Annotated in this window: 49 protein-coding genes (1 of these 49 only partly in view); 26 read left to right on the top strand and 23 right to left on the bottom strand. The window is 48.0% G+C overall.

The window, feature by feature from the left end; all coding sequences use genetic code 11:
• Window positions 1-657, top strand: the 3' portion of a protein-coding gene (locus tag QL234_RS26505; protein WP_281560771.1) for a PEP-CTERM sorting domain-containing protein. 51 nt of this gene lie to the left of the window's left edge; the window shows 657 of its 708 coding nt (coding positions 52-708); its start codon lies off the left edge, out of view; its stop codon occupies window positions 655-657.
• A 131-nt stretch (window positions 658-788) separates the two neighbouring features.
• Here the strand turns inward: QL234_RS26505 and QL234_RS26500 are convergent, their stop codons facing one another.
• The 4 genes from QL234_RS26500 to pip all read right to left on the bottom strand — a co-directional run bounded on the left by QL234_RS26500 (window position 789) and on the right by pip (window position 5,560).
• Window positions 789-1,400, bottom strand: a complete 612-nt coding sequence (locus QL234_RS26500; protein ID WP_281560770.1) for a hypothetical protein — start codon at window positions 1,398-1,400, stop codon at window positions 789-791.
• 79 nt (window positions 1,401-1,479) lie between these two features.
• Window positions 1,480-1,920 (bottom strand): hypothetical protein, encoded by a 441-nt coding sequence (locus tag QL234_RS26495; RefSeq protein WP_281560769.1) that lies wholly within the window; start codon window positions 1,918-1,920, stop codon window positions 1,480-1,482.
• A 42-nt stretch (window positions 1,921-1,962) separates the two neighbouring features.
• Window positions 1,963-4,395, bottom strand: a complete 2,433-nt coding sequence (locus QL234_RS26490) for a PKD domain-containing protein (protein WP_281560768.1) — start codon at window positions 4,393-4,395, stop codon at window positions 1,963-1,965.
• A gap of 202 nt (window positions 4,396-4,597) precedes the next feature.
• The gene (gene pip / locus QL234_RS26485) at window positions 4,598-5,560 is read right to left on the bottom strand and encodes a prolyl aminopeptidase (protein ID WP_281560767.1); all 963 of its coding nucleotides are present in this window, start codon (window positions 5,558-5,560) and stop codon (window positions 4,598-4,600) included.
• 230 nt (window positions 5,561-5,790) lie between these two features.
• Here pip and QL234_RS26480 point away from each other — a divergent pair, with 230 nt between their 5' ends.
• Together QL234_RS26480 and feoB are read left to right on the top strand one after the other, a co-directional pair.
• On the top strand, window positions 5,791-6,015 hold the full coding sequence (locus QL234_RS26480) for a FeoA family protein (RefSeq protein ID WP_281560766.1): 225 nt from the start codon (window positions 5,791-5,793) through the stop codon (window positions 6,013-6,015).
• Entirely contained in the window at window positions 6,015-8,180 is a 2,166-nt protein-coding gene (feoB, locus tag QL234_RS26475; protein ID WP_281560765.1) for a ferrous iron transport protein B, read from the top strand. The genes QL234_RS26480 and feoB overlap by 1 nt, the downstream gene beginning before the upstream one ends.
• Before the next feature lie 352 nt (window positions 8,181-8,532).
• On the opposite strand, the gene QL234_RS26470 is transcribed toward feoB, so the two are convergent.
• Window positions 8,533-9,690, bottom strand: coding sequence for a Fic family protein (locus QL234_RS26470; RefSeq protein WP_281560764.1), 1,158 nt, complete (start codon window positions 9,688-9,690; stop codon window positions 8,533-8,535).
• Window positions 9,691-10,445: 755 nt separating this feature from the next.
• Here QL234_RS26470 and asnB point away from each other — a divergent pair.
• Window positions 10,446-12,365 carry an asparagine synthase (glutamine-hydrolyzing) gene (asnB, locus tag QL234_RS26465; protein ID WP_281560763.1) on the top strand — a complete coding sequence of 640 codons (1,920 nt, stop codon included), beginning with the start codon at window positions 10,446-10,448 and terminating at the stop codon, window positions 12,363-12,365.
• An 88-nt stretch (window positions 12,366-12,453) separates the two neighbouring features.
• Here asnB and QL234_RS26460 read toward each other — a convergent pair whose 3' ends face one another.
• Window positions 12,454-13,650: an alanine--glyoxylate aminotransferase family protein gene (locus QL234_RS26460; RefSeq protein ID WP_281560762.1), complete on the bottom strand. Its 1,197-nt coding sequence runs from the start codon at window positions 13,648-13,650 to the stop codon at window positions 12,454-12,456.
• Window positions 13,651-14,117: 467 nt separating this feature from the next.
• Here QL234_RS26460 and QL234_RS26455 point away from each other — a divergent pair, with 467 nt between their 5' ends.
• Window positions 14,118-14,597 carry a hypothetical protein gene (locus QL234_RS26455; RefSeq protein WP_281560761.1) on the top strand — a complete coding sequence of 160 codons (480 nt, stop codon included), beginning with the start codon at window positions 14,118-14,120 and terminating at the stop codon, window positions 14,595-14,597.
• A 442-nt stretch (window positions 14,598-15,039) separates the two neighbouring features.
• A complete protein-coding gene (locus QL234_RS26450; protein ID WP_281560760.1) occupies window positions 15,040-15,210 on the top strand; it encodes a hypothetical protein in 171 nt (56 codons plus the stop codon).
• Window positions 15,211-15,315: 105 nt separating this feature from the next.
• Here QL234_RS26450 and QL234_RS26445 read toward each other — a convergent pair whose 3' ends face one another.
• The 12 genes from QL234_RS26445 to QL234_RS26390 all read right to left on the bottom strand — a co-directional run bounded on the left by QL234_RS26445 (window position 15,316) and on the right by QL234_RS26390 (window position 29,243).
• Complete coding sequence (locus QL234_RS26445; RefSeq protein ID WP_281560759.1) at window positions 15,316-18,210, bottom strand: pitrilysin family protein; 2,895 nt, start codon at window positions 18,208-18,210, stop codon at window positions 15,316-15,318.
• Window positions 18,211-18,452: 242 nt separating this feature from the next.
• Window positions 18,453-18,956 carry a hypothetical protein gene (locus QL234_RS26440; RefSeq protein ID WP_281560758.1) on the bottom strand — a complete coding sequence of 168 codons (504 nt, stop codon included), beginning with the start codon at window positions 18,954-18,956 and terminating at the stop codon, window positions 18,453-18,455.
• A gap of 194 nt (window positions 18,957-19,150) precedes the next feature.
• Window positions 19,151-20,659 (bottom strand): HAMP domain-containing sensor histidine kinase, encoded by a 1,509-nt coding sequence (locus tag QL234_RS26435; protein ID WP_281560757.1) that lies wholly within the window; start codon window positions 20,657-20,659, stop codon window positions 19,151-19,153.
• Window positions 20,660-20,673: 14 nt separating this feature from the next.
• Complete coding sequence (locus QL234_RS26430) at window positions 20,674-21,396, bottom strand: response regulator transcription factor (RefSeq protein ID WP_281560756.1); 723 nt, start codon at window positions 21,394-21,396, stop codon at window positions 20,674-20,676.
• A gap of 36 nt (window positions 21,397-21,432) precedes the next feature.
• Window positions 21,433-22,152 carry a spondin domain-containing protein gene (locus tag QL234_RS26425; RefSeq protein WP_281560755.1) on the bottom strand — a complete coding sequence of 240 codons (720 nt, stop codon included), beginning with the start codon at window positions 22,150-22,152 and terminating at the stop codon, window positions 21,433-21,435.
• A 9-nt stretch (window positions 22,153-22,161) separates the two neighbouring features.
• Window positions 22,162-22,863, bottom strand: a complete 702-nt coding sequence (locus QL234_RS26420) for a spondin domain-containing protein (RefSeq protein WP_281560754.1) — start codon at window positions 22,861-22,863, stop codon at window positions 22,162-22,164.
• A 263-nt stretch (window positions 22,864-23,126) separates the two neighbouring features.
• Window positions 23,127-24,437 (bottom strand): ATP-binding protein, encoded by a 1,311-nt coding sequence (locus QL234_RS26415; RefSeq protein ID WP_281560753.1) that lies wholly within the window; start codon window positions 24,435-24,437, stop codon window positions 23,127-23,129.
• Window positions 24,434-25,153: a response regulator transcription factor gene (locus QL234_RS26410; protein WP_281560752.1), complete on the bottom strand. Its 720-nt coding sequence runs from the start codon at window positions 25,151-25,153 to the stop codon at window positions 24,434-24,436. The genes QL234_RS26415 and QL234_RS26410 overlap by 4 nt, the downstream gene beginning before the upstream one ends.
• Window positions 25,154-25,230: 77 nt before the next feature.
• Window positions 25,231-25,740 (bottom strand): DUF3019 domain-containing protein, encoded by a 510-nt coding sequence (locus QL234_RS26405; protein WP_281560751.1) that lies wholly within the window; start codon window positions 25,738-25,740, stop codon window positions 25,231-25,233.
• On the bottom strand, window positions 25,730-26,620 hold the full coding sequence (locus QL234_RS26400) for a MipA/OmpV family protein (protein ID WP_281560750.1): 891 nt from the start codon (window positions 26,618-26,620) through the stop codon (window positions 25,730-25,732). Before QL234_RS26400 ends, QL234_RS26405 begins: the two co-directional genes overlap by 11 nt.
• A gap of 290 nt (window positions 26,621-26,910) precedes the next feature.
• A complete protein-coding gene (locus QL234_RS26395) occupies window positions 26,911-27,294 on the bottom strand; it encodes a DUF4156 domain-containing protein (protein ID WP_281560749.1) in 384 nt (127 codons plus the stop codon).
• 239 nt (window positions 27,295-27,533) lie between these two features.
• Window positions 27,534-29,243: an SWIM zinc finger family protein gene (locus tag QL234_RS26390; RefSeq protein WP_281560748.1), complete on the bottom strand. Its 1,710-nt coding sequence runs from the start codon at window positions 29,241-29,243 to the stop codon at window positions 27,534-27,536.
• Window positions 29,244-30,176: 933 nt separating this feature from the next.
• On the opposite strand from QL234_RS26390, the gene QL234_RS26385 reads away from it, so the two are divergent.
• Window positions 30,177-30,476 carry a hypothetical protein gene (locus tag QL234_RS26385; protein WP_281560747.1) on the top strand — a complete coding sequence of 100 codons (300 nt, stop codon included), beginning with the start codon at window positions 30,177-30,179 and terminating at the stop codon, window positions 30,474-30,476.
• Between the two features lie 333 nt (window positions 30,477-30,809).
• Here the strand turns inward: QL234_RS26385 and QL234_RS26380 are convergent, their stop codons facing one another.
• The 4 genes from QL234_RS26380 to QL234_RS26365 all read right to left on the bottom strand — a co-directional run bounded on the left by QL234_RS26380 (window position 30,810) and on the right by QL234_RS26365 (window position 34,091).
• A complete protein-coding gene (locus QL234_RS26380) occupies window positions 30,810-31,223 on the bottom strand; it encodes a hypothetical protein (protein WP_281560746.1) in 414 nt (137 codons plus the stop codon).
• 40 nt (window positions 31,224-31,263) lie between these two features.
• Window positions 31,264-32,424: a lipase family protein gene (locus tag QL234_RS26375; protein WP_281560745.1), complete on the bottom strand. Its 1,161-nt coding sequence runs from the start codon at window positions 32,422-32,424 to the stop codon at window positions 31,264-31,266.
• Between the two features lie 38 nt (window positions 32,425-32,462).
• Window positions 32,463-33,110 carry a DUF6795 domain-containing protein gene (locus QL234_RS26370; RefSeq protein ID WP_281560744.1) on the bottom strand — a complete coding sequence of 216 codons (648 nt, stop codon included), beginning with the start codon at window positions 33,108-33,110 and terminating at the stop codon, window positions 32,463-32,465.
• 150 nt (window positions 33,111-33,260) lie between these two features.
• Window positions 33,261-34,091 (bottom strand): LysR family transcriptional regulator, encoded by an 831-nt coding sequence (locus QL234_RS26365; protein WP_281560743.1) that lies wholly within the window; start codon window positions 34,089-34,091, stop codon window positions 33,261-33,263.
• A 198-nt stretch (window positions 34,092-34,289) separates the two neighbouring features.
• Between QL234_RS26365 and QL234_RS26360 the strand changes: the two genes are divergently transcribed.
• From QL234_RS26360 to QL234_RS26325, 8 genes are all read left to right on the top strand, one after another.
• On the top strand, window positions 34,290-35,477 hold the full coding sequence (locus QL234_RS26360; protein WP_281560742.1) for an acyl-CoA dehydrogenase: 1,188 nt from the start codon (window positions 34,290-34,292) through the stop codon (window positions 35,475-35,477).
• A gap of 87 nt (window positions 35,478-35,564) precedes the next feature.
• Window positions 35,565-37,841, top strand: coding sequence for an alpha-ketoacid dehydrogenase subunit alpha/beta (locus tag QL234_RS26355; protein ID WP_281560741.1), 2,277 nt, complete (start codon window positions 35,565-35,567; stop codon window positions 37,839-37,841).
• Between the two features lie 13 nt (window positions 37,842-37,854).
• Complete coding sequence (locus QL234_RS26350) at window positions 37,855-38,934, top strand: ACP S-malonyltransferase (protein ID WP_281560740.1); 1,080 nt, start codon at window positions 37,855-37,857, stop codon at window positions 38,932-38,934.
• 582 nt (window positions 38,935-39,516) lie between these two features.
• Entirely contained in the window at window positions 39,517-41,286 is a 1,770-nt protein-coding gene (locus tag QL234_RS26345; protein WP_281560739.1) for an Ig-like domain-containing protein, read from the top strand.
• A gap of 212 nt (window positions 41,287-41,498) precedes the next feature.
• A complete protein-coding gene (locus QL234_RS26340) occupies window positions 41,499-42,095 on the top strand; it encodes a dihydrofolate reductase family protein (RefSeq protein WP_281560738.1) in 597 nt (198 codons plus the stop codon).
• Window positions 42,096-42,171: 76 nt separating this feature from the next.
• Complete coding sequence (locus QL234_RS26335; protein ID WP_281560737.1) at window positions 42,172-42,483, top strand: SelT/SelW/SelH family protein; 312 nt, start codon at window positions 42,172-42,174, stop codon at window positions 42,481-42,483.
• 335 nt (window positions 42,484-42,818) lie between these two features.
• On the top strand, window positions 42,819-43,298 hold the full coding sequence (argR, locus tag QL234_RS26330; protein WP_281560736.1) for a transcriptional regulator ArgR: 480 nt from the start codon (window positions 42,819-42,821) through the stop codon (window positions 43,296-43,298).
• Between the two features lie 192 nt (window positions 43,299-43,490).
• Entirely contained in the window at window positions 43,491-45,332 is a 1,842-nt protein-coding gene (locus tag QL234_RS26325; RefSeq protein WP_281560735.1) for a DUF885 domain-containing protein, read from the top strand.
• A gap of 272 nt (window positions 45,333-45,604) precedes the next feature.
• On the opposite strand, the gene QL234_RS26320 is transcribed toward QL234_RS26325, so the two are convergent.
• Window positions 45,605-46,567: a LysR family transcriptional regulator gene (locus QL234_RS26320; protein ID WP_281560734.1), complete on the bottom strand. Its 963-nt coding sequence runs from the start codon at window positions 46,565-46,567 to the stop codon at window positions 45,605-45,607.
• A gap of 136 nt (window positions 46,568-46,703) precedes the next feature.
• Between QL234_RS26320 and QL234_RS26315 the strand changes: the two genes are divergently transcribed.
• The 11 genes from QL234_RS26315 to QL234_RS26265 all read left to right on the top strand — a co-directional run bounded on the left by QL234_RS26315 (window position 46,704) and on the right by QL234_RS26265 (window position 57,628).
• Window positions 46,704-46,955 carry a hypothetical protein gene (locus QL234_RS26315; protein ID WP_281560733.1) on the top strand — a complete coding sequence of 84 codons (252 nt, stop codon included), beginning with the start codon at window positions 46,704-46,706 and terminating at the stop codon, window positions 46,953-46,955.
• On the top strand, window positions 46,876-47,616 hold the full coding sequence (locus QL234_RS26310) for a hypothetical protein (protein WP_281560732.1): 741 nt from the start codon (window positions 46,876-46,878) through the stop codon (window positions 47,614-47,616). The genes QL234_RS26315 and QL234_RS26310 overlap by 80 nt, the downstream gene beginning before the upstream one ends.
• 56 nt (window positions 47,617-47,672) lie before the next feature.
• A complete protein-coding gene (locus QL234_RS26305) occupies window positions 47,673-48,449 on the top strand; it encodes a M12 family metallo-peptidase (protein ID WP_281560731.1) in 777 nt (258 codons plus the stop codon).
• Between the two features lie 595 nt (window positions 48,450-49,044).
• Window positions 49,045-50,544, top strand: a complete 1,500-nt coding sequence (locus QL234_RS26300; protein ID WP_281560730.1) for an ATP-binding protein — start codon at window positions 49,045-49,047, stop codon at window positions 50,542-50,544.
• Window positions 50,545-50,559: 15 nt separating this feature from the next.
• The gene (locus QL234_RS26295; protein ID WP_281560729.1) at window positions 50,560-51,234 is read left to right on the top strand and encodes a response regulator; all 675 of its coding nucleotides are present in this window, start codon (window positions 50,560-50,562) and stop codon (window positions 51,232-51,234) included.
• A gap of 334 nt (window positions 51,235-51,568) precedes the next feature.
• Complete coding sequence (locus tag QL234_RS26290) at window positions 51,569-52,126, top strand: NAD/FAD-utilizing enzyme (protein WP_281560728.1); 558 nt, start codon at window positions 51,569-51,571, stop codon at window positions 52,124-52,126.
• Window positions 52,127-52,490: 364 nt separating this feature from the next.
• Window positions 52,491-53,921 (top strand): c-type cytochrome, encoded by a 1,431-nt coding sequence (locus tag QL234_RS26285; RefSeq protein WP_281560727.1) that lies wholly within the window; start codon window positions 52,491-52,493, stop codon window positions 53,919-53,921.
• A 120-nt stretch (window positions 53,922-54,041) separates the two neighbouring features.
• On the top strand, window positions 54,042-55,856 hold the full coding sequence (locus tag QL234_RS26280) for a cbb3-type cytochrome c oxidase subunit I (protein ID WP_281560726.1): 1,815 nt from the start codon (window positions 54,042-54,044) through the stop codon (window positions 55,854-55,856).
• Window positions 55,853-56,563, top strand: a complete 711-nt coding sequence (locus tag QL234_RS26275; protein ID WP_281560725.1) for a cytochrome c oxidase subunit 3 — start codon at window positions 55,853-55,855, stop codon at window positions 56,561-56,563. Before QL234_RS26280 ends, QL234_RS26275 begins: the two co-directional genes overlap by 4 nt.
• Window positions 56,564-56,573: 10 nt before the next feature.
• Window positions 56,574-57,275 carry a heme-copper oxidase subunit III family protein gene (locus QL234_RS26270; RefSeq protein WP_281560724.1) on the top strand — a complete coding sequence of 234 codons (702 nt, stop codon included), beginning with the start codon at window positions 56,574-56,576 and terminating at the stop codon, window positions 57,273-57,275.
• Window positions 57,276-57,283: 8 nt separating this feature from the next.
• Entirely contained in the window at window positions 57,284-57,628 is a 345-nt protein-coding gene (locus QL234_RS26265; protein WP_281560723.1) for a cytochrome C oxidase subunit IV family protein, read from the top strand.
• The last annotated feature ends 43 nt before the right edge of the window (window positions 57,629-57,671 follow it).

Here is a 57,671-nt window from a genome sequence, read left to right as displayed (position 1 = left end):
GCCAGTTCAAATGCTCTTGCTGGTATGATGACGGTAAGCGATTCTTTTGGTTCTCAGGGCAGTACAACGGATGTGCCTGTAGGGGCTTTAAATGAAACCCTGTCGGTTGCTGGTTTTGATACCTCGTTAGGTATTCTGACCGGTGTCAGTATTTCGGTTTTTGGTCAAATGGACAGCGAAGGTTCTTCTAAAAATGTCAGCGCCGCAGACGGCCGTGCCGAAGTCAGTATCTTATTAGGCAGCAACTGGTCGGTAACTACGGCTGCGGCCGATGATTATATCTTTGGTAACGGTGGTGCTGTTCTGGCCGATGACCAAAGCTCTGCGGCGGGTAATTTCGATTTAACGCCGGGTGAAATCTTTACTTATGACTTATCAAGCGGCGAGCAATCCGGTGCGATGACAGGTGTTGATTTGTCCGCCTTTACTACAGGCAGCATGGTTGATTTTGTTTTCTCTGCCCTGGCCCTGACTTATATTAACAACGATGTGGAATCGGGTACCGGGACTTTTGAAAATACCTTCCAGACAGGTTCCTGGGGTAAGGTTGAAGTCACTTATACCTATAGCAGCGAAGTGCCGGAACCGGCTTCTATCGCCATTCTGGCATTAGGTCTGGTGGGATTAAGCTTACGCAATAAACAAAAGCAGGTTTAATAAAAGCTGCTTGCCGTAAGTATATTTACGGCGTAAAGAACTCTTAGTTTCATGAGAGTCTAAACCCCTTAAGCTATAGCTAATGCCTTAAGGGGTTTTTTTATATCAGAAGATGTCAGCCAGGGGACTTTCTAATACAACAGCTGACGGTAAAAAGTATGCTGTTTTCCCTTTGTCAGGGTTTGTACCTTAGGTTCAACATAACTGACCAGTATATCCCCCAGCTCTGTGGGGAACTGTACCTGGAGTTCACGGGGGTTATCTGCCTGGTCACCGGCAAGTAAAAAACCGTCGATATAGGCCACCAGGTAATTCTGCCTGTCCTGTTCGCCATGTTCATGTTTTCCTTTGTGGTTTTTTAATACCTTGCCGGCAATTTCTTTTTGCAGCATTTTCCTAAGTTGTTGGATGCCTGGCAGCCTGGCCTGTTGTGAGTCCAGCGAAATCTTTCCCGAGTAAACCGGCATTTTTGCGGTGAATAAGTGATTAAGCTGCTGCCTGAACAGGGTCAATGTTTTATTGTCGCCGCTGGCCAGGTGCAGCAGGGAGGCGGGTTTTTCCGGCCATAACATCCTGGCGAACAAGTTGCTCAGGGAAGTGCGTATGGTCAGGGAAATATGTTTGTCTTGGCGCAGGGCGACTTCCGCCGAGGTCATGCTCAGGCCGTGAGCTGCAGCCTGGTTTACTGTTATCAGGGAGCATAAGAGCAGTATTAGCAGTTTACATTGCTTTGCTGTTTTCATATCTTTTACCTGGAAAAAGTTTTTGCTGAGAGCTTGTCAGCCATGGCTGCAGTATTGTCTGCTGCCATGGCGGGTGTTGTTACCGGCAATGGCTGGCTACAGTATCATTGCTGCCGCTGGTATCCGTACTGTCTAAACGGTACCTGAAGGTGTAGCAGTTGGCATCGCTTTGATAGCCGTCATCTCCCTGGACGAGCTGGCGGTAAAGGATCAGCGCCTTATCGCCCGGGGTTATATTGTTGTTATTCTCCCCCGGGGTGATTTCGATAAAACTCCAGCTTAAATTATCAAAGGTCATGGTATCGTAATCGCTGAGCTCGACATCCGAACCGGCCCAGGATAAATCCCGCTCCCGGCTCCAGTGGGGACCGGGAGAGACCGAGCTTGACTGATCTGCCACACCCCGGTAGCAAGCTATGGTGTAGGGGGCTTCCCGGGTGGTGTAATAAACATATTCGCTGCCGTCGCCGTGTAAATCGTAGGCGTTACATTCGTCCAGCGGCTGTTCGCCGGTTTTCACTTTTTGCGGCAGGTAATTCAGTTCGCTGTAGCGCCCGGCGCCCTAGTCGGTGCCGCCTTCGGTTGCCGCGCCGCCGGCGGTGCCGAAATAGAGCGGGATGCCGTCAAACATATAGGCCAGCGGTTGCGACGGGTCATGGCTGTCCATCATACATAAAGGAGCCATATGATAGTGGTAGTCTTCGCCGTTACCGGCATGGGCGCCGCACTGGTCGACTTCACCGAGCAAGATGGTATCGCGGTCGCTGTAATCCTGTCCCAGCCGGGCGATTTCACCGTTAGTATTTTCCTTGGCATAGTGCAAAATCGGCACCCCTTCCACCGAGATGCCTATGGCGTCGTGGATATTGATATTGCTGGCGGTGCTGCTTAAATAATCCGGCTGCAGCGGCAAGGTCCAGGAGCTTTGTTCCTCGATAGGCACCCGGCCAATCCAGGAGCGGATACCGACATTGGCTTTGTCGCCGTCAAGTTGTGAGCGGTAGGGCAGCATAGTATGGGTGGTCACCGTCATAGTGGTGCTGGTGCAGCTGAGTGAAACCAGATCGCTGTAGGCGGCAAAAGTGGCGGATTTTGCCGCACAGTCACTGGGCACACTGGTAGGAACATGATCGTCGTTATTGGGGTTATAACGTACCCGCGAAAGGGTCAGGCTGGTGCTGGTCAAGGTGCTGCCGGCAATGGCATCGGTTAAGGTCACCAGGCCGGTACCGGTGCCATCGAGGCCTAAGCTGCCGACGGCATCAGATAAGGCATAAAGGGTGATAATATAATCATTAGCTATCGGTGACTGGGAGCAGGGGGCCGAATAACCTTGTTCGCCGTCGATACCATTGATACCAAAAGTGCCGATTGTCGTTTCCCCGGTCGCCAGAGAGCTGATGTTGGCGGGGATATCATATAACACCTGGTAGGAATGGGCCTTGCTGAAATCACCTTGATCATTTTCATTGGCAAAGTTATGCATGGTTATGGCAAAGCTTTGCGTGCCTGCGGGCGCATTATCCCAGTTCAGGGTCGGAAAGCTGCCCTGGCCTGTGCCGTCGCAGGTGGCATCCAGCGGCAAGATCATATCGGATTTTACCGCATCACTGCTTAGGGTCATATCATCGTCACTGCTGCCGATGGTGGCGCGTACCAGCACTTCATTATCCAGCACCAGGTTGGTACTCCAGATAAAGCTGGCGTCAACACTGCTGTCATCGAAAACATCGGTAAAGTTAGTGTAGGAAGCCTTGTTGTCGACGCCTACGGTGTCGTTGCTAAAGGTGCTGGCGGCGGGCCAGCTGCTGTCGTCAAAACTGCTTGCCATCCAGTTGTCCGGGCGTGCCCAGTGGGCGGCGCTGATGCTATCCAGGCTGTCGGGGGCCGAAGTCGAACAGCTGGCAGATAAACGCTGATGGTTAAACTGGCTTAGGCAGCTGGTATCGGTGAGCGGAGCGGTATAATAGGTTTGCGCCTTCCAGCTGCTGTCGGTGATGCCGATAATGTCATTGTTGCTGTCTTTAAAGACCGCCACCATGCCGCCATCGCCGGGATGATAGTTGCTGCCCTGGTTGGCTTCTGTACCTGTGGCTAAATTCTCTTCCCAGTCCACCAGTAACATGGCGGCGGTAAAAGGCTGATTGACGCGAAAACGCACGATATTGGAGTTAAAATCGGTAAAAGGTACCGGATCTTTGCCGACTGCCGTGCCGTTGATATAAAGCTCGAAATAGTTGTCGGCAAAGATGTAGGCGGTGATCAGCTCACCGTCGGTATCGATTTCTATGATGTCGCTGCCGTCTCCGGCGATCAGGGCTGCAAGGGCCTGCTCGGCGGAATCATAATCATGGCCGCTTTGGTAGACATTGTACAGATCTGAAGCAAAGGGCATGCTGTTATCGCTATAGCGTACCTCGGCGGGCACGGTCCAGCTGCCATTATCATCATCTGTGATGCTGCCCAAAGGGGCGACCCGGGTGCCGGAGGCAAATAAATTGCTGATGGTGGTACTGCCGGCGCCACGGGTATAAACCGGGCTGTCCTGGTCGCTGTTGTCTGCGGCGGCTATGATAGTCACCGAGTCGGCGCTGCTGCTGACAGTGCCGTCATTGACCACCAGGGATAAGGTATAGCTGCCGGCAAGATCGGCGGTAAAACTGGTATTGCTGGCGGAATCTGTGCTCAGGCTGGCACTGCTGCCGCCAGGCACCGAGCTGAAACTCCAGCTGTAGGTCAAGCTATCGCCGTCGGCATCGCTGCTTTGGCTGCCGGACAGGTTAACACTGTCGCCTGTGGTGACATTTTGATCGGCGCCGGCATTTGCTACCGGTGCGTTATTGGTTGTCGGAGTATCGGTCGCCGGGTTATCGCTTGAACTGCCGGAGGAAGAGCCGCCACACCCGGTTAATACCGCCGAGATCATGGCCGTGGCTATTAGCGCGGGGAGCAGGTGGCCGGTAAACAGGGGAGACTTATACCTTGTTAATATCATAATGCTTTTACCCTTAGTCGAGAACTTCACTTGCCCGAGTATGGCAAACAAATGTGTGGTAAATGTGTACATTCTTGACAAGATTGTGTGCAACCGGATTTTATTCTTAAAAAATGAATGGGAAGCAGGAAGCAGGAAGCAGGAAGCAGGAAGCAGGAAGCTGATAGCGAGAGTAAGGGAGCCCGGAGACTCCCTTATTGTATTAGCCGAGGTTCAGCATTTGCCGGGTAGCGGCGATCAGGTGGTGTTTGGTGTTGGTTTCCACCGAAGCATGGCCGGACTGCTCACTGATGAGCAATTGTGACTGAGGTAACTTTTGGTGTAATAACCAGGCATTATCCAAAGGACAAACAATATCGTAGCGGCCGTGCACTATGATGGTGGGAATATCCCTGAGTTTATCGCAGTTATCCAGAATTTGGTTTTCGTCAAGGAAGCAGTTGTTCACCATATAATGGGCTTCGTGGCGGGCCAGGCTCCAGCACCTTTTGTCTGTGGTGGCTTCTTTTAAGAAGGCTTGGTCCGGCGCCAGGGTGCAGCAAGACATTTCCCAGGTGGCCCAGGCACGGGCGATTTTTTCTGCCAGGGCCTTGTCCGGGCCTGTCATTAATTGATAGGCGCCGTGAATATCCGCCTGGCTTTCGCCCTCACCTTCCTTATGAGGAAACGCATTAAGATAAGCCTGCCAGTGATCGGGATAAATACGCTTGGCGCCGCCGCCGGAGAAGGTCCAGTCGGTATCTTGCTGGCGCGCTAAAAAGATGCCGCGCAGCACCAGGCTGGTGACCTGTTGCGGGTGATGCTGGGCATAAACCAGCGACAGGGTTGAACCCCAGGAGCCGCCGAAGACATGCCATTTTGTTATCTCCAGGTGCTGGCGTATCCGTTCAATATCCGCCACCAGTGCCGATGTGGTATTTTCTTCCAGGCTGCCGTGAGGCAAAGAACGGCCACAGCCCCTTTGATCGAATAAGATGATACGGTATTTTTCCGGATCGAAAAAACGCCTGTCATTGGTCGAGCAGCCGGCGCCGGGGCCGCCATGGATAAAGATCACCGGCTGTCCTGCCGGGTTTCCGCATTGCTCGACATAGAGCTGGTGGCCATGGTCTACGTCCAGCATAAAGTGCTGATAAGGCTCTATTTCAGGATAAAAATCATTCATATTTTGCTCTTATTATTCAGGGAAAAAGCGTTAGCGAGGCAATAACTTGCGGTAAAAAAACAGCGATGTCAATGTTTGTCATTTTAGAGCTTTTGCTTTTGATGCAAATCAAGCCCCCGGGCAAAGCTGTTCTTTTTGCTGTACTTTTTATCTGCAAAAGGTAGAATAATAATGATAGCTATTCTCATTAAGTGGGTGGCCGAAAATAAGTCATAAAGGATTAACTAAACATGACCCTAGCCGAATTAAAACCTAACCAGAAAGCGATTATTGCCGGTTTACCCGAAGATCTCGACTTAGCAGCACAGCTGCTGGAACAGGGCTTTGTGCCCGACAGCGAAATCTCCCTGGCCCATAAGGCGCCTTTTAATGGCCCTATGGCGTTTCGAATTCACAATACTAAAATCTCTATCGGCCAGAAAATTGCCGGCCAAATTAAAGTGGAACATTGTTAATGTCACGTATGATGCATTATGCCCTGGTGGGGTTTGCCAATTCAGGTAAAAGTACGCTGTTTAACCTGCTCTCAGGCAGCCAGCAAAAAGTGGGCAACTGGTCCGGTGTTACCGTGGCGGCCAAGCAAAAAGCTTTTCCGCTTGCCGATGGCGAAGTCCTGCTGTCGGACTTGCCGGGACTGAGCTCGTTAACCCAGCGCCAAAAACAAGGGCAAGATCTGACCGTCAGTCATGATTTTATCCGCGAAAAACAAATTGACTGTTTGATCAATGTGATCGACAGCACCCAGTTAAAACGTCAGCTCTATTTAACCACCCAGTTGCTTGAACTTGGCGTGCCTATGATAGTCCTGCTCAATAAAAGCGACAGCAAGCAGGCTGAGGCGGTGGATACCGATAAGCTGGCTCAGCAATTGGGCTGTCCGGTATTTGCCATCAATGCCCGTGAAGAGAACACCCGATCTGAGCTGATAGCTTTGCTGGATCGCCAGGTGCAGCGTAATGATTATCAGGTTAACAGCACTGACAATACTTGCTGCAGTGAAGACGGACAGACATGTGAAAAAACCGCGCAGCTTAATGAGATGCAGAGGCGCCACCGCCGGGTTAATACCCTGGTGCAGGCGTCACAAGCAGCAAATACCTCCGGGCAGCATAAACCGGGATTAAGCGATAAAATCGATAACCTGGTCTTACATCCTCTGGTGGGGATCCCGGTGTTTCTCGGTATGATGTATCTGCTGTTTATGTTTGCCATTAATGTCGGCAGCGCTTTTATCGACTTTTTTGATATCCTCAGCGGTACCCTTTTTGTTTCTTACCCGGCGCATTATCTGGCCGGGTTCAATCTGCCGATGTGGCTACTGACCATCATTGAAGGTATCGGCAGCGGCATACAAACGGTAGCGACTTTTATTCCCGTGGTTGCCTGTTTGTTTATCGGTTTATCCCTGCTTGAAAGCAGCGGTTACCTGGCGCGGGCGGCTTTTGTCGTTGATAATGTGATGCAGAAAATCGGCTTGCCCGGCAAGGCTTTTGTGCCTTTGATTGTCGGCTTTGGCTGTACTGTGCCTGCGGTGATGTCGACCAGGGTACTCGATAGTGAGCGTGAGCGCTTAACGACTGTGATGATGGCTCCTTTTATGTCTTGTGGCGCCAGGTTGCCTGTTTACGCTTTGTTTGCCGCCGCTTTTTTTCCCGATAATGGCCAGAATCTGGTGTTCCTGCTTTATTTAATCGGCATAGCCGCTGCTATCTTTACCGGATTTCTGCTTAAGAAAACCCTGCTACCGGGTAACAGTTCGCTTAATATCATGGAGTTGCCTTTATATGAGTGGCCTAAGCTTACTTATATCAGCCAACGGGTATGGCAGCGTACTAAGGGCTTTGTGACCGGTGCCGGTAAAACCATAGTGATCGTGGTGTGTTTACTGAATTTCTTCAACTCCATAGGCACGGATGGCGAGTTCGGCCACCAGGACAGTGAAAGTTCGATATTAAGCCAAAGCGCCAAAGTGGTGATGCCGGCGCTGGCGCCACTGGGGGTTAAGGAAGAAAACTGGCAGGCCGGGGTCGGTATTATTACCGGTATCTTCGCCAAAGAAGTTTTAGTGGCCACCTTTAACAGCCTGTACTCCCCGGGAGAAGGGGAAGAGGAAGCAGAGCCTTCGCTGGCGGCCAGCTGGGAAGAAGCGGTAGACAGTATTTTGTTAAACCTGCTGGGCATAGCCCCGGACGATCCTTTAGGTATCGATGTCGGTGAGGTCAGCGATTTAGCCGTGGCGGCCGAGGAGCAGGAAGTGGAAATCACCACTTATCATGTGATGCAGGAGGCTTTTGCCGGACAGTTGGGCGCCTTTAGCTACTTGCTGTTTATTTTACTTTATACCCCGTGTGTGGCGGCGATGGGGGCTATTAAAAACGAAGTTGGTTCACGCTGGGCCGGTTTTGCCGCTTTGTGGAGCTTTACCCTGGCCTACCTGGTTTCTACCGCCTGCTTCCAGCTGGGTAATATTGCCAATGAGCCGTTAATGGCGGTGATCAACCTGGTGATGGTGGTGGTGGTGTTTAGCGCCATTTATTTGTGGCTGAAGCATCAGGGGAAAAAGATACTGACCATACCTGTGGCGGTCAGTTATAACGAGGCGGCACATCACAAGTGTTAACCGTTAAAGAGTTATAAAAAAGGCCCGCAAGGGCTTTTTTTATGTACAGGATGTACGGTCAGCTTACCCGTTCCCGACGTAAGCTAAGTACCTGCCTCCATGCAGGCAATAAGGCGGGTTCACGGATGAACAGGAGCCATATGTACAGGATGTACGGTCAGCTTACCGGTTCCCGACGTAAGCTAAGTACCTGCCTCCATGCAGGCAATAAGGCGGGTTCATGGATGAACAGGAGCCATATATACAGGATGTACGGTCAGCTTGCCCGTACCCGACGCAAGCCAAGCACCTGGATTTATACAGGCACTCAAGCAGGTTATGGAAGAATAAATCTTGTGTCTTTTACACTGCCTTATGCGGCATCGGTTTCCTCTTCTTTAAGGAAAATAGCATCGTCCAGCTGTTGCCAGGTGGCAAACATCAACGGGCAGTCATAGATGACCGCACCTTCCGGCTGGCGCAGTCGGCGTGCTTCGAGAATTTTGCAATTGATCAGTTCCTGAATCGCGGCCTGGGCGGTAAAGAAGTCCCAGCCGAAATGCTTAAATAAGCCTTTTTCACAGACGATCGGTTGTACCCATAAATGATCCAGCAACTTTTTACCGTTGGCAGATAAGGCCCGCATGGCCAGGCGGCCGTTTATCTTGGCCTGGCCATCGGCCAGGATCTTGTACATACGGCGTTTTAACCTGTCGCCCCAGGATAAGCTTTCCTGCCAGTAATCATGTACCGGTGCGCTGAAATTTTCTGCTCTTAAGGTGGATTGGATGGCATCGATATAAGTGTCTTTTTGCTTGTGCAGGCGATACAGGGAAGGGTGGATAATATCGCCGTATTTTTGCTCCAGGCGTGACTGTAAAAATACCCGTCCGGTCCGGCCGTTGCCGTCGGCAAAAGGATGTATGTTTAGCAACTGATTATGGCCGACGATAGCGAGCACATCTTCGGCCAGCTCTGTGTTATTGACAAACGCCAGCCAGTCGTTGATAAGGGCATCGACGTGCTCGGCCGGCGGACAGACATAATAGGCAGCCATAGGCGATTTGCCGCCGATCCAGTTTTGGTTTTTGCGGATGTTGCCGGCTTTTTTGTGCTCGGCTTCGAGCAGCCGGTTGACGTCCAACAGTATTTTCAGAGAAAGCTGTTTATTGGCTGCCAATATTTCTCTGGCTTGCTGGTATCTGGCCATTTGCGTCACCAGATCTATGGCTTCAGGATCAACAAAGCCTATCTGGCTGCTGACCAGGGCTAATCGTTTACGGGAGACGGAACGCGACTCTTTCAGGCTGCGACTGCCCGCCAGGTAACGGTTAAGAAAACCGTTTAATGAGAATTCGCCATATTTCCCCTGTTTAAAGTTATTTAAATCAAAGTCTATTTCCAGCTTGATTTTCTGTTCAGCCAACGTCGGCGGTATGATGCAAATGATAGTTTCTTGTTTATCACCATGCTTGCGCTCTACTGTTTCTACATCAGCATAACGCTCAATATATTGATCCTTATAACTCAAAACATGAAGCCTTTCTTTGGAAAATGGGCTGCTTATATAGCAAAACTCATCGGGGATAACAAATGTTGTTTCAATTAATTAACATTTTTTTCTTTTTATTCTGCTGAGCTTGTTGTCACGGGCTGGGGTATTTACTTGTTATTGCTGGTATTTGATTTACCACTTATCAAAAAAGTAATCAAGTGTAAATAAAGTGTAATTATCGAGGTGGTGTTTTCAGTGGTGTTGGCAATGCCACTCTTGTTTCCTACTTATTACAATCAATAAAATCAAAGGGTTAGGTTTTGATGGTTGTTTGTAAGGAAATGTGAACTTGATGGGGTTTTCACTGTCTGAGAGCATCAGGCTGAAGATTTCGGTTTGAAAGTAAGTGCTGCAAATTTTCAATGTTAAGCATTTCTTAAGAATCTCTTGATATGGTCACATTCATGGCTGCCTGCGTATCGTCACGGGGGAGTTTATTAAAGAAGAGATTTTTACAAATTACCAGGAAATGAATGTAAAGCTTGTTAAGCAAATCATGCGGGGATATCAACCTGCCCCTTGATGCACTTACCGTTTTATTATTCTCAATAATATTGTCCGTTGCGGGTCGATTATTTGCTGGTTTATCTAAGGCCTGTAGGGATACAGTGAAAGGTTGTTTTGATGAAAACAACTGAAATTCAAGCTCCTGGCAAGGGCTGTGGCTATGCGGTTTGTTAAAACTTCATAGCAGGCAAACGCCTTGCTGTAATAATAAGAGAGTAGTAATTATGTGTGGTATCGTTGGTTTATGGTCGGCAACTAATAAAATTTTCAACCTGGAAAAATATCTTGATAATATCCGGCGAATGTCGGAAAAACTTAGTCACCGGGGGCCGGATGCCCAGGGGCTGTGGAGTGATGAAGCCGGTATTGCCCTGGGACATAGCCGCTTATCCATTCAAGATTTAACTGTTCACGGACACCAGCCGATGTCCTCTCCCTGCCAGCGCTATGTGCTGGTTTTCAACGGTGAAATCTATAACTTTTTAGAGCTAAAAGCTCAGCTGGAAAAAGAGGGCCTTGCCTTTGTCGGCTACAGTGATACTGAGGTTCTACTGGCGGCGGTTTGTCACTGGGGGCTGGAAAAAGCCCTGAGCTTATTTAACGGCATGTTTGCTTTTGCTTTATGGGATAAGCAAAAACAAAGTTTAACTCTGGCACAAGATCGCGCAGCTAAGAAACCCCTGTATTTCGGCTGGGTCGGGCAGGATTTTGTCTTTGCTTCCGAATTAAAGGCGCTGAAAGTGTTGCCCGAATTTTCCGGGGAAATAGACAAAGAAGCGCTGACTCTATATCTGACTTATAACTATGTACCTGCGCCGTATTCTATCTATCAGCATATTTATAAATTAGCCCAGGGCGCCACTATCACCTTAAATGCTGATATCTTCATCGATAAAAGCTGTCTGCTTACACGGGTTCGCCATTACTGGTGTGCTTATCAGAGTGCGAAAAAACAATATCAGCAACCGTTTAGCGGCAGTTACGACGATGCCGTAAACCAGCTGGATGCGCATTTAGTGGATGCGACCAAGATCCGCATGATCTCCGATGTTCCCCTGGGGGTGATGCTCTCGGGAGGTATAGACTCTTCTACCGTAACCGGCATCGCCCAGTCCCTCAGTTCCCGGGCGGTGAATTCATTTTCGATAGGTTTTGAAAACAACAAGAAATGTGAAGCCGGTGCCGCCAGGAAAATTGCCGGCCATTTAGGCACAGATCATAATGAGCTGATAGTGACCGGCCGGGATGCCCTGGATGTATTGCCGCTGTTACCGGATATGTATGATGAACCTTTTGGTGACTCTTCACAAATTCCCACTTACCTGGTGGCAAAATTAGCGAAAAACCGGGTTACCGTTGCCCTGACCGGGGATGGCGGCGATGAGCTTTTTTACGGCTACCGGCGTTATTTCAGCAGCCATAAATTAACGAAAGTGAACCAGAAAATACCTGAGTTGCTGCGCTGGCCCTTGAGTAAGGTTTGCAATTCTATTGGCCGCTTGTCCCGGTGTGAGCATAAATTTTTGCAACATGCTCAAAATATTGCCGCCAACCACCCGTTGGATTTATACCAAAGCCGCATCAGTAAATTTATTGAACCCCACCGCCTGGTAAAGGGAGCAGAGCCGGTCAGTTTGGTCAATATTGAACAGGTTAAGGCGTTGGATATCGGCGAGCCGGAATTTAATATGATGTTATTGGATTACACCAGTTATCTGACCGGCGATATCCTGGTGAAAGTCGACCGGGCGAGTATGGCGGCCAGCCTGGAAGCCAGGAACCCTTTGCTGGATCGGCGTATTGTTGAATTTGCCTGGTCATTGCCGACGGCATATAAGTATAACCAGAAAACCGGGAAAACCGTATTAAGGGATGTACTTGCCCGTTATGTGCCGGACGAACTGATGAACCGGCCAAAACAAGGGTTTGGCTCGCCAATCAAAAAATGGCTCTCCGGGCCGTTAAGGGATTGGGCGGAGGAATTATTGTCGGAAGATAAACTGCAACAACAAGGTCTATTGGAACCTGCCCTGGTGCGATATCTTTGGGAAAAGTGTAAATCAAATCCGAAGGGGCGGCACTCACATCTGTGGACGATATTGATGTTTCAGGCCTGGTATCAGCAACAAGGAGTTGCCGCTTAATACAGTTTGCTTTGGAGCTGTTAATACCCCCCTGTGTAAGCAGGGGGGATATTATTTTTTGTCTGTCATTGACTAGGGGAAAAAGAAATTACATTTTTTCCCTCTGCAGCACATTTTCCAGTTCAGCCATACCCCGAGGAATATCGACATTTACCCCTAAGTCTTTAAAGGTTGAGCCTAAGGCATGTATGGTGCGGAACAGGTTATGCTCGCGGCATTGCTCTCCCATCTGGCCGATACGGACAATCGGCGGCCCGAACGAGCCGGCAATTTCCACCCGGTAATTTTTGGAAATATGCTCGCACACGGTTTTTGCTTCCAGTCCTTGTGGCAGTTTGATGCCGACCACAGAATTTAACCGGTTGGGCTGGTCAATATAAAGTTCAAGTCCCAGCGCCTCAATGGCGCTTTGTAAGGCCTTTGAACAGGTCAGGTGACGGCGAAAACGTTTTGGCAAGGTTTCATCGCAAATCAGGCGCATGGCTTCATACAAGGCGAGCAAGCCGGAAACCGGTGCGGTGTAATGATAGGAGTTTTTATGCCAGAAGTTAGAGGCCAGTTTGGCATCCAGCGTCCATTGCGGTATCTGGCTTTCCCGGCTATTGATGCGTTGCCAGGCTTTTTCTGAAAATGCCACCAGGGAAACCCCCGGGATAGAGCTCAGGCCTTTTTGTCCGCCGGTGATCACGGCATCTATATGCCATTCATCCATTTTTAGCGGCATGGTACTTAAGGTACAGACGGCGTCCACTATCAGGTAGCAGTTATACTCTTTGGCTATGGCGCCGATTGCTGCCAGTTCATGGTTATAGGTGGTATTGGAGGTTTCCCCCTGTACTATAGTGATCACTTGCGGGCGGTATTCTTCTACCTGTTGGCGGATCAGCTCGGCTTCGACACTGTTTCCTTCGGCGACCGTTAACTGTTTGACCTCACCACCGGATCTTTCGGCCATTTGTGCCAGGCGGCTGGAAAAGAAGCCGTTGCAGATACTCAGTACCCGGGTATTGTCCCAGACCAAATTGGCAACGGCCATCTCCATGGCGGCAGAGCCGGGACCCGCCACCCCGACGATCCAGGGAGACTGGGTCTGAAAGATATAACCTGCCATAGATTTCATTTGCTGTACTATAGTGCCCATGGTTTCACCCAAGTGGTTGATCACTATACCATTGGCATTGGCCACTGCCTGAGGGATCGGCACGGGGCCGGCACCCATCATTAATAGTGGCTCTTCGGGTAAAATCTGGCTCAGGGGCTGTATTTTAGGTACTGCAATCTTCATTTTCGGCGGTGTCTGCGGTTGATTATCGGGAAACGAAAAATCATATCACACCCCCTGGCGCTATGTAATATCTATATCGGGGGAATAAGGCGGAAAATCTACAAGCTTAATTTGTTATCCCTGCAAGTGAGCCTTAAATTTGCTGTGAATTGGCTATTCATTGCTGTTGCTGTTAGCTGAAAACGCCGAGAACCTGATTGTAAGGTGATTTTTTATCCGTTGATATCGCCAGGTTATGCTTTAGCTGAACATTCATGAGAGTTCGGCAAGGTTAAATTTTACCCTGATGTTCTATATTTCAGCCAAAAATCGTTTAATTAACGACTTCATTACAAAAAATTAATCGAAATCAAGTTTTTTAGTTAACCTGTTGTTCTTAATCGGATAAAATGTCCTTGAAATGTAAATCGGATGTAATATTTTTCTGGCATCCTTTTGCAACAACATGGAAAATTAAGGAATTTACGTTGAATAATACAGTTAAAAAATCAGTACAAGTACTTTCACAAACCGCTCTTGCCGTCACTCTGTTAATGGGTAACATTACCCCGCCAGCAGAGCAAGGTTATTATGAAGATGATGCCGGTTTTAACCAGGTTTCAGCCAGCATGGAATCCGGTTGGGGCTGGGGCTTCAATAAAGCCCAGGCTGCCGGCTCAACTGGTTGTTGGGACACAACCGAGTGGGAACCTATGCCTTGTAGCGGTTCGCAGGACAGCAGCTCTTCTCAAGACAGCAGCTATGCTGACAACGATCTGGTTGAAGGTGCAGCAGAAGCCGGTATGAACTTTACTGCGCCCAGCCTGAATGTTCCGTCTTTTAACATTGATGCCGGAAAAATGACGACTTTGGCATATGCCGATGTTGAAGCCGCCAAACAAAACAGCTTACAGCAAGGGCTGGCTTTCAGACTCAATAATCTGTTGGCGGGCAATCGCTCAGTCTAACTTACCGTTAAAGGTAACCTGAATCTGAACTTGTCAATGATACAGATCTCATTTGCTGGGATCTGTATTTTTATGGGCCGGATGCCAGCCCTGTTAAAGAAAAATCGACTCCTGCTCATTTTGTGCCCTAATCTCTCTTTATCCGCCTGTTTTAGTTATTTGCCCTGAAAAGCCCTGATATATCAATCAATATCATTATCTTTATTGCTTTGTGTTTCTCTGAGTAAGGTTACCTAGATTTTAATGTAATGTTAAGTAAGTGTTTCTTGTGTTGGTGGTTATTTTTCATTAGCATAAGGCCAGCCGATCAGAAAGTAGCCGGGGAAAGTGCTGTTGATGAAAATGCTGACAGACATCCCGGGCATTCATTTCGGCATCCTCTTTATTTGAGTGAAAGCACTCAGATCAATTTTTATTACTTTTTATTAGAAGGGATTAAATAATGAAAAAGACTAAAGCGATCATCTTAGCTATGGGACTTGGTTTCGGCATGAGCGGCAACCTTATGGCCGAGAGCGACCCGTATAATTGGCAGAGCTGTACTAAATTGATGCAGTACTGCCAAATGAGCGGCGGTATCTTCTGTGATGCCTATTACAGCAAGTGTATGTAATGATTTTTAGCCGGCTCAATTAAATCCGGGTGTAAGCGATAAACGCCAGATGTTAATTAAGCCTGAGATGAAAAAGGCCCGCCAGGGCCTTTTTACCGGGAGCTTTTAAATAATATTCCCATCTTTATCTAAAATAACAGCTTCGCCGTAACCTAAGTCTTTCAGCCGTTTTAGCTGGCTTTTGGCATCTCCTACCACCAGATAAATCATCTGTTGTTCGTCCAAATGTTTGCTGATGGTTTGGTGTATCTGCTTCAAATCGGCCTGCTTGACATAGCTTTGCCGCTGCTCAATATAATCATCGGCTAAATCAAACTGGCTTTGGCCTTCCAGCATGCCCAGCAGCCTGTCCAGGGTTTCAAACTTGCGGGAGTTGCCTTTGATAATAATGTTTTTGGTGACCGCGAGATCTTCTGCTTCATAGGTGTCTCGGTAGTTGGCGATCAGATCTCTGAAGATCTCCAGCGATTCCAGGGTGACATTGGTGCGTACCTGGGAGGCGGCAACAAAGGGCGACTGGTAGCTGGTGGATGGAATAAAGGAATAAGCGCCATAGGTGTAGCCCTTCTGGATACGCAATGTCTGTCCCAAGCGGGCGCTCATGCCCGAGCCCAGGCGGTTATTGGCTACCTGTACCGGATAAAACTCTTCACTGCTTGCCGCGACTGTAGGCTTGCCGACGTAAATAACCGACTGCTTGGCGCCGGGCACATCAATAAAGTACAGTTTTGGCTGTGTTAATACCGACATTTCAGGTTGCTGCGGCATGGGGATTTTTTTACCTGTCCAGCCGGCAAACCCTTTAATGGCATCGAGCACCCTGGCCTGGCTGACAGCGCCGACAACATGCAGGTTTGCCTGTTGCGGGGAGACATTCTCACGGTAGTAAGCTTTGATATCCGCCAGTTCTATGGCCGATACCGTTTCCCGGGTGCCGCCTGTCGGGGTGGCGGCGATATGTCCCTTAGGATACAGGCGCTTCATAAAGGCATTGCGGGCGATGCGGGCGGCGTTGCCCTGATCCTGGACAATACGGGTTAACCTGGCGGCTTTAAGGCGCTCAAATTCCTGGTGATCCCAGCGCGGCGTCAGCAACATTTCCTTCATCAGTGCCAGGGTCTTTTCGAAATTTTTCGCCAAGGTTTGCCCTTCAATGATAATGGCTTCCTGATCGCCGGAAACTTCCAGCTTGGCCCCCAATAAGCCGATTGCCTGCTCCAGCTCCAGCGGGGTTTTATCTTGTGTGCCTTCATTCATCAGCTGTGCCATCAGGGCTGCGGTACCTAGCTTGTCTTTGCTGTCGAGCAGCTGGCCGCCATCGATACGCAAGCTGAAATTCACTATCGGCAATTCCGTTTGTTCTATGCCGTATACCCGCAGGCCATTGGTTTGCGCCGTTTGCCAGACATCGGGAATTTTCAGCTCGGGCAGCTCGGATAGCGGCGGCTCGCTGCGGTCAAACCGGGTTGGGGTTTTGTCAAAAGCAATGGCATCGTTCTCAACAAAGTTTTCTTCGGCTCCCTGCTTGATCACTTCCTCTTCAACCTTGGCTTTAACCGAGCCGGTTAGGATCAGCTCCGGCTGATCTTTAGGGACAAAGCTGGTGATGATCGCCGCCTTGTCTTTAATGTATTTGCGGTATACCCGCATGATATCTTCTTTGCTGACACCGGTGATATTGGCAATATCGGTTTTGATAAATTCAGGACTGCCGGCGTATTCGTTATATTCCCCTAATTTCTGGGCCTTATCGAGAATACTTTCGAAGCTGTAATAAAAGTCGGTTTCCTGCCTGGCTTTGATTTTATCCAGCTGTGCCTGGCTAAAGCTATCTTTTTCAAAGTTGCTTAGTGCCTGCTCTATCGCCCGGTAAACATCGTCAAGACGGGTGCTTTTATTGCCGCGGACATTAATGCTGAAAGTACCGGCGATTTCATTTGCTTCATTCCAGGCGTTCACGGCGGGAGCCAGTTTGGCTTTTTCTACCACGCTTTTATAGAGTGCGGCATCTTTTCCTTCTGACAGCAGGATGGCCAGCACTTCCAGGGCGTAGGCATCTTGATGGTATTGTTCTGCCGCGGGAAAAGTCAGGCGGATTTCCGGTAACTTGGCAAAGTTATCTAAATGGTAAAGCTTTTTGTCCGCCGCCAGGCTTACCGGCTGCGGCTGCATTTTCGGCACCGGCTTGCCGGCTTTTATTTCGCCAAACCATTGGTTAACTTTCTTTTTGGTTTCGGCAATGTCGATGTCGCCGGCGATCACCAAAGTGGCGTTGGAGGGCACATAAAACTGGTGATAGAACTCTTTGACATCGTCCAGGGTTGCTGCCTGCAGGTCCGCCAGATCGCCGATCACCGTCCAGTTATAGGGATGGCTTTCGGGATAGAGTGCCTTTTTAATGACATGATAGGTATGGCCGTAAGGGCGGTTGTCGACCCGCTGGCGTTTTTCATTTTTTACCACCTGTTTTTCCCGCTCCAGGGTGCCGGCATCTACGGTATTGAGCATAAAGCCGAGGCGGTCGGAGTCGATCCACAGGAGTTTGTCAAAAGCATCTTTCGGCACCACTTCATAATAGATGGTGCCGTCACTCCAGGTGCCGCCGTTGCGTTCGCCGCCCAGCTCGGGGATCATTTTGCGGTTGGCGCCCTTGGGCACATTTTCCGAGTCGTTAAACGACATATGCTCGAAAAAGTGGGCGAAACCGGTGCGCCCGGCTTTTTCCCGGCTGGAGCCGACATGCACTATAGTGGACATGGCGACAATGGGGTCGGATTTATCCTGATGCAAAATCACCTTTAAGCCGTTATCGAGTTCAAAGGCTTCATATTGCAGGTCAAAGGCAGAAGTTTGCGGCAAGCGACTGGTCGCAGCCATTTCAGCTGCGGTTTTCGCACTTGGTTTGTGTTCTGTGGTTTGCTGGCTGCACCCGGACAGCGCTGCCGAGAATGCTGCACTGAGCAGCAGGGTTTTGGCGCTGAGTTGGAATTTACTATTCATTTTTTTTCCATATTTTTAACGTTAGCGTAAAAATATAATAAATGTATACAATATGGAAGGGAGGCGCTTTTTTTGTTGCCGTTAACGGCATTATTTTTTACTTTGCCCTGTTAAGCCCTGAAACAAGGACAACAGAGGTTGCCGGTAAAATTTACCTGCATCCGCTGCAGTGAAGCCAGGCGAAAAGGCTGTGTTTGGATTTACCTGCTCGCCGGCATGGCCTGGTGCTGTAATGACTTATTTCAGGAGCCGGTGTCGGCCGTCAGGGCGCCATCTGTTTTACCGTGAATGTCCAAGGTTAACCGGCAGTCGGGTTTGATCGCCTGAAACCCTTTCATTCCGTTGATTTTAATTAACTTTATCTGATAGTGACCGGCGGGCTCCAGCATGCTTAAACTTGAGCTTAACTGCCTGTTATCTTGTGACGGTGCCAGCTTGCCGGAAATGATGATGTGCTCTTGCTGGCGGATTTGATATTCAATGTTTAAGGGTCTTAACGATTCACAATGAAAATTAAGGTTTAATCTTTGTGTCTCGGCGCTGCTGTCTATGTCATCGCCGTTATCCCCGGGCAGGGTAAAAGTAAATTCGCTATCGCTTAGGCTGCAGGGAGGAATGTAGCGAATGCCTTTGCCCGTTTCCCGGGAGTGACATTGCTCATCTGCTGCAAACAGGACAATGGTTTCAGCTTTTGCAGCCTGGTTTAGTGATAACAGGCCAATGGCCAGTCCAAAGAAAAATTTCATATCTACTCCGTTAGAAATGTCCGCCAGTTAAATCGTTGCTGATGAATTAAACAGCAAAATTCTACCAAATAACCTCAGCTCTTGGGTAGGGTGTTTGTAAGATTTTTGTTTTATTTTTGTAAGTTTGCGGTGTGCAGAACCTTTCCCGGGTTAGCCTCGTCACTTGATGCTAACCCGGGTATTTTTTACCGTGCTCAGGTCATTACCGACTGCAGGCAAAATGAAAAACGACAGCCGTGGCCGAGTTTACTTTCGACACTTAATTCCGAATTTAAAATCATGCTCAGGCGTTTACTGATGGCAAGACCTAAACCGGCATGTTGTTTCTTATCCCCGGTGGCGTTACTGGCGCGGTACCTGGGGTCGAAAATGTAGGCAATATCTTCACTGCTGATGCCGGTGCCGGTATCGATCACCGAGACTTTGACCTTGTCTTTATCCTGTATCACTTCCAGGGTGATTTCTCCCTGCTGCGGGGTATGGCGAATGGCGTTTTCCAGCAGGTTGGTGAGAATACGCTCCAGTTTGGCAATATCCGAATATACCATGTAACGACACTGCTGGGGGTTCAGGGTCAACCGGATGTTTTTCTCACTGGCTTTAAGAGAGAACTTGGCAACAATATCATAAAGTAATTCGCCGATAGGGAAGGTTTCCAGGTTTACCGAGACCTGGCCGTCTTCTAAATGGGCCAGTTCAAAAATCTGGTCAATCAGCATTTTTAACTGTTTGCCGTTACGCAAAACCGTGGCGATATACTGCTCCCGCTCTTGCTGGTTGATAGTGTCCCCTTTAATGGCCAGGGTTTCAATATAGCCCTGCATGGCTGCCAGTGGCGTGCGTAAGTCGTGTGACAGGTGGGCCAGCAGTTCTTTGCGCATGCGTTCGTTGGCGTTGAGCTGTAATAACTGGGCATTGATTTGCTCCACCATGGCGGTAAAAGCACAGCCAAGCAGGTTGACTTCATTGCTGTCATTTGCCGGCCACTTGTGCAGCTTGACCTTGGCGGGATCGAATTTATGTTGCTGAATTGCCTGCATGTCGGCAAGCAACAGCCGGATAGGGGAGGTAAAATAACGAAACAGTGCCAGCAACAGCAGCAGCATAAGCAGCAGGCCGCCGCAGATCAGCATAATGTTTTGCTGGAGCTGCTGGTCCGATTTTGTGACCTGGAATACCGAGTCATATATTTCCCCGCCGATAATGACGTAGAGATAACCCTGCAGGCTTTTATCGCCAAGCTTTTCATCCGTCCCCTTTTCACTGGTGTAGACGGGAGCGGCGGAGAAGATTTTTTGCTGATGGGGACTCCTGGGATCATCGCCATACACAGGCAGGTTTTGCGGGTGCTCGATCAGATCCAGCAGCGGGCGTATATCTACCTGCTTGCGTTTTATCTTGCTGGGATCGGCGGAGTAGCTGAGAATTTTCCCTGCAGGGTCAAGGAAGTAAAATTCAAATGACGGCCCCAATAACATCAGGGTATGGAACAGGTTGGCCAGGGCTTTTTTGTCGTAAACGCCGTCCTGCAGCAAAGGATTGTCATGGGCAAGGTGGTCAGCCAGTTGCAGGTGCAACTTCTGCTCGGCCTGGTGCTGGGAATGCTGGGAAAGCTCGGTACTCCACCAAAACAGCAGGTAAGCCATTAAAATAAAGGCAAAAGATAAGGTGATTGCCAGACGCTGATATAAAGATATTTTCATTCGCTTATGAGGGGTTAACCGCTCACTCCTGCTGAATTTAGTTTGTAGCCAACGCCCCAGACAGTTTGAATGATTTGCGGGTTGGCACTGTCCCGTTCCAATTTATTACGTAAGCGGTTGATATGGGAGTTTACCGTATGTTCATAACCGCTATGATGGTATCCCCATACCGAATCCAGTAGCTGAGCCCGGGAAAAGACCTGATCCGGGTGTTTGCCCAAAAAGCTCAGCAGATCAAATTCGGTGGAGGTTAACTCTATCGCTTCATTTTGATAAGTCACCTGATGACATCTGTGATCTACCATTAAATCGCCGATACAGGTTACCGCACTTTCCTGATGCTGCTCCTGGCTCTGGCTTTGCGCCAGGCTATGCACCCGTCTGAGCTGGCTGCGCACCCTGGCTTGTAATTCCCTGACGCTAAAAGGCTTGCTTAAGTAATCGTCGGCGCCTAATTCCAGTCCCAATACCCGGTCGGTTTCCGATGTTCTGGAGGTGAGCATCATGATTGCCTGCAACGGTTTGGCGCCGCGTAACTCCCGGCAAATGTCCAGGCCATTGGTGCCGGGTAACATGACATCCAGTATCACCAGTTGAAAGTCCTGGTTCAGCGCCATTTTCAGGGCTAAATCACCATGACCGCATATTTCCGCCTCAAGATCGAGTTCGCTCAAATGCACTTTGATCAACTCGGCGATGTCTAGTTCGTCTTCTACAATTAAAACTTTGTCTTTCATAGGCACTGGCCAGGAAAACCGGCCAGTGCAGTTTTCCTATTGCTTCCGCGTTATTGTTAATTTTATTGCCGGATTATCAAATCTATGGGCCTGCGTTAATACTGAGGTCGACAAGCCGTCGTCCATAGTGACCACCCCGGGATGCATAGCGACAAAATCGACATCGTCACGCTCTGCAATATATCCGGTGCCACCGTCGGCAGGTCCTGGAATAGTGCCGGCAAGTTCACTATTGGCTTCGGTGCCTGCGTCATAAACGCCTAAAGTCCATGTTTGTGGGTTATCTACCGTTAATGAAGATAAGTCCATGGCAGTTAGACCGGTAAAGGCGTCATTTGTATTCACCAACATAGAAACTATAGACAAATGTGTCGCCATTTCATCCGTGGTCGTTACCGTTAACGTGGTGCTTGCCCCCGGTCCTACCGCGGCCTCCCCGGAAACAGAAGCCAGGATGGATTCCATGGCGATTAACTCACTATTATCACCACCTTCGGCGAGTATTTCCAGTGGCGTTGAGGCCATTTCTCCAACCGTCCACAGGGCACTGTCACCGTGTAAGACTACGGCCAGGGGCGATAACGGCTGGGCATAGGTTAAGTTGGTAACGGTAACTTCATAACTCATTTCAACCGGCATAGGGGCGGGCGTATCAATAACACCGTCATTGTCGATGTCGTTATCGCTGCCGCCACAGGCACTGAGCAAGGTCACCAGGGCAAGCGGTGCCAGCCCTTTAATGTTATAGATAGACATAAAGCCTCCTTACATGACAACGACAGTGATTTTGGCAACCGGGTTTAACCAGCGGTGTACATTATTGGTGAGATCGCTGCTGCCGCCGCTCAGATTATCATCCCCGAGGTTGCCGCGGTGAATATGCACCATAGTATTTCCTTCGCTGCTGGTTACGCCGGTACCGCCGGTGCCGGCATCACCGCCGGGCGCGGCCGGAATACCGGCAACTCCAGGAGCGCCGCTGCCTTCGACAACCAATTCATTGTTGGCTTCGGTGCCGGCGTCATAGGCGTTAAGATAGATGGTATAGGTGCCGGCTTCTTCCGGTATCATCCAGCTGTCCAGGCCGACAAAACCGTCATTTGAAGGCAATATCATGGCCGTCAGCGATAAATAATCATTATTCTCGCTGTTGGTGAGCATGAAGGAAGTTGACATTGCCGGCGCTAACAGGCCTCCGGCCGGGTTTTCATTAATATCGGCATTGACACCGGTTAACAGGGTTGACAGGCCGGAGATATCTCCGCCTTCTGCCATCGCCTGTAACTGCGTGCTGGCAGCGCTGCCGGTGGAAAACATCTGGTTATCCGCTGTGTGAGCAGCGGTGATCAGCGGGGTAAAATAGATAGCCTGGGTCAGGTTAGTGACCGTGATATTTAAATCCTGGGCTTGAACCGCTGAGCTGCCCGCTGCCAATGCGGCAACGGCGAATAGTGACTTGAGTTTCATCTGTGCTTCCTTCTATTTTTAATCAATAAAAAACAATCGACGAAAGCAAGTATGGACAGCAGATATTGCGACTTGGTCACTGAGTTATCACATTTGTATCACAAATTAAGTTCATAAGTGAACGGGGTTGGAGGCGGGAGCAAATGTGGAGTTTGTTCCTGTTGTAAATCAAGTGCTTACTTTGGGTTTTGCAAAATTGCGCTTTACCGGAGAGGGAGAGTAAAGCGTAATAAAGTGAATTTTAAAGTGTATTTTTCGTTTTTTTACTGTGATAACAGCTGTTTTTCCGGCAGCGACAAGGTAAAACAAGCCCCCGATAAAGAAGGTGACTTTTCTGCACAAATGTTGCCTTCGTGCCAGTCCATCACCTTGGCGCTAATGGCCAGGCCGAGGCCAAAGTGTCCCTGCTCCCGCGAGCGGTTTTGTTCGAGTTTGACAAAAGGAGAAAAAATCGTCTCAAGCTTATCTTCTGGTATGCCGACACCGTCATCTTCCACTGTGATAACAATTCTGTGATCTTTTTGTTTTAAGGTCAGCAAGACCTCGGTTGCGGCATATTGAAAGGCATTGCCTACCAGGTTTTGTATCGCCCGGTAACACCAGTGAAAGTCGAGCTGGCAATAAATGTCCTGCTCCGGCAGCTGGGCGGTAAGCTTGATATTATGCTGCTCCGCCAGCGACTGGCTGTCTTCGATAAGCGCATTAAGTAAAGCCTTAACCTTAACGGAAGTGATTTTTAAATGCAGGCCGTGGCGCTCCAGCCCGGCGAATTCCAAAAAGGCTGCGGTCATATCTTCCATCCGGGTAAGCTCGTTGTCCATGCGGTTAAGGTAAATATCCTTTTTCTCGGTATTGGTAGTGTCCAGCGCGGCATCGACACCAAAGCGCAGGCAGGCCATAGGGGTGCGGATATCATGGGATAAACTGCTGGCGAGCATTTTATTGTCGGCGATCAGGGTTTCTATTTGTGTTGCCATGCGGTTAAAGCTGTTTTCCAGCATGGTAATGTAGGAGAAGCGGCTTTTCGGTACCCTGACGGTTAAATCTCCTTTACCGAATTTGGCGGCAGCGGCATTTAGCAGGTAAATGCGCCGGGTTAACGGCAATGACCATAAAATTAATACCCCGCAAACCCCGACATATAGTGCTAATGTCAGGAACAGATCCAGTTTTTGGTTGTGGATCGGCTCAGGCGGTAGGTTCAGTTGCAGGATTTGCTGGGGATCGCTGTCGATGCTTTTTAATAAATAAGCCCCGGATTCCGATGCCAGCAATAAACCGCCGCTTTGGGATAACTTGCTGCTTAAGGTACGCGGCAGGGCAATATTGTCGGCATTTTTCAGGGAGAGATCCATCTGGAAAAATTGCCGGAATTTCTCGGCTTCTTTCGGGATATCTTGCTTGGGCAGCTGGTTCAGTTGCTGGCTTAAGCCTTCTATCAGCTGTTTATAAAAGACGATTTCCTGGCTGTCTTCGGATACCGAGTGGTCGGCAACCAGCTTGTCCAGACCCCAGCCGATAAAAAACAACGAGCCAAAAACGGTAAAAATAATACTGGCGTAAAGACTTTTCATGACTCGGTTGGGTTATTGTCCTGCCAGGCGTCGGCGACAAACAGGTAACCTTTACCCCAGATGGTTTTAAATTTTTTCGGCTTTTGCGGATCATCGTGAAAGACTTTCCTTAAGCTCGAAAGCATCACGTCAAAGCGGCGATCCAGGCCGTCATATTCCCGGCCTTTAAGGGCCTTAAATACCGTATCACGGTCGATAACTTCCCCGGCATGGCTGGCTAAAAACCATAAAAAGGCAAACAAATTGGTGGATAATTCTATTTCTTCCCCTTGATAGATCACCCGTTTGGCATCCTGGTAAATGACCAGGTCGCCATGAACCAGTTTATTACTGGGCTCGGCTTCCACCACCCGGGTTCTTAATGCGCTTTTAATGCGGGCCAGCAAGGCCCTGGGGCGTACCGGTTTGATCACATAGTCATTGGCCCCGGCTTCAAGGCCGATGACTTCATCGAATTCATCGGCTCGTGCCGTCAGCATAATAATAGGGATGGCAGATTTTTCCCGGATCAGTCGGCATACTTCGATGCCGTTAAGGCCGGGTAACATCACATCAAGCAATACCAGGTCTGCCGGGAAGTCTGTCAGTGCCGCCATCACCTGGTCGCCACGTTCAACATGCTTTACCTGGAATTCTTGTTCCAGCAAATATTCGCTGATCCAGGAAGCCAGGCTGACATCGTCTTCTACCAATAAAATCTTTATATTCTCTGTCATTTCTTTTTCCGTTAACTAAGCAGGTTTATAAAAGCCTCTGCTAATCACTACTGCTTTAGCCACTAAAGCACTAGCTGTTAAAATATGCGCCAGCGTCGCTTTCTCGGGGCCGCTTTATGCACCCAGCTGACATCGACACTGGTTTCTGCCACTACATGGTTTTTCCCTTGTTCGATTAACTGAAAAACCACTTTTTTGTTTGACTCAAATTCGAAACTGGTTAAATTTCCCCGACTGTTTTGCCAGCAACGCACCGGCTGTTTACTGTCTTTAAGATAAATACAAAAATCACCGGCCCCCGTGCTTTGCCAGTTTAATGATAGCTGGGCAAAACAGGTCCGTCCCTGGTGCAGGGCGACACAAGTTGCCGGTTGCACCGATAATACCGGCAGTGCCTGTGGGCGTGTTGCGACATTGCCCGTGCCGGCATCGGCACTGCTTGCCGTACTGCTCTCGGCTTTTGCCTCTTTCGGGCTGCCCGGTGCCGGCAAAGTGTTTATTTCGTTTGCCTGTGCGGCCATTACCGGGGACTGCCAGGCACTAAACAGGGCAAAGACCAGGACAGTGGCGGCCCGTTTAAAATACATACAGTACCCCCAGCATAATTTGGGTGGTACCGGTTCTATCAACCAGCGGGCTGTCGGTAAAGCTGTCGGAATAAAAGCTCTGGGTGACGGCTCCGTTAAACGACCAACTTTTCGAGATCGGGTACTGCACCACAACTTCTAACTGGGCGCGAAAGCCGCCATCTGCCTGGTAAAATGCCCGGGCGCTGGTGACTTCATCTTTATCGACTCCGTAAAAATAATCCACTATGCTGCTGGAGTAGTAGGTCAGTACGCCGCCATAATAAATATCCCAGTTACGGTAGGGGATAAAATAACTGTAAAAGCCTTCGATTAACCAACCGCTTTCTTCGCCTTCCATGCTTAACCGGGCCAAATCCAGCGAATACATCTGGTCTTCGTTAAAACGGGAGTAACGAAAAGCGATGCCATGGCCCGGCAGCCGGTCATCCAGCCCTTCCAGGGTCGGGATATTCTTGTCTTTTTTGTCTATCAGTTCGCTAGGTTCAAAGCCGCCGATATAGTTTTTAAAGATGATATCCAGTTCTTGCTTATCATTAGCTTCTATCCGGTAACCGAACTCGGCACCGTGGGAAGTACCGTCTAATAAACCATCGGCGCGGCGATGATTCGACTGAATAAAAAATCCTTTATAATTAACATCTAACAGGAGAGCCAGGTTGAGAAAATCTAAGGCATCTTGCTGATCAACCCCTTTAAGTAAGCTTGGGTCATAAACCGCAGAAAGCCCTATCATGGCCTGCCAGCTAAAATCGCTTTCTTCCTGCTCCTCCGTCACTGTTTCAGGAGTAGGGTCAGGGTTTGAACTTTCCCCGGCGTAACAAACAGGTATTGCCAAAAAGAGTAAAAATAAGGTAGCGAATAGCTTTCTGCTGAGCATTTGTGCAAAACCTTTGTTATCAGCTCATTGGCTATTTTCAACGGCCTCAAAATAAGTTGTTTGACGAGGCAAAAGGCGGTTTATATCGCCGGCACTTGAAAATAAAATCAATGAACTTTTATGTGCTAGTAATTTCACACATGTTAACAAATAGCGGTTACTTTGGGCAGACTGCTCCTTTAGTTAATTTGTTTAAAAATTGTAAGAAACTGAGTTTGTTAAGTTAAGCTTCTTGTTTGCGCTGTGACTGCATCAATTTCTTACCTGGATATAACTTTACAACAGTGTCGTTAGCTTTTGGCCTTGTTGGTCATGGCCGGTTGCGGACATTTATAGGCATTGCCGAATAAGGTGGAATTATAAGCGCCGCCAAAACCGCCGAGATTGATGCTTTGGTTTTGTTGTTCAAGCACCACATAGTTGGCGCCCATTTTAGCCGCCTGGTTTCTGAGTTCGTTGCGCGCCCCTAAAATTAAGTCCTCATCCGAGGTGAAAGTGGCGGTTAATAAATTACCCTGTGTGCCCCTGACTTCACCGAGGAAACGGCAGTTTTCGGCGGCTTTATGGCTGGTAAGTAATATTTGCTCGCTGCCTGAGTTTTGCGGTTTGGCGGAGCAGCCCGCCAGCACTGCGACAGTAACAGCTAAAGGCAAGTGGCTAAGCAGAGTTTTCATTTCCTTCTCCTGGTTGTTTGCACCCGGGTATGCAGAATATCGGGTGGGGGTTATCGTTAAGCACAGGTGTATTCTAGGTACTTATCTGTGTTCAATTCAGTGAAGGAATTGAGGGAAAAGCGTTGGAAACTGTAAGAATCTGTAGAGAAGAACATTATCTGATATTACAAGATAATGTTCTTACTGCTTATTTGAATATTTTGTCATTGTTATAAGGGGTAAGATTATTTATGACCTGTTCAGGCAAAATGTTGCTTTAATAACTTCATTAAATTACGCTTGGCTTTGTATGCCTGCCTTACCTCTTCAACCAGGGTCATAAACTTGCTATCCCAGTGACTGCTCTTGGGTAAACCTTGTTTTAATTCTGTTAGCGTATCCACTGTCCGTTGGTATGCTTCATTATTGGTTTGTTGCGGATAAAGCATAACAAGCCGTTGATAAAAGCTGAAGGCTAAGTTGGCATCCGTTGGCATGATTTTCCCGGCAATGAGTTTTAGCTGTTCGCTATCGGTTTTATTATTGATTGCATAGCTTGCTGCTTTTTCTATTTGATTGTTCTTTATGTAAAAGTCAACCAGACTGTAGCCGGGAGCATGCCAATGGTTATGTTGTTTGTCGGTGCTGTTTTTGAGTAGCACGGATTCTGCCTGTTGGTAACATGCAGTAGTATCTTCTCCGGCTTGTTCGGTCAACGTCAGCAGCTTTTGATAATCTTCAAAAAGTTCTGTTTTAGTAAATATTTCCCATTGAATTTCTAATGCTGCTAAAGGTTGTTGTCTGGCTAGCAATAACTTTATTGTTAATTGTTTGATTGCGATAACATGGCGAAACTTATCCGGATGCTGCTGGGCTTTGTTAAGCCATAATTGTGCTTGTTCTATATGCTCTTGAGTCAGGTTCAGTTCGGCAAGCTCAATAAAGTCACGAACATGTACAGCAACTTTAGTTTTTAATGTGATCATCCCGGAAAGGTTTTCTTCGGTTTTCGCCTGTGCCAATAGGATATAAAGCAATCTGTTATATGGCCTTTGTTCATCATAACCGGCGTCAATCGCCAACTCAGGCAAGGCATCCCATGCCTTTTGAATAGCCTGATAAAATAGTGTGTTGACCTCAGGTGTAGCGCTGTCGAGAAAGTCTCCCGGAATTTCGGGATAAACCATATAATCATCTTCATTTAAAAGCGCCTGGAGTAAAAACTGCGACTTTTTATCGGCTGCCCATGGCAGTTGCTTAAACAGTGTTGTCAGCTGTTCATTGATCTGCTCTTCCAGGCTGTAACGGTAGCCCCCTGAATCATCCAGGCGTTCCAATACTTTATTTAACCGCTGAGACATATACTGGCAAAGGGAAAAGGCATCTTCACTCTTGAGCGTGGTGAAGATGTCAAAAATGGGCTCAAGTGTCGTCTCGGCTCTGACAAAGTAGTTGCGAACTTTGCTGTACTCCCAGATGCTGCGATATGGCAGGGCTTGGGTGATTTGTTTTTTCAGTTGCTTGGTATCGATAGCTCCAGCAGCATTATCGGCCTTTAACTGCCATTTGCGGGTAAGTAAATCATCATCGCCTATCAGCTGAAATAAGGCCTCTTTTGTTTCCTGCTCAGACAATTGATTGATATAGGCTTGGATACGCTCAAGGGGAGCACCATTTTGAAGGCTATCCTGCTCGGTTTGTCTTTCCTGATAAGCCAGGGCTGTGGCGACACAATGCTTACAAAAGTCAAAATTTTCAGAAGCCGGACAATTGCAACTGCCATCTAATACTTTATCGGTTATTTGCAGGGTTACCTGATAAGTCTCTGTGCCTTCGACTTTAGCCAGGATATGATTTGATTTTTCCCTAACAGATAATACAGCCCCGCTTTGATATACCTTGACGCCTCTTTGGTATGCGCCTTCTCCGGCGAGACGAATGAGTATTGATTTATCTATATCTATATCCATATCTATTGCTCTATCTGAAATTAAGCAGCGATGATAGCTTGATTTGTTTGGTTCTTTTTATCAAGGAGCAATAATAGCAAACGAAATCATGTATTAACCTCTTTTAATGGGCTAAATAATCAATTTCTTCGTTGCGCTCAGTGCCAATAAGTGTGCTGCTCGGCAAACGGTGCTAATTGCCAAGATTAATGTCGGGAGCAAGCTTGCGCCTTGCTTGCAAGGGCTTAGATGTCTAGCTTTAGTCTGGAATGATAAAGCGGTGAACTTGACTCTTTATCCTTATTGAACCTAGGTCACTGCTTTATTGCGTTTGCTATTACAGCACAATCAAAACCCGCCCCTGCCCTTGAGGATTAATAATAGCGTTGGGTACCTGCCGTGACCCGCTGTCGCCCGGTGAATGAACCCGGTGAAAATACCTTGTTCCCGTCAATTTTCATCTTGATGTGCCGTCAAAAATACAGCCGAATACTGTGGATATATATAGTATTTTGTACTATACCTTTAAGGGGCAAATAACGTTTTGCCAGCAAGCAGCGGAGGTGTTTTTTTTACTTACTCATCAAACGCTTAAAAGGCGCTTGAAAGAGCTTGAAAAGAGTTGACAACAAGTAAAGGCGAACCGGCAAAATACCGGCGAACCGTTAAGCGCTGCCCCTGAGTGTAGAGGCACTCAGAAGCAGCTAACCACAACAGATACTAGTGAGGTATCCACCATGGCTAACCCTAATGATATGCCAGAGTTTCACTCGGTTAAAGTTTCTTTAACAGAAAATATACCAACCCCCCGACATCCGTCAGTCAATCATGTAACTGAAACAAGTGCAGCTAAAACCACCGCCGCTAAAAAAAGTGCAGTGCACGCAATCCCTTTTGGCAATTGCGGTTTTTCCAGCTTTTGTCTCTGTTTAACCATCAAGGGAGGGCGCTGTCATGTCTGATTTAGTGTCAATAAGCCAAGAGGTTTTGCTTGAATATGAAGCCAAAAGAAGCAAGCTTGCGGGCGAAAGTCTCGACCTCTGTGACGACTTTGGCAAATTCAGTGAGGAGTGCGCCTTTCTCTTTGATGCTTTCGCTGCGGTTGCCCGTGAGCCTGAATGTATCACCCCGGACACCATTGAAGGTATTAGACATATTAATTTTTGGCTTAAATATCAGGTTATCGGCTATCGGGAGAAAATAGACAATATCCACACGGGTTTGCGCGCTCTCAAGCTTAAACCGCAAGAGTAACGGAGGAAAAATGGCGGGTGAGTTACCGCTAACCCGAATCAAGGGCAGGTGAAAGCTCACCCGATTTTAAATTGCACCGAGTAACAATATGGATATAAAAATGAGTTTTCTATATATAGTAACAATATGTATAGTTAAAAGCGTTTTATATGCATATGACGGTAAAGGGGTGTTGTTTTATGGCGGTTTTAGCAAGTTTTAATCGTATGAATATGGAATAAACACTACCAGTTAATTGTGGGGGATTGCCTGTTTGAAAAGTTTCTATTTTTTCAAGGGAATACAAAATGGCTAAGCGTATGCTAAATCATGCTTTTTATTTTGTTAAGGTTGTTAATGTATTTGATTTATCTTATGTTTTTTTATAAATATTTCTGAATAAAAAGTACCAATGATGGCGGCGAAAGAAATCGTGAATGCCAGTATAAATGGTATAGGTTTGAGGTATTCATGGCTGAGGTAATCTGAGCCAAACTTGTGTGCTAGTATAGCGAAAATGATCAGGAAAAATGATGCTTTATTGGTGGTAAAGTATATTGGTATTTCAAATACCAAGAGCTTTTTCCTGCCTTTAAATCTGGCGAAGCCGAGGCGGAGATAAATTACTAAAGAGAAAAGCGCAATGGCTGCGACAGAAACGGCATCTGGATACCAGGTTGAATCGTTTATTAATGCATAGCCCATATTCAATGAATAAAAGGCTAGCGCCAGCCAGAAAATAATCAAGGGTGCTAAGACAAGACCCATTTGTGCCTCCTTAACACCTTGATATAAAAAGAGCTCTGTATCATGAGTTTTGTTTTAACGCCTGCCTGGCAGCTCTATTTAACCGGCCTATGGTGACGCTAAAGACCCAGCGGATGAATTTTTCGGTAAATTCTATGGTGATATTGGCGCCTCTGCCTGCAAAAACCAACATATGTCCCAATAAGGCTTTTACTTGCTCTTTGAGTTTATCGGCAATTTTAACTATATCCACTAAAGTCCTGGCCATCACATCATATACCGTGCCTATGGAAGTTCCAGCTACCTGTAGGCTTGCCACTATAGCGGTGGCGCCACCGTCTATCATGATAGTCATTAATGCCGCGGCAATTTTATCAGCCCAATGGGCTGAGTAGGTGGTGTGGATACGGTTTTGGTAATTGAGTACCACGCGCTGGCTCACTGTTGTTGCCGACTGGCGGTATAGTCCCTCCCAATCATTGTGATCTGCAGTATTTATATAACCTGGTCCTGCGGGCATAGAGTGTGCGTTAAAATCGATACCCTGGGCGCGTGATAACAGGTATTCATTGCCATTTAAGGGGGCATGGAAAAATGGCCAAATAGGAACTTTAGGTACAGGATCGGCTCCGTGAACACAGCGAAACATTTCATCTACCCGGGTGCTGGTGCTATTGGCAAAATCTTTTTTACCTACGCGGGGAGCACCGAAGGTGTAGAGGTAGACGGTTTTATCAAATTCAGCCTTGATCCAGTCGGCGGTTAAGGCTGCCAGTGCGCCGCCAAGGCTGTGACCGACACAATGGATAACTCCCTGTTGTCGTCGGATTTCCCATTGATTTAAATAGGCATATAAGCCGGGTCTTAATGAAGCAAAACTGCTTTGAAAGCCGGTATGGACCGAAGTACCGTTATCGCTATTGGTACTGTGGCAGGTGACGTCAGTTAGCGCATCGGCCAGGCTATCGGTGCCCCTGATGGCAATCACATGATCCTGGGCATGTTGCTGGCTTTTTCCCTGGCCAATTAAAGCAAAGCCGGTTTCTTGCCGCCAAAAAAAACCACCGGAAGTGCCTTTATAGATATGTTTGGATAAATCAAAACTGAAATGTTGCTGAGTCTCTGATTTGAGCTTTAGTTCATATCCTTTGGGTAAGGTTCCTTTGATGCGATAGGATGCCAAGGCTAAATCTGAAGCGACCCGGGGGGAAATGGCTTTCATATTTCATCCTTAAAATATTGAGGTAATGCCGTTAATGGTTATTTTATTTCATCATAAGATGAAATAAGCTCATTGTTATAATAGGTGGATATTCGCTCTCCTTGCCAGTGGCAGATAGAGCCAACTACCTGAGATGACATACCTCCATAATCCAAGGTATTTATTTCATGTTGAACTTTCTTGTCTTGTAAATCACAGTTAAGTTGAATTAATAACTCGGACAGAGGTTTTACCGGGTGCCATATCTTATGGGTGGACCAAAGGTGGTAGAGCTGTTCGTCGTGTTCAACATAAACAGCTTGCCAAACCAGCATATTTTGGCCGAACAAATCCCCCGGTAGGCGTGACTTCACCATCAGCGGTTTGAATGAAAAGCGACCATCGGCATCGGTCGTGGTATGTTCCAGTTGCTCTTTACCTTTTTGGAACCCCTCATAAGAAAGGCTGCGGGCTACCTGTATACCTGCCAAGGGGTTACCGTTGTTTGTGATACGACCGCGTACCTCAGGGGACATTTCAACCTCATAACGTTTAAAAATGCCAAACATGGCTTGTACCTCCTGTGGTTTTATCAAGAACGTGAAGAACAAAATAACAACAATAGCGATGATGAACTGAAACTTGCGGGAATGAAGTAATGCACTTATCACAGAGGATTGTTTTTTTTGGGAAAAGCGTTTAAGCAAAAGAACATCCTCCAATGATGTTATTTGTATGCAAAATCCATTGCTCATAAAGTGAACAGTCTATGCATTTTACCCATGTTATTCAAGAAGCTGTTACCGCTTGCTTATCGTGAAGTACGCCGTGGATAAGCTCATAACTTATTGCAAGGGCTATTGCCTGTGTTTTAACACCAGCTGCAATAAGGTGTTGATAATATCCGATGGCTGCTGATAGGCAAGTACGGTCTCCCGCATCAGCCTCAACCCTTCTATCGGCTTGAACACCACATCGGTTTTGCTGATAATTTCCGGATGGGCGGGCACTAGGGCGCAGCCCAACCCGGCCTGTACCAGGCCGAGGGCGTAATCTATGGTTTGGATTTTGGCCCGGGTATCGACACTGATCCCTTCCAGGGTCAGGGCATCGCTCAGGGTGTCCCACTCGGTGCAGGGTGTACGTTGGATAAAAGGCAGGCCGTCGAGATCCCGTAATTTTATGCTGTCCTGCAAAGAGAGGATATGGTTGTAGGGTAGTGCCAGCAGGTAATCCTCTTGCCACAGCGACCAGTGGGTTTCCTGCTCTTTCAGCTCTTCCTTGATAATGATACGGGCATCGCACGGCTCGGTGTGGGGGACTAAGGTCAGCTCAACCTGCTCTTCGGCTGAGGTAAAGTCTTTTAACAGCGCGCTCATGCGCTTTACTCCCAGTCCTTTGGTAACGCCGAGATAAAAGGGTTGTTTAACGCTGCGCTCGGTAAATACGGTTTTAATGGCATCTGCCTGGCCGATCAGTTGTTTCGCTAGCGGATAGAGTTTATCGCCGCTGTTGGTGGGGTTGACGCCGCGGGCATGGCGGTTAAACAAACTGGTATTTAAATGCTGCTCCAGTTGAGCCACGGCTGCGGAGATCGACGGTTGGGCTACATAGCAAGTTTTTGCGGCGGCGCTAAAGCTGCGTTTTTCAAAAACGGCGACAAAATATTGCAGGCTTCTTAAATCCATATAGCTAAGCTCATCTTCTTAAAGAAAATTTTAAAAATTAATGGTCTGACCATTGGCTGTGGCTTTGTTTATCTAGTGTATAGCTAGGTATAGTTTACTCCTATATCTGATAAAGGAAATATATATTTTAACTTTGGCTACCTTTTTATTAGTATCGAAAAGATATGTAATTACTCGATAACTTTAAGGTGCTTTTTCATGTCTAATTCAGCTACACGCCCATCTTTTAACTGGGAAGATCCGCTATTACTTGATTCGCTGCTGAGCGAAGAAGAGCGGTTGATCCGCGACAGTGCCCATCAATACTGTCAGGAAAAGTTAATGCCGCGGGTGCTTGAAGCCAACCGCAATGAAACGTTCGATGTCAATATCATGAAGGAGCTGGGCGAGCTGGGGTTATTGGGTTGTACTATCCCGGAAAAATACGGCTGTGCCGGTACTAACTCTGTGGTTTACGGCCTGGTGGCGCGTGAAGTGGAAAGGGTCGACAGCGGTTACCGCAGTGCCATGAGCGTGCAGTCTTCCCTGGTGATGCATCCTATTTATGCCTACGGCAGCGAAGAGCAGAAAATGAAGTATTTGCCTAAGCTGGCGACGGCTGAGCTGATCGGCTGTTTTGGTTTAACCGAGCCGAACTCAGGTTCAGATCCGGCGAGCATGGCGACCAAAGCGGTGGCGGTTGACGGCGGCTACCGCATCAGCGGTACTAAAATGTGGATCACTAACTCACCGATTGCCGATATTTTTATTGTCTGGGCCAAGCTTGACGGCGTCATCCGCGGCTTTATTTTAGAAAAAGGCATGGAAGGGTTATCTGCGCCGAAAATCGAAGGTAAGTTCTCGTTAAGAGCTTCCATTACCGGTGAAATCGTCATGGACAATGTTTTTGTGCCTGCCGAGCAAATGTTACCTAATGCCAAAGGTTTATCCGGTCCGTTTGGTTGTTTGAATAAAGCCCGTTACGGTATTTCCTGGGGCGCCCTGGGTGCTGCCGAGTTCTGCTGGCATGCCGCCCGCCAATATACTTTAGACCGCGAGCAGTTCGGTAAGCCGTTGGCCTCTACCCAGTTAATCCAGAAGAAACTGGCGGATATGCAAACCGAGATCACGACCGGTTTGTTTGCCTGTCTGCAGGTGGGTCGTTTGATGGATGCCGGTACCTTGGCGCCAGAGTCCATCTCTTTGGTTAAACGCAATTCTTGCGGCAAGGCACTGGACATTGCCCGTACTGCCCGTGATATGCACGGCGGTAACGGTATCAGCGATGAGTTCCATGTGATCCGCCATGTGATGAACCTGGAAGCGGTGAACACCTATGAAGGTACTCATGACGTGCACGCCCTGATCCTGGGCCGGGCACAAACCGGTATTCAGGCCTTTTTCTAAGCCTTATCACCTTCGCCGGGAAGCTGCCTGCTTCCCGGCCTGTCACAAATCTAGATGCCGGAACCTTACTGATTATTTGGAGCACAAATGTTAGACCGCAACCTGCTGGTAAAAGAGAATTTTGTTAAATATGTCCGCGAGGGCAAACTGCCCGAGTCAAGCAGCACACTGACCCCGGAAGCTGTTGGCTTAAGCCATGAAGAGGTGATTGATTTATTTGAAAGCCAGGTGATGAGCCGGCATTTGGATCTGCAGTCCCGCATCATGCAAAAGCAAGGGCAAAGTTTTTATACCATAGGCAGCGCCGGTCATGAGGGCAATGCCGCTTATGCCAAGGCATTTCGCTCCGATGATATGGCGTTTTTGCATTACCGCAGCGGCGCTTTTGTTATTCAGCGCTCCAAGCAGGTGAAAGGCCAGACGCCGTTGTATGATATGTTGCTTTCGTTTGCCGCTTCAAAAGACGACCCTATTTCCGGCGGCCGCCATAAGGTGCTGGGCAGTAAAACCCTGAGTATTCCGCCGCAAACCAGTACTATTGCCTCGCATTTGCCTAAGGCGATGGGAGCGGCCTTCAGTATCGACCTGGCAAAAAGAATGAAGTTAGCGGGGGAAATGCCCGAGGATGGTGTGGTGATTTGTAACTTTGGCGACGCCTCATCTAACCATTCCACCGCGCAGGGGGCAATTAACAGTACCGGTTGGGCGGCTTATCAGTCGATTCCCATGCCGATTGTTTATGTTTGTGAAGACAACGGCATAGGTATTTCCACCTCGACCCCGGACGGCTGGGTCAAGGCCAATTTCAGCAACCGCGCCGGGTTAACTTATTTGTATTGCGACGGTTTAAACCTGCTCGATACCTATCATACCGCGAAAAAAGCCGAGTTGTTGGCGCGTAAATACCGCAAGCCGGTCTTTTTGCATGTTAAAACCATCCGTTTGCTCGGACATGCCGGCTCTGATGCAGAATTTGTTTACCGCCCGGTGGCGGAAATTGAAGCCAACGAACAACAAGATCCCTTGCTGCACAGCGCCCGTATCTTACTGGACAACAATATCCTTGATGCAGAGCAGATTATTGCCCTCTATCAGTCGGTGGAACAACGTATTGCCGCTATCGCCGATATCGTGGCAACCAAAGACAGGTTAGCGTCGCCGGAAGAGGTGATGGCCAGCATTATTCCGCCAAGCCGGGAAATGACAACCGCAAATGTCAGCCAGGCACAAAGGGAGCAGTTATTCAGGCATGAAAAACATAACCTGAGCAAGAAGCAGCATTTGGCCAAGCTGATTAACTGGGCCCTGATGGATCTGATGGCCGAGCATGAAAATATCGTCATGTGCGGTGAAGATATCGGCAAAAAAGGCGGTGTTTATAATGTCACCAGCAAGCTGTGTGAAAGGTTTGGTCAGAACCGGGTGCTCAACACCCTGCTGGATGAGCAGTCTATCTTAGGCACGGCCATCGGCCTGGCTCATAACGGTTTCTTGCCTATCCCGGAAATTCAGTTCCTGGCTTATGTGCATAATGCCGAAGATCAGATCCGCGGCGAAGCGGCAACCTTACCGTTTTTCTCCAACGGCCAGTACAGCAATGGTATGGTGATCCGTATTGCCGGGCTGGCATACCAGAAAGGTTTCGGCGGCCATTTCCATAATGACAATTCTTTTGCCGTGTTCCGGGATATCCCGGGACTGATCTTGGCTTGTCCGTCAAACGGGGCAGATGCGGTTGAAATGATGCGTTCTTGTGTTCGTCTGGCGCAGGAGCAGCAGCGTCTGGTGGTGTTCCTCGAACCTATTGCCCTTTATATGACCAAAGATTTGCATGAAGAAGGGGACGGTTTATGGACCTCGGAATATGTCAGCCCGGAGCAGGCGAAATTAACCTCGGGTGACGACATCAACCAGAAAATCAGCGTTTATGGCGAAGGCAAAGACCTGTGCATCATCAGTTACGGTAACGGTTATTACCTGTCGCGTCAGGCTGAGAAAATCCTGGCGGAGCAGGGCATTAACTGTACCGTGATCGATTTGCGCTGGCTGGCGCCGCTGGATGAAAAAGGCATAGTGAAACAGGTGCGCGGCTTTGACAATGTCCTGATTGTTGATGAATGCCGTAAAACCGGCTCTGTCAGCGAGGCGCTGATGACCTTGATCCAGGAAGCGCAGTCGGCCGGAAAACCGCAAAAACGTGTGCGCCGCATTACCGCCGAAGACTGTTTTATTCCCCTGGGGGCCGCCGCCTACCAGGTATTGCCGTCAAACAATGAAATTGTTGAAACGGCAAAAGAAATGCTCTCGGGTATCACCATAGATCCCGTGGTTGTTTTACATCATGACAACATAGAAAAAGTTTAAGCGGAAGTGTGATATGAGCTCAACGGATATAAACAAGAACAAAAAACGTGCCGTGGTGATCTGCCCCGGACGCGGTACCTACAACAAAGAAGAACTGGGTTACCTGAAGCGTTTGCATAGCGATAAAACCGAGCTGGTGGAAGTGATAGACAACTACCGGACGGGGCAGGGGCAAAAAGCCATCAGCGAACTCGACGGCATGGACAAATACAGCATGCGCCTGCACACCGCGGGTGAAAATGCCTCTGCACTGATTTATGCCTGTGCCGCCGCCGACTATCAAAGCATAGACCGTGATGAATACGATATCGTTGCCGTCACCGGAAACTCTATGGGCTGGTACATTGCCCTGGCGGTTGCCGGAGCGCTTAAACCGGCAGCGGCGATTGAACTGATCAATACCATGGGCTCTATGATGACCGACGGCGTGATCGGCGGCCAGATGATCTATCCGGTGATCAACGACGACTGGCAGCAGCAGGATGATATCAGAAAGCAGGTGCTGGCATGGCTGGATGAGGTCAATCAATTGCCGGACGCCGAAGTGCATATCTCGATTGAACTTGGCGGTTACCTGGTTTTTGGCGGCAATAAAGAAGGCCTGGCGGCCTTGGAGCAGAAGCTGCCTGTGGTACAGGACAGATACCCGATGAATCTGTTTAATCATGCTGCTTTCCATACCCCGTTATTGCAGGGCACCTCGGAAAAAGCCAAGGCTATGCTGGCAAAATCCCTGTTTGATAAGCCGCAAGTGCCGATGATCGACGGTGAAGGGCAGATATGGCAGCCTTATGGCGCGGATCTCGATGCCCTTTATGACTACACCTTAGGTACTCAGGTCGTCGCGCCTTATAACTTCAGCAAGGCGATTGAAGTGGCGATTAAAGAATATGCTCCGGATAAGCTGATTGTTTTAGGGCCAGGAGCAACTTTGGGCGGTGCTGTGGCACAGTGCCTGATCCGCCATCAATGGCTGGGTATGCAGACTAAGGCAGACTTTATCAGCCAGCAGAAAGAAGAGCCTTTTATCCTTGCCATGGGGCTGGAAGACCAGCGCAAGCTAGTGATCGCCGGTGATTCAAGCGGCAGCTAGCAGCTATATTTTTTAAGACATTGATGCCGGTCATCCCTTGCTGACCGGCATTTCATATATACAGCGCTTTTTCGTTTTATTGCTGAATATACCTGTAGCACTTTTCCCCTCTCCCCCGAAGATAAAGTACACCAGCCAATAAGTTTTTATGACTGCTTATGTCACTCGTATGCACCAGGGTGTTTCATTTTTTGGTGTTCCGCAACCTATTGATTTTATTTACTCTGCCCATGTTAATAAATTACGTATTCCGGGAAGAATACGAAGATTGAACAGGCGCAAAACATCTGTGGTTTGGCAGAGTTGCTCTGCCCTCTCATAGCAGAGAGGCTTGCTGAAATTGCTCCCTGCTAAGGCCTGTTAGCCTTGATGTTTATCTAATACGGGAATCATTAGCGTTCAACAGATAATTTGTTTTCACCAACCCCAGTTCAGCAGGGGCTTAGGAATGGCTTGGCATATAACGCCGCCAATATATTAATAGCGGATGTTAATGCCGGGCGCTTTTCAAACACCTGAAGCAGGATTTGCTGACAGCAAAGCCTTGGGAAGTTTCAGGTTTAATCTTAATTAGGGATCAGAATGTTAAATCTAAAGCAGTTTATTGTCTTGCCTGTATTTTTTGCAACTAACTTTGCGTCTGCATTTGCAGCTGTGCCTGTCGTTTCCTTCGTATCTCCCGAAGACGGCGAACAGGTAGAAAGCGGAACCATCACTGTGGTGGGAAGTTATTCGAATGCAACCAGTATTTCATTTTCCATTGATAATGGTGAAAGTGTGGAGGCTAATTTAGCCTCAGGCGGTTGGAATACCGTCGTTGAAACCAGCGTTTTGGCACTGGGAGAGCATACCTTTACGGTAACGGCGAAAAGTGATTCGGGTGAAGTTTCAAGCGATATTTCTATCGAAGTGGTGGAGGCGGAAATTGATGAACGTATCTCCAACATCACTTATCACTCATCGGTTGATGAAACAGAGTTGTCCGCCGTGTTATTCACACCACAAGACGCCAGCTCGACTCAGGAAGCTATTCCCCTGGTGGTGCATCTGCATGGCGGGGGCGGTTTCGGTGAAATTGACTCTGCCATGACAAATGAGCTCGGTAGCAGGGGCTGGATCGGCATTTCTCCCGATGGCCGTGACTGGGGCTTAGGCCAACTGGGGTGCTTCCCCGGCGCGCCGTCGTTTGCCTATGTGGATAGTGATGACCCCAATGTTGGTCCCGGCGAACAGGATATTTTAGATGCCATTGCCTGGGCTAAGGAAAATTACAATATTGACAGTGAGCGCATTTACCTGGCCGGCTTCTCTATGGGCGGGCGGGGAACCTACAGCATAGGGCTGAAAAACCCCGGTCTGTTTGCTGCCATTGCCCCTATGGCCGCCCCTGTCGACATGTTCGATAACTTTGCCACCCGTCCTGAACCCGCAGCCTGCAAGCAGGGGATTACCGGAGGAGAGCCCGGCGACAGTGATGTGGTGGATACCATGTACCGGATCACCAGCGGCCGTTTCCTGATTGAAAATGCTTATAACCTTCCGGTATTTGTGGGCCATGGCATGGTGGATCCTATCGCTTTAAATATTCAGGGTGCGCCGAATGCACTGTTAAACGGCTGGCATATGACAACGGACAATAGCTGGAATGCCTGCTCAGGGGATGAAAGCTTGGGGCTTTGTTTCGGTCATACTCCGACGTTACAGGAGCTGTCTGAATATCACCCGGACGGTTACTCATGGGGCTACCATTTTGCTGCCGGTGTCAGTCATGCCCAAGATGAAACCCTCATTAGCGGTGGCAGTTATGACAACGGCAGCCTGGGGACAGCCAAGCCGGAAGATGCCACTAAGGTACAGGGGATTTTTGACTTTTTTGATCAGCATGTCCGTAATCCTTCGCCTGAAACCGTGTTTTATAAAACCTATACCAATAGCCATAACAGCAGCTATTGGCTGAAGCTTACTTCTGCCGTGTCCTGGCAGGATACGCCGGCTGCGGTTCGCATCAAAAGGGATAAGGCCATGAATGCCCTGCAAATCAGGGCCTCCCGAACACAGGCGATTGAAATAGATTTGGATCAGGCGCAACTGCAATCCTGGCTGCCGCTGACTTTATCATTAGACCGGCTGGACGATGCTGTCTATGATCCGGCAATCCTGATGGCTGAGGGGGAAACCCAGACAAGTTCAGTGGTACTAACCAGTGATGAAATTTCGGCGTCATCAAAGGCACTGATATTTATCAACGGCAGGGTGTTGTCTGACGACGAATATTCAATTCAGGACGGCTCATTGGTTATTTACTCACTGACAATAGACAGCCTGGCTTTAGGTTTTGTCTATATACGTTAAGAGGATAATTTGATGGACAGGCCCGGGGTTGTCTCAGCTTCGGGTCTTTTAGCCGGCAAACGGCATTCGGTGTGGCGAATTTTTTAGATGATGGTTTATCATAATGGATAATCTACCTATGAGAAAACAGGATTTAAAGTAACCGGCTTAAGGTTAAAACGCGTTTTGTAACCCACACATCAGCCGGCAGGAAGCGCATGGAGGGGAATAAGATGAGAAAACTGGCAATATTGACTTTTCAAACGCTGGACGGAGTTATGCAGGCGCCGAGTGTGCCTGAAGAAGACTTCTCCGGAGGCTTTAACCGGGGCGGCTGGGCGAGAGAGTGCTGGGACGAAGTTATGGCGCAGGTTGGCCGTGAGGCTATGGCCGAGCCTTATGATCTTTTGCTTGGCCGCACCACCTACGAACTTTTTGCTGCCAGCTTTGCCGGTTCAGGCGAGGATAATCCCGTTGCCGCCAGGCTTAACAAGGCGCGAAAGTATGTCGTGACATCCTCCCCGGATAGTCTTCAATGGCAAAACTCGGAAAAAATCACGGGAGATATTGTCGGGGAGTTGTCCCGCCTGAAAAAACAGGACGGGCCGCTATTGCAAGTTCACGGCAGCTGGCAGCTGATCCAGACCTTGCTTGCCAATGAGTTAATCGATGAATTCCGGTTGTGGACCTTTCCCGTGGTGGTTGGTTCCGGTAAACGCCTGTTTGCCGGTGGTACTGTGCCCGCCAAATTTCAGCTTACCAAATTTGAAACTTGCCCGTCGGGAGCCTTTATGCACTTTTATCAGTCTGCTACAGGGGATAGCGTATAACAGGCGTATCGATTATGCTTCAATACCTGAACTACACCGGCGTTAGCTGTATCTGTATGTGAGTAAACGAAATATTATGAGTAACAAAGTAGAAATTAAGTACTGTTCCCAGTGCCGCTGGCTGATGCGCTCCTCCTGGATGGCCCAGGAGTTGCTGACGACATTTGATCAGGAAATCAGCGAACTGTCGCTACAGCCCGGCACCGGCGGTATTTTTGAAGTTATCGCCAACGGTCAGCGGGTCTGGTCACGGAAAGAAGCCGGGCGTTTTCCCGAGATTACCGAGCTGAAACAAGCCGTTCGGGATGTGATTGCGCCTGACAGGCATTTGGGGCATATCGACAGAAAAAAGGTTGATTCCGGAGAAAGCACAACTCAAAGCAGCTAAAAGTCTATTTTTTATCTGTTAATAAATACCTCCTTTTTTGCTGATAAACGGGTTAATAATCCCTCTTTGAGTAAAGTGCATAAAGCCAGATAAATCAACGCTTGCAGGGCGTTTTGCATGCTGATTTTTAAGCGGTAACTCTGATGTTTTTCATCCTTTTTTCTTGTGCTTTTTCAGGCAAATACCATAAGCACATTTAAAGAGGCGAAATCAGCCGATAACTACCATTGCGTAACTAACGGGTCTATTGTTAAACTCGCTGGCTCAGTAATAACTGAACTAATATGAAAAGGGATATTTGCCGCATTTCATCCTGAACCAAACCGAGTAGAAGTATGACCCTGAAAACGAATAAAAATGACTCTAAATTAATTCTTGCCTTTAAACGCTTGTTAAGGGATCAGTGTTATAGCTCTCAGGGGGAGTTGGCGCAGGCGCTGGCGGAACTGGGGTTTGAAAACCTGTCACAGGCGAAAATTTCCCGTTTGCTGGCAAAACTCGGTGCGGTAAAGTCCCGCAATACTTCGGATCGAAACGTTTATATCCTGCCGGAAGAATTAGTGATCCCCAGATCTAAACATGCCATCCAGTCGGTGGTATTGGGGGTTAAGCATAACAATATGCAGATTATCTTAAAAACCGGTATCGGCGGCGCGCCTTTAATTGCCCGTATGCTTGACAGTATGGGGGAGGCGGCCGGTATTTTAGGGACTTTGGCCGGCGATGATACCATTTTTATTGCACCCACAGATGTCACTAAAATTGATGAAATTGCCGACTCTATCCGTAAATTACTTGATGTCGGTAATAACTAAACTTTTTATCCTTAATCCGTTCTCGTTTATCTTTTTGGCTTACTTGCTGATAAGGCTATAGATATAGGGGAGCGGTAATAGACTTTTGTCATATTCTCTTACCTTTTAGATTGTGCCTTATTTCTCAGGCATGCTTAAATATTAATTGATAAATATAAAATAAACATAAAAATAACTTTTTAGGAACAAATCATGAAAAAACAACTCTTGGGGGCGTCGGTTGTTTTACTGCTCAGCGCGTGCCAGTCAAACTCTATTTCTTCATCAAAGAATGTCGAACATGCTTCAGCCACGGCTATGGCCGGTGCGAGTCAGGTAAAACAAAGTGAAGCTCAGCGTCTGAATATCTTATTGGAAGAATACTTTAAAGAGGTGATGGCGCTTAATCCGATATACGCCACTTTTGTCGGTGAAAATGCCTACAATGATAAATTTCCCGCGCCGCTCACGGCAGAAAACCGGGCAAAAGATCTGGCATTTGAGAAAAAATACCTGAAAGCTATCAAAGAGATAGATGAGAGTGAACTCGAAGGACAGGATTTATTAAGTTATAAAATTTTTAAGCAAGACCGGAAAATGGCTATTCGCGGCACCCGCTTTGGTCAATACATGCTGCCTTTTAACCAGATGTACGGCATCCATAACTTCTTTGCCACCTTAGGCTCGGGAGCCAGTGCCCAGCCGTTTAACACCGCAAAAGACTATTATAACTTCGAGCAGCGGGCCAGAGGTTTTGCCTTGTTTATGGACAGCACTATTGAAGTCATGCGTGAAGGCATTGAAAATAATGTAGTATTGCCTAAGGCCATTATTGAAAAAGTGATCCCGCAGCTGCAAGCCCATGTGGTGGATGATGTTAAAAGCAGTGTTTTTTATGGCCCGCTAACCATGCTTGAGCAAAACGAGCAAATCAGTGCATCGGAAAAAGCAAAAATTATTGCCAGCTACTCCAAGGTGATAGAGCAGGTGATTATTCCCAGCTATAAGAAAACCCTGGCATTTGTTACCGATGAATACCAGCAGCATGGCCGGGATTCTGTTGGCTTGTCGGCCTTGCCTAAAGGCAAAGCCTGGTATGAACATCAAATTGCCGAAAATACCACCTTGGAGTTAACGGCAGATGAAATTCATGAGTACGGTCAGCAGGAAGTGGCGCGTATTCTCGGTGAAATGAAAAAAGTAAAAGAAACCGTAGGCTTTAAAGGCAGTTTGCCGGAGTTCTTTACTTTCCTTAAAGAAGACGAGCAATTCTATTTTTCATCCGAGCAGGAAGTGGTAGATGCTTATGAAACGGTTAAAGCCGACATCAACAGCCGGGTTGGCCAGTTGTTTGAAGTTTTCCCGAAAGCCGATTATGAAGTGCGTCCGGTGGAAGCCTTCCGCGCCGCTTCTTCAGCCGGTGCCAGTTACCAGAGTCCGGCACCTGACGGTTCGCGTCCGGGGATTTTCTATATCAATACCCATGATTTAAAAGCTCAGCCTAAATTTATTATGGAAACCCTGAGCATCCATGAAGCTGCCCCGGGACATCATTTCCAAATTGCGATCCAGCAGGAAGTCGAAGGGCTGGCAAAATTTAGAAGATTTGGCGGTTATACCGTATTTGCCGAAGGTTGGGCCCTGTATGCGGAAAGCCTGGGTAAAGAAATGGGCTTGTTTACCGATCCCTACCAGTGGTACGGGCGTCTGGCTGATGAACAGCTCAGGGCGATGCGCTTAGTTGTTGATACCGGTTTGCACGCCAAGGGCTGGAGCCGTCAGCAGGCAATAGATTTTATGACCGCTAATTCATCTATGGCGGCCAGTGATGTTGAATCTGAAGTCGAGCGTTATATTTCTATTCCAGGCCAGGCGCTGGCCTATAAAATTGGCCAGCGCGCTATTCGTGATATGAGAACGAAAGCGGAAGCGGCTTTAGGGGATAAGTTTGATATCCGTAAATTCCATACCCAAATTTTAATTGACGGTGCTTTGCCTATGCCTATTTTACAGGCCAAGGTCGAGCAATGGGTTGAAGCGCAGAAAAAAGTTTAATGTAAACTCATTTATATGGCTTAATGATAGAAGTACGTCTGGTTTTTCGGGCGTACTTTTTATACATGAAAGTCTTTCAGCCTGATCTTTAGCTGGATAGGGCTCCCGGCGTAAGCTAAGTACTTACATCCTGTAAGCAATCCTGTGGGCTCACGGATGAGCAAGAGCAGGGTTTATACATGGAAGTCTTTCAGCCTGTGGATAGGCTCCCGGCATAAGCTAAGTACTTGCATCCTGCAAGCAATCCTGCGGGTTCATGGGTAGGCAGGGGATCAGCTAGCTAATTTCTGCCCGGATAACCGGTTGAGCCCCTGGGTTTTTGAACATTCAAAATCCCGGCTCATTTGCCAGTGCAATTCACTTCTTAACCACAGCCCAGGTTCATCATCCTCCTTGAGTCTCGGCCACAACAGGTAATAACTTATCTTGGGGGATTTAAACGGCAATTCGGTAAAGATGATGTTGAAATCTTTTGCCATCTTTCCGGCGATATGTACAGGCACGGTAAGTAAGCAATCACTGTTTTGTATGATTTCAAATGCTGCCGTGTAATAAGGCACAGATAAGGTGACGGCATAATCGTGATTTAGCTGCTGCAGGCATAGTTCCATGATACTGCTTTTTTCCGAGTCGCCGGAAACGCAGATATGGGAGCTTTGGCTATAGCTTTCCAGGGACAGGGGTAACCTGGCCAGGGGGTGATTTCTTGCCATTACGCATACCAGGTGATCTTCGCCGAAAAGCGTCGATTTTACCGCTTCAGGCAAGGCTGGCGGCGTTAAAAAAGCAGCCGCGGCAATATCGATATTGCCGGATGCTAATGCCTTTGTTTTTTTCTCACTCCAGTTCAGCACCCTGAATTTGGCTTTGGGAGCCTGCTGGTTTAAGGCGGTAAAAATCGGTGGCAATACATAATTGCTGAAATAATCGGAAGAGGCCAGGGTGAAGGTATGCTGACTTTTTCCCGGTTCGAACTGTTTCCTTTCCATTACCTCATCAAGCTGATTTAAGGCCGGGATCAGCTTGTTTAGCAGGCATTCGGCATAGGGGCTGATCACCATATCATTGCCAAGGCGGATCAATAACGCATCCCCGGTTAAGGCACGCAGGTTTTGCAGTGTTTTGCTCATTGCCGGTTGAGAAACAAAAGCTCTTTTTGCTGCCCTGCTGACATTTTTCTCTTCCAATAAGTAACGTAAGGCCGTTAATTGGTTAAAGTTCATCTTCCCTGTCATGGTTATAACCTTTAGTTATTCCTGCGTATAAATTTTACTCATTTCTCAAGCGTTCTAATTTACTTTAAGTTAACGCATAAATTACAAACAAGAAGATAATTTAACCGATTAAATTTGAAAGTCAAAACATAACCATATGGACAGTTATTTTATTTTTTCCTTTCTTTTTATTGTTTTTAATGGATTTGTTTGGCTTTTAAAACTGACTGACTGGTTGGTTTTTGGTTTTTCTTGGCCGGATTTTAAAGAGTCCAAGTATATATTAAATGCAGATGTAAACCTGAAAACAGATGTCGTAACTGGAGTAAATGATGAAAAAAACAGCCTTGATTTTAGCCGGTATATTGGTGCTTGCTGTCTCGCTATTGCTGCTGGATTTGACCGGTAGCGATAAGAAAAAAGGCGGAGAAACGATTGCGGCAACAAAGGCAACAGTGGAGGAGCCGCTTTCGGGTAATCAACAAGTTGTAAGTAAAAATACCGTAAAGGATATCGCTTTGGCGCAGCCTCTGAACAAAAGCATTAAGACAGCCGCCGTTGCTGCCAAAGAACAAGCAGCAACGGATGATTATTTCAATGAGTTGCCCTTTAAGCCTTCGTTAAAGGCGGAGCAGGTATTAAAAGCCTCTGGAAAACTCAGGGATAACTTGCAGGGAGAGGTTTACCTGGAGATTAACAATGCCGAAATCTCCTCACTTGAAGCCGGGGACAGTTTTAAGTTGGAGATCCCTGAGCTGGATATGTTTTATGAAATTGCCGTGGATAAAACTCATCAGGATAAATTTGGCAATAAAACCATAGAAGCTATGTTGCCGGATCAGGAGGTTAAATACAGCTCGATCATTACCATCAGCAAAGATGCCATCTATGCCAATATCACCACCCCCTACGGCAGTTATGCCATGGAAGGTAACGGCCAATATGCCTGGATGGCGGAAACGGCTGATTTGATCCATGACGTGATACAAGACAGTTTCGTTACCGGCGCCACCGGCTCCGGCGAAGAGATACACACAGCGCCTGTTGGTACGGGTAACACTAGGCGCTGAAATGAACTACCCGATAAAAAAATAATAACTCAAACATAAAACAGAAGGAAAATGTTATGTTGAAAAAAGTCACGAGTAAAACCCTGTTAAGTCTCTCAATGGCAGGTCTGTTCAGTGCTTCGGTGATGGCTACAGATGTAGTTGTTGATGTTTATTACACCGCGGAAGCAGCTAGCAACAGCTTTAATATCCAGTCTGAAATTACCCAGATGATTTCTGCTTCTAACCGTTATTATGCCGATAACGGTTTGGATATTAATTTAGTCCTGGCCGCCGATCCTTATCAGCTGAGTACTAACTATGTTGCCTCGGAAAGTGATGTCAGCAGTGTCTACAAAAACAGTGACATCAGGGGTTGGCGTGATCAGTTCAACTCGGACTTTGTTGTGGTCTTAGGCTCTAAAAACAGCACCTGGCAAGGGACAACCTGTGGCATCGCCGGAGCGATTTACGGCATGGGAGATTATTTCCCGGATCATGATACTTACCAAAGTTATGCCTACAATATTACCGCTACCGATTGCGGCAATACTACTATGACCTTTATGCATGAGCTGGGTCATAACATGGGCTTAGGCCACTCGGTAGAGCAAAATACTGTTGGTGGTAAGTTATATCATGGCGTTTACGAGTACGGTATGGGCTACGGTGTGGACTATGAATTTGCCACTATTATGGCTTATCCGCAGGCATTTAATACCAATACCCATTTACCGGTATTTTCTGATCCCGACAGAAGCTGCGGCACCAATTTAAAATGTGGCGTTGCCAATGAGTCGGACGCGCAGCGCGCCTTGGATAATATCACCAGCACTATTGCCGCCTTTAGATAACCTGCCTTAACTGAGCCAAAACGGCTTTCACTTCTATATGCAAGGTTGCCATTCCCGTGGCAGCCTTTTTTATACAGGGATGTATTTATCCAGCGAAGTCACGGACGACTATGAGCCGGGTTTATACAGGGATGTATTTATCCTGCGAAGTCACGGACGACTATGAGCCGGGTTTATACAGGGATGTATTTATCCAGCGAAGTCACGGACGACTATGAGCCGGGTTTATACAGGGATGTATTTATCCAGCGAAGTCTCGGACGACTATGAGCCGGGTTTATACAGGGATGTATTTATCCAGCGAAGTCACGGACGATTATGAGCCGGGTTTATACAGGGATGTATTTATCCAGCGAGGTCATGGGTGACCATGAGCCGGGTTTATCCATCATTTGTAATTCTTATTTGTTGCTGTTTTTACGGCTGACCCCTTAGCTGTTTCCAAGCTAACAGCTTATTTTCAATCAGATTGTGCAAGCATTGTGGAAAGATTGAGGAAATCCGATGACTTACCTGTTATCTGCCTCCGGCAATGCTAGTGTTAGCAAATTCGGGATCCTCAGCTGCCGTATAAAGTCGGCGCCAATGAAGTGTTATGAGTTTTAGTATACGTTCAAAATTATTCGCCACCTTGCTGGCGGCCACCGGCGGGGTGGTGTTATGCATGTATCTTGTGATGCAGTGGAGCTTTGATCAGGGCTTTTTAAACTATGTTGACCAGCAGGAAAGCTTGCTGCATCAGGAATTTAGTGAACAGCTTGCCCGGGAGTGGCAAAAAGAGCAGGGCTGGCGGTATATCAGCAGTCATCGTAACTATTGGTTTGAACTTTTGCAGCCTTTCTGGGGAGTGCCCGTCCCCATGGGCATGCCTCCGGGACACGGGCCTTTTGGCATAGCGTTTGAAGGAGAAAACCATTTCAGGTTGCCAGGCCCGCTACCGGGAGCCGGAAAGGGCGGGCATCCCGGGCATGAGCCGCCTTATCTGCTTGATGAAAATAAAAACATATTGCACGGGCCTCCCGGGGCGGTGAGTGAGCTTAAGTTGCACCCTATTATTGCTGGCGCTAAAACCGTGGGTTATCTGGGACAGGTAAAGCACCAGCCTCAATTGGATAAGCTGGATCTGCAATTTATCCGCCAGCAAAGCCATACCTTTATTTTGGTGGCGGTGATCATGGTGATGATTTCTTTGCTGGCGGTGCTGCCTGTTGCCACTTATTTGGTTAAGCCGATAAACGAACTCACCCGGGGAACCCTTAACCTGATTGCCGGTAAATATCAAACCGCTATCCCTGTCAGCAGTCAAGACGAATTGGGCCTGTTGTCGGCCAACTTTAATACCCTGGCCCATACCCTGAAAGAAAATGAACAGGCCCGCCGGCAATGGGTGGCGGATATTTCTCATGAGTTGCGCACGCCGCTGGCGATATTAAAAGGGGAAATAGAAGCGATCCAGGACGGCATACGTCAGTCCACGCCTGAGGCGATTGCCTCCTTACACGGTGAAGTTGAGCATCTGAATTTCCTGATCAGGGATCTCTACGAGTTGTCTATGTCGGACATCGGCGGGCTTAATTATCAGAAACAGCCGCTAAACCCCGAAGTGATCCTCGAAACCACCCTGGCAGGATTTCGCCATGACTTTATCCGTAAGGGCATAGAAGTCAGCTTTGATGTCGGTGCCGACACTTGCCTGGTGTTAGCGGATGCTGACCGGCTGAAACAGTTGTTTTCTAATATTTTGAAGAACACCTTAGGTTATACCGATAATCCGGGGCAATTGCAGATAGCAAGCCATAGTGACGGGAAAAATCTGCTGCTGCATTTTAAAGACTCATCTCCCGGAGTGGCTATTGATGAACTGGATAAGATATTCGAACGTTTATACCGGGTGGACGCTTCCCGCAACCGTAAAACCGGCGGTGCCGGTTTAGGCTTGTCTATTTGCCACAATATTGTCAAAGCTCATGCCGGTACTATCCGGGCGAAAACTTCAGAAATGGGGGGCTTATGGCTGATCGTTAAAATTCCCCTTTTTAATAAACAGCTTAAAAGAGGATTTGATGACGCTGATAGTCATGCCCTCATGTCTTAGGAAAGAGTAAAGGTGATGAAGCAGAAGATACTGATTGTTGAGGATGAAATTAAACTGGCAAGGCTAATATCGGACTATCTGTTACAGGCGGGTTTTGATACTGAACTGCTGGAAAATGGTTTAGAAGTCGTCGACTGGGTGAAACAGCACCCTGTCGATTTTATTTTGCTTGATTTAATGTTGCCGGGTAAAGACGGCATAGAGATATGCAAGGAGATCCGGTTATTTTCTCAGGTACCCATTATTATGATGACGGCACGGATTGAGGAAGTCGACCGCTTATTGGGGCTGGAATTGGGGGCCGATGACTATATCTGCAAACCTTATAGTCCCAGAGAAGTGCTGGCGAGGATCCGGGCGGTTGGCAGGCGCTGTGCCGGTGGCCGCCAGCCTGTCCGGGAGCCGGTCATAACGCTTTATGATGAAAGCTATTCGGCGATGATTAAAGGAGAGAAACTTGTCCTGACCCAGGTCGAATATCAGCTTTTCAAAACTTTGCTGGCACAGCCGGACAAAGTCTTTACCCGGGAACTGTTAATGGCGCAGGTATATGATGATCACCGTATTGTCAGTGAGCGCACTATAGATTGCCATATTAAAAAAATACGTAAAAAGCTGGCGATATTATTACCCGGGGCCGATGTGATCCAGGCGGTTTACGGGGTTGGTTATAAGGTTGAAATTTGCTGAGAGTTTGTCTGGTGAGCGCTTGTTGTCACCGGGAGCACTTTTCCACTTCAGCTGCTTTTCCTTCGCCGGTGAATCCTTGCTGAACAAACGTAAATAACAAAAAGTAAAGCAAGTGATTACTTCTGGTTAACGCCTTATCTAGCAAGAGCTTGTTATTGTTGGATTACTGCTATACTTGACTAAACAGGTCGGATACTTTAATTGTGCCTTATGGTTTAAATAAAGGGGCCAAGCCTTAGTTTATTTATGCCAAATTAGCCGTATTATCCGAATCCGTTGGGGATCATTATCGGAAAACCCTGTAATGATCAGGCTCTATCAATAGGAGTGAAATATGTTAAGACATTATTATATCACTGATGATCTTGATGATTTGGAGTTAGTTGAACAAGAACTGGAAGCAGAAGGCATCACAGAACCTCAGATTCATATTTTGAGCGAGAATGATACGGAAGTTGAAAACCATCATTTACATGAAGTGGAAGCCGTTTTAAAACAAGATGTCGTTCATTCAACCGAAGTGGGAGCTATGGTTGGCGTAGTAGGCGCAGCGCTAACCTTGTTGGTTTCTTATCTTATGGGATGGACAGAAAGTTCAGCTGGTTGGTTACCCGTGATATTTCTGGCAATCATAGTATTAGGCTTTTGCACCTGGGAAGGCGGCTTTATCGGCATTCAGAAACCTAACGTTAACTTTGAACGTTTTCAGGACTTGCTGAAAAAGGGCAAACATATTCTGTTTGTCGATGTTGATGCCAATCAGGAGCAGGCGTTCAGTAAAGTGATTGAAGCTCATCCGGCACTGGAAGCTGCCGGTACCGGGGCAGCTACCCCAAGGTGGGTGGTGCGGGGTCAGGATAAATTCCGCAGCTTTATGAAAACCATGCCTTAGCCTGCAGACGGTTCAGGTGACACTGGCGGCATGATCGGCTTCATGCCGCTGTCCCTTCTTATCTGTCACTTCTTGCTTGTTTTTATAAGCCCTTAATTAATACCTTGTTTTTCCGGTTGATTCTGGAACATTCATTTTTTTGGTCTATGTTAATAGTAGTCAGATAAAAATAAATTCCGGATAAACAAGCGGTCAACTTAACTCAATAAACATCAGCTATTTACCATATGTTTTGTTGGTTTCTCCTGCTGCCGGCCGATGGCTTTTTCACTGTATTTGCCCGGGCAAAGTGAAGGGCAAAGGGCCGACAGAAACAAGATTTTTTATCTCTGTTTGGCTTAAAGGCTTTTGGGGAGCAGAATATATGCTGGTAGCAATTGTCATTATAATCCTGGTGGTGGCTTCGCTGGTTTTTCACTTTGCCAGTCCCTGGTGGTTTACGCCACTGGCATCCAACTGGAGCTCGATAGATGACACTATCAATATTACCTTTTGGGTAACCGGCATTGTTTTTGTGCTGGTTAACTGTTTTCTCGCCTATGCGGTGTTCCGTTACCGCTTCAACAAAAATAAACGTGCCGATTATGAGCCTGAAAATAAAAAGCTGGAAACCTGGCTGACCCTGATCACTACCATAGGGGTTGCGGCTATGCTGGCGCCGGGGTTATTTGTTTGGGGACAATTTGTCAATGTGCCCGAAGATGCCGATGTCTTTGAAGCGGTTGGCCAGCAATGGCACTGGAGTTACCGCCTGCCGGGACAGGACGGGGTTTTGGGGCAAACGGCGGTTGAATTGATCAGCGAGAAAAACCCCTTTGGCATCAATCCTGAAGATGCCAATGGCCTGGATGATATTTTAATTTTCAGTAATGAAATGCATGTGCCGATAGACCAGCCGGTCAAAGTTTTGATGCGTTCAAAAGATGTTCTGCATAACTTTGCCGTGCCCCAGTTCAGGGTCAAAATGGACTTGGTGCCGGGCCTGGTCAGCTATTTATGGTTTACGCCGACCAAGTTGGGGCGCTATGAAATATTGTGTGAAGAACTCTGCGGCATGGCGCATTATACCATGCGAGGCCATATCGTTGTAGAAACCAGGGAAAACTACAATCTCTGGCTGGCAAAGCAGACGACTTTTGCCCAGACCCTGCAACCTCCCGAATATGATCTCGTTAAAGGAAAAGCGCTTTTTGCCGCTTGCAGCGCCTGCCACGGCAGTGAGGGTGAAGGCAATGAAGCCATGAATGCACCTCAACTGGCAAGCCAGCCTGCCTGGTATATGAAGCGCCAGCTGAAATATTACCAGCAGGGGGTCCGGGGCAGCCATAAAAACGATCAATACGGGCAACAAATGGCGGCGATGTCGGCGACCTTAGCCGACGACAAGGCGATTGATGATGTGCTTGCCTATATTGCCACCTTGGAGGGGCAAGCAGAAAAAGCCGGTACCGGCGGTGATTTGGCTAAAGGCAAGGTGTTGTACCGTAATTGCTCCTATTGCCATGGGAATAACGGCGAAGGAAAGTTTGCCCTTAATGCCCCTAAGCTGACGAGCCTGCAGCCCTGGTACCTGAAAAGGCAGCTGACTAACTACCAGCAAAGCATCCGGGGCGCACACCCAAAAGATTTATACGGCAGCCAGATGATATTGATGTCCAGGCTGCTGCAAAACGAACAGGCGCTGGATGATGTGGTGGCCTATATCCGCTCGCTTGCACCCGGCGGGGCATTAACCTCAAAGTTGCCGGGCAAAGGGCATGCGCTGCAGCCGGTAAAAGTCTCTGCCGGGGAATAATGCCTTTGCCGATAAACATGCGCAAGGGCAGAAAGTTAAAGGGCTAAACGGATGATAGCCAACCGAGGATGCGATGAGCTGGTTGTTCGCACAATAATAATGATATTGAAGGTGAGATAAATGACTTCTTATACCGCAATTGCCGATCAAGTTGATGATTCCCCCCATCCCGGGAGCTTTTTTACCAAGTATATCTGGAGCCAGGATCATAAAGTGATCGCAATACAGTATTCCATCACCGCCATCGGCGTGGGTCTGGTGGCCTTGGTGTTGTCTGGATTGATGCGGTTGCAGTTAGGTTTTCCCGATACCTTTTCCTTTATCGATCCCGCGGCTTACCTGCAATTTGTGACCATGCACGGCATGATCATGGTGATCTACCTGCTTACGGCATTATTGCTGGGAGGGTTTGGCAACTACCTGATCCCGCTGATGGTGGGGGCCAGGGACATGGTATTTCCCTTTCTCAATATGCTCAGCTACTGGACTTATTTACTGGCGGTGTTGGTGCTGCTGGCCAGTTTTTTTGTCACCGGCGGGCCGACGGGGGCCGGTTGGACCTTGTATCCGCCGCAAACGATATTGCCCGGCACCCCGGGTAACGACGGCGGCATTATTCTGATGCTGGCCTCCCTGGCGATCTTTATTATCGCCTTTACCATGGGAGGCTTAAATTATGTCACCACCATCTTGCAGGCCAGGGCCAAAGGCATGACTTTGATGCGGATGCCGCTGACCATCTGGGGCATATTTATCGCGACGATTTTGGGCTTGCTGGCGTTCCCCGCCTTGCTGGTGAGCGCCATCATGATGGTGCTGGATAAAGTGATCGGTACCAGCTTCTTTATGCCGGCGTTGTTATCCCTGGGAGAGAGTCTGGATTATACCGGCGGCAGCCCGGTGCTATTTCAGCACCTGTTCTGGTTTTTCGGCCATCCCGAGGTCTATATCGTTGCCCTGCCGGCCTTTGGCATGGTATCGGATGTGCTGGCGACCCATGCCAGGAAAAATATCTTCGGTTACCGCATGATGGTGTGGGCGATAGTAGCTATCGGCGGCTTAAGTTTTATTGTCTGGGCCCATCATATGTATGTCAGCGGCATGAATCCTTATTTTGGCTTTTTCTTTGCCACCACCACCTTGATCATTGCCGTGCCAACGGCATTGAAAGTCTATAACTGGGTGCTGACCCTGTGGCGGGGCAATATCCATATGACGGTGCCTATGATGTTCGCCATCGGCTTTATTTTTACCTTTACCCATGGCGGCCTTACCGGGCTCTTTCTCGGCAATGTTGTGGTGGACTTGCCGCTGTCGGATACTTATTTTGTCGTCGCGCATTTCCATATGGTGATGGGAGTTTCACCGATTATGGTGTTATTTGCTGCCATCTATCACTGGTATCCGAAGATCACCGGACGCTTTCTACATACAGGTTTAGGCAAGGCTCATTTTTGGTTTACCTTTTTAGGCACCTATGCCATTTATTTACCTATGCATTACCTGGGCTTTCTCGGCGTGCCCAGGCGATATTTTGCCATGGGACCTACGGAATTTATCCCCGACTCCGCCCAGGTCTTAAATGCCAATATAACCATTTCCGCGATTATTGTCGGTGTGGTGCAGTTGATCTTTATCTACAACGTGATCTGGAGTCTTTTTAAAGGCAAAAAGGCCGGCGACAATCCCTGGGACGCCACCACCCTGGAGTGGCAAACACAAACCACACCTCCCGGGCACGGTAACTGGGGGAAAAACTTACCCGTGGTTTACCGCTGGGCTTACGATTACAGCGTCCCCGGCGTTAAGGCGGACTTTATTCCGCAAAATATGCCGGACAGTGAGGTGGAAAAGCTGGCAGCAGAGCCGGATTTGCCTCGGGGGGATAATGTCGTTCCCCTGAAAGAAAAGCCAGCGGGGGAGGATAAGTCATGAGTATTTTCAGTAAATTAGCCGAAAAGCCCTGGTTAGCGGCAGATGAGTCAAGCCTGGCCGTTAATGGCGTACCGGCTTATGCGCCATCGGGGTTTCCGGCAAAAACCGCCCTGAAGTTTTTTATTGCTGTGGTGTCGGTATTGTTTTTTCTTTTTACCATTACCTATTTATCCCGCTCCCAATATCCTGATTTTCAGGCGCTGGCAGGGGAGCCCTGGTTACCCCTGACCAATTCGCTGCAGTTATGGCTTAACACCGGTTTTTTACTGCTGGCGAGTATTTTTTTACAGCTATCTGCCAAAGACGTCAATAAGGCGCTAAATTCTGGAGGGGAAGCCCGGGAAGTCAATGTGTTGCTTATCTACCTGGTGCTGGCGGTGATCTTTTCTATCGCCTTTGTGTTTGGCCAATACCTGGTGTGGCAGCAGCTAAGCCGGCAGGGTTTTTTAATTTATAGCAATCCCGCCAACAGCTACTTTTATGTGTTAACGGCGGTGCACGGTATTCATTTATTCGGCGGCTTGCTGGCCTTGGTACGGGTACTGGTGCATTTTTACCGCAAAAGCGAGCTGGCACTGCTCAGGCGCAGCCTGGGGCTGTGTGCTTTTTACTGGCATTATCTGTTTTTATTATGGCTGTTTCTGTTTGCCCTGTTAACGGCGAGCCCGGATACCTATAACACGATTGCTGCTTTTTGTGGCTTCTAGGAGCTGGAGAATGATGAAAGAGAATATACCGCCAACAGAAAACACAAATACACAAGAGAAAAACCAGGATAACTGGCAGGGAGTTGTCCGGGACTGGTCGGCGGATAAACAAACCTTCGATATGCCCTGGGGCAAATTGATGATGTGGATCTTTCTGCTCAGCGATACTTTCATCTTCAGCATTTTCCTCACTGCCTATATGAATGTGCGCATGTCCGCTATGGACAGCTGGCCCAACTCCAGCGAAGTATTTGCCCTGACCATAGCCGGACATCATATTCCTTTGGTGTTGATCGCCATTATGACCTTTGTATTGATCACCAGCAGCGGCACCATGGCGATGGCGGTAAATTATGCCTACCGGGGCGATAAAAAGAAAACCGTTTATTTTATGGCGGCCACCGCCTTATTGGGGGCCTTGTTTGTCGGTATGCAGGCGTTTGAATGGACTAAGCTTATTGTTGATGAAGGCATCAGGCCCTGGGGTAACCCCATGGGGGCAGCGCAGTTTGGCGCGGCGTTTTTTATGATCACCGGTTTTCACGGTATGCATGTCAGTGCCGGGGTGATTTACCTGGCGGTGATCGCCAGAAAGGTGGCCCGCGGAGATTATGAAAAAAAAGGCTACCATATTGTCGAAATTACCGGTTTGTACTGGCATTTTGTTGATCTGGTATGGGTATTTATTTTTGCCTTTTTCTATTTATGGTGAGGTAAAGTATGAATCAGTCGAATGTACAAGCACAGGCGCAAGCAGGGGTTAAACAACATCCTATCAGTCTGTACCTGAAAGTCTGGGTATTACTTTTTGTGCTCAGCACCCTGTCGTATATGGTGGACTATTTTCAGCTGCAGGGGATGCTCAGGTGGTCGTTAATTTTAATCTTTATGTTTTTAAAAGCGGGTTTTATCCTGGCTGTTTTCATGCACGTTGCCTGGGAGCGGATCGCGTTAAAGCTGGTGCTGTTTTTGCCGCCTTTGGCAATTTTGGTGTTGATTGTGCTGATGGCCATTGAAGGGGATTACACTTTTATCAATCGCTTGTTGTCGTTTACTTCTTCTTAAGGGCATGGTGGTGCAGCGCTCAAAACCAAGCATTAACTGGAGT

This window comes from Thalassomonas sp. RHCl1, assembly GCF_947387555.1.
Lineage (GTDB): Bacteria > Pseudomonadota > Gammaproteobacteria > Enterobacterales > Alteromonadaceae > Thalassomonas.
This window is presented reverse-complemented; position numbering and strand designations above follow the sequence as displayed.

What these genes read in the sequence shown, in the direction of transcription:
- QL234_RS26500 (WP_281560770.1), bottom strand. Translation starts at nt 1,400, where the DNA reads ATGAAAACAGCAAAGCAATGTAAACTGCTAATACTGCTCTTATGCTCC.
- QL234_RS26490 (WP_281560768.1), bottom strand. Translation starts at nt 4,395, where the DNA reads ATGATATTAACAAGGTATAAGTCTCCCCTGTTTACCGGCCACCTGCTC.
- pip (WP_281560767.1), bottom strand. Translation starts at nt 5,560, where the DNA reads ATGAATGATTTTTATCCTGAAATAGAGCCTTATCAGCACTTTATGCTG.
- QL234_RS26480 (WP_281560766.1), top strand. Translation starts at nt 5,791, where the DNA reads ATGACCCTAGCCGAATTAAAACCTAACCAGAAAGCGATTATTGCCGGT.
- feoB (WP_281560765.1), top strand. Translation starts at nt 6,015, where the DNA reads ATGTCACGTATGATGCATTATGCCCTGGTGGGGTTTGCCAATTCAGGT.
- asnB (WP_281560763.1), top strand. Translation starts at nt 10,446, where the DNA reads ATGTGTGGTATCGTTGGTTTATGGTCGGCAACTAATAAAATTTTCAAC.
- QL234_RS26460 (WP_281560762.1), bottom strand. Translation starts at nt 13,650, where the DNA reads ATGAAGATTGCAGTACCTAAAATACAGCCCCTGAGCCAGATTTTACCC.
- QL234_RS26450 (WP_281560760.1), top strand. Translation starts at nt 15,040, where the DNA reads ATGAAAAAGACTAAAGCGATCATCTTAGCTATGGGACTTGGTTTCGGC.
- QL234_RS26445 (WP_281560759.1), bottom strand. Translation starts at nt 18,210, where the DNA reads ATGAATAGTAAATTCCAACTCAGCGCCAAAACCCTGCTGCTCAGTGCA.
- QL234_RS26440 (WP_281560758.1), bottom strand. Translation starts at nt 18,956, where the DNA reads ATGAAATTTTTCTTTGGACTGGCCATTGGCCTGTTATCACTAAACCAG.
- QL234_RS26435 (WP_281560757.1), bottom strand. Translation starts at nt 20,659, where the DNA reads ATGAAAATATCTTTATATCAGCGTCTGGCAATCACCTTATCTTTTGCC.
- QL234_RS26430 (WP_281560756.1), bottom strand. Translation starts at nt 21,396, where the DNA reads ATGAAAGACAAAGTTTTAATTGTAGAAGACGAACTAGACATCGCCGAG.
- QL234_RS26425 (WP_281560755.1), bottom strand. Translation starts at nt 22,152, where the DNA reads ATGTCTATCTATAACATTAAAGGGCTGGCACCGCTTGCCCTGGTGACC.
- QL234_RS26420 (WP_281560754.1), bottom strand. Translation starts at nt 22,863, where the DNA reads ATGAAACTCAAGTCACTATTCGCCGTTGCCGCATTGGCAGCGGGCAGC.
- QL234_RS26415 (WP_281560753.1), bottom strand. Translation starts at nt 24,437, where the DNA reads ATGAAAAGTCTTTACGCCAGTATTATTTTTACCGTTTTTGGCTCGTTG.
- QL234_RS26410 (WP_281560752.1), bottom strand. Translation starts at nt 25,153, where the DNA reads ATGACAGAGAATATAAAGATTTTATTGGTAGAAGACGATGTCAGCCTG.
- QL234_RS26405 (WP_281560751.1), bottom strand. Translation starts at nt 25,740, where the DNA reads ATGTATTTTAAACGGGCCGCCACTGTCCTGGTCTTTGCCCTGTTTAGT.
- QL234_RS26400 (WP_281560750.1), bottom strand. Translation starts at nt 26,620, where the DNA reads ATGCTCAGCAGAAAGCTATTCGCTACCTTATTTTTACTCTTTTTGGCA.
- QL234_RS26395 (WP_281560749.1), bottom strand. Translation starts at nt 27,294, where the DNA reads ATGAAAACTCTGCTTAGCCACTTGCCTTTAGCTGTTACTGTCGCAGTG.
- QL234_RS26390 (WP_281560748.1), bottom strand. Translation starts at nt 29,243, where the DNA reads ATGGATATAGATATAGATAAATCAATACTCATTCGTCTCGCCGGAGAA.
- QL234_RS26385 (WP_281560747.1), top strand. Translation starts at nt 30,177, where the DNA reads ATGTCTGATTTAGTGTCAATAAGCCAAGAGGTTTTGCTTGAATATGAA.
- QL234_RS26380 (WP_281560746.1), bottom strand. Translation starts at nt 31,223, where the DNA reads ATGGGTCTTGTCTTAGCACCCTTGATTATTTTCTGGCTGGCGCTAGCC.
- QL234_RS26375 (WP_281560745.1), bottom strand. Translation starts at nt 32,424, where the DNA reads ATGAAAGCCATTTCCCCCCGGGTCGCTTCAGATTTAGCCTTGGCATCC.
- QL234_RS26365 (WP_281560743.1), bottom strand. Translation starts at nt 34,091, where the DNA reads ATGGATTTAAGAAGCCTGCAATATTTTGTCGCCGTTTTTGAAAAACGC.
- QL234_RS26360 (WP_281560742.1), top strand. Translation starts at nt 34,290, where the DNA reads ATGTCTAATTCAGCTACACGCCCATCTTTTAACTGGGAAGATCCGCTA.
- QL234_RS26355 (WP_281560741.1), top strand. Translation starts at nt 35,565, where the DNA reads ATGTTAGACCGCAACCTGCTGGTAAAAGAGAATTTTGTTAAATATGTC.
- QL234_RS26350 (WP_281560740.1), top strand. Translation starts at nt 37,855, where the DNA reads ATGAGCTCAACGGATATAAACAAGAACAAAAAACGTGCCGTGGTGATC.
- QL234_RS26345 (WP_281560739.1), top strand. Translation starts at nt 39,517, where the DNA reads ATGTTAAATCTAAAGCAGTTTATTGTCTTGCCTGTATTTTTTGCAACT.
- QL234_RS26340 (WP_281560738.1), top strand. Translation starts at nt 41,499, where the DNA reads ATGAGAAAACTGGCAATATTGACTTTTCAAACGCTGGACGGAGTTATG.
- QL234_RS26335 (WP_281560737.1), top strand. Translation starts at nt 42,172, where the DNA reads ATGAGTAACAAAGTAGAAATTAAGTACTGTTCCCAGTGCCGCTGGCTG.
- argR (WP_281560736.1), top strand. Translation starts at nt 42,819, where the DNA reads ATGACCCTGAAAACGAATAAAAATGACTCTAAATTAATTCTTGCCTTT.
- QL234_RS26325 (WP_281560735.1), top strand. Translation starts at nt 43,491, where the DNA reads ATGAAAAAACAACTCTTGGGGGCGTCGGTTGTTTTACTGCTCAGCGCG.
- QL234_RS26320 (WP_281560734.1), bottom strand. Translation starts at nt 46,567, where the DNA reads ATGACAGGGAAGATGAACTTTAACCAATTAACGGCCTTACGTTACTTA.
- QL234_RS26315 (WP_281560733.1), top strand. Translation starts at nt 46,704, where the DNA reads ATGGACAGTTATTTTATTTTTTCCTTTCTTTTTATTGTTTTTAATGGA.
- QL234_RS26310 (WP_281560732.1), top strand. Translation starts at nt 46,876, where the DNA reads ATGATGAAAAAAACAGCCTTGATTTTAGCCGGTATATTGGTGCTTGCT.
- QL234_RS26305 (WP_281560731.1), top strand. Translation starts at nt 47,673, where the DNA reads ATGTTGAAAAAAGTCACGAGTAAAACCCTGTTAAGTCTCTCAATGGCA.
- QL234_RS26300 (WP_281560730.1), top strand. Translation starts at nt 49,045, where the DNA reads ATGAGTTTTAGTATACGTTCAAAATTATTCGCCACCTTGCTGGCGGCC.
- QL234_RS26295 (WP_281560729.1), top strand. Translation starts at nt 50,560, where the DNA reads ATGAAGCAGAAGATACTGATTGTTGAGGATGAAATTAAACTGGCAAGG.
- QL234_RS26290 (WP_281560728.1), top strand. Translation starts at nt 51,569, where the DNA reads ATGTTAAGACATTATTATATCACTGATGATCTTGATGATTTGGAGTTA.
- QL234_RS26285 (WP_281560727.1), top strand. Translation starts at nt 52,491, where the DNA reads ATGCTGGTAGCAATTGTCATTATAATCCTGGTGGTGGCTTCGCTGGTT.
- QL234_RS26280 (WP_281560726.1), top strand. Translation starts at nt 54,042, where the DNA reads ATGACTTCTTATACCGCAATTGCCGATCAAGTTGATGATTCCCCCCAT.
- QL234_RS26275 (WP_281560725.1), top strand. Translation starts at nt 55,853, where the DNA reads ATGAGTATTTTCAGTAAATTAGCCGAAAAGCCCTGGTTAGCGGCAGAT.
- QL234_RS26270 (WP_281560724.1), top strand. Translation starts at nt 56,574, where the DNA reads ATGATGAAAGAGAATATACCGCCAACAGAAAACACAAATACACAAGAG.
- QL234_RS26265 (WP_281560723.1), top strand. Translation starts at nt 57,284, where the DNA reads ATGAATCAGTCGAATGTACAAGCACAGGCGCAAGCAGGGGTTAAACAA.